Genomic DNA, 57671 nt, shown 5'->3' on the forward strand with positions numbered 1-57671 from the left:
CAGCCTGTGAGCGGTCCGATTTATCTTGCAAGAGTGAAAGGCGGGATTTTGGGCGACGGCGTTAATTCGTTACTTGCTGGCATGTTCAACACCTTTCCAAATACTACATTTGGCCAGAATAACGGGGTTATCCAATTAACCGGCATCGCCAGCCGTAAGGTCGGCTTTTTTGTTGCAGCGCTATTCGTTGTTATTGGGTTCTTCCCCATTGTAGGTGGTGTGCTGCAGGCTATTCCCAAGCCAGTTCTTGGCGGTGCTACTCTGGTTATGTTTGCCATGGTGGCCGTGGGTGGCTTAAAGCTATTAGCCAGCTACGCACTTGATAGGCGCAGTAGTTTGGTGACAGCGTGTGCGCTAGGTATGGCGATTGGTGTAATGATGGTACCAGAAGCCCTTTCTGAATTGCCTTCATGGCTTGAAAATATCTTACTTTCCCCAGTAACCTCGGCCGGCCTTACCGCCGTCATCCTTGATTTAACCTTACCTGGAAAAAAGCCCCTTGCTTCCCCACACGCTAGTGCACAAAAAATTGAAAGCAGCACTGGCGTTGCTCAGGACAACCCTGCTTACGAGCCTATTCACAACCCAAAGCCAGAAGGTAACCGTAGGGCGCCGAAAGCACTCAATGAAAAAGCCGTTGTAAACCATGAGGTTGTCAAGCACTCAGCTCACTCGACACACATTTTAAGTATAGACGGACAACCGGGCGTAACCTCTGCTCTTTTTAGTGCAAAAGCTCGCTAAAAATCACCTTATAAGTGCATGCATTTATGCGATTGAGTTTATTTACATAAAAATAACAATATAAGAACAACATTATATATTTTTATCCCTATAATTCAGCAACTTAAGAGAAGGTTAAAAGTTGACCAACTGGACAAGTAGTTGGCACTCATCCTGCTAACTCTCTTGCCAATAACAAAACGCATATAAAAATGCGTGAAAAGAACCCTAAAAAGGGGCAACTAAAAATAACGAGGAAACCATGAAAAACACTACATTCAATTTATCTCCTCTAGCAAAAGCTTTTGCAATGACTACCGCGGTCGCGCTATCGTCGCAAGCTTTTGCTCAAGAAGAGACAGAGGTTAAAGAAAAAGACGTTGAAAAAATTCAGGTAACAGGATCCCTTGGGAGCCTTCCTGGCCAAGACGTTGAGTCAGTTTTTGGCTTTGGCAAATCTATTCTCGAAACGCCTCGCTCAGCGTCCACGATTTCTCAAGAGCAAATGGAGCGCTTCAACGTTTCAGACATTGATGAACTCGTCGCGTTCGCACCAGGTACATTCACACAGTCGTTCTTCGGTGTTGCAGGCTCTCTGGATGTGCGGGGCACGCCCGGGGAAACTTACTTCCGCGGTGTTAAGCGCTTAGACAACCCAGGTAACTACCCTACGCCTATTGGCGCGTCCAGCCGAATCGACATCGTTCGTGGTCCGGCATCACCTATTTACGGCCCATCAAAAATTGGTGGTTATCTGAACTTTAATCCCAAGTCTGCCCGTGCGTCATCGGGGCAGTATTTAGATGCACCAACAGGCGCGTTGTCTTACACAACGGGGTCGTGGAACAAGAGCATTTTAACCGCAGAAGTTGGCGGACCGACTAGTGTTGCCGGTAAAGAAATGGGCTATTACATATACGGTGAGCTAGAAAACTCTGACAGTTACTACGACAATACCCAGACTGATCAAACCGTACTTCAAGCATCATTTAATATCGATATTACCGATAACCTTCGCTTTGAATTTGGTGGTATGTACCACGACTACGATGGTAACCAAGTGGCCGGCTGGAACCGATTAACTCAGGAGTTAATTGACGACGGAACCTATATTACAGGTACGGCTCAACCATTAGATACGGACGGCGACGGTCAAATCAGTCACGAAGAATATGCTGAAGTCGCCGACTTGATTTCACCGTTTATTTTCACGCCAGCTGTCCCATTAGATTCGGTTACAGGCGACTTTTTCGATCCTTTAATGGCATTACAAAACCCAGGTACCACGACCTTAAGTGGTAGCCAAACTTTGGTAGCACCTGATGACCAACTTGGTAACGAAGCCATAACGCTCTACTTCGACACCATTTACTACACGGATAATTGGGAAATTCGCAACCAGCTTTTCTATGATGCATACGACAACATAAACGAAAATGCTTATGGCTTCTCACAATTCCATGACAGCTGGGTTATAGAAGACAAACTAATTTTTGCGACAGAATATGAGAACGACGGACTATTAGCGCAATTTCAATTTTCTCCATCTGTACGCTATACCGACTTTGAGCACGGCGATGACTTTACTTACGAGTTCTTTAATCGTCGCGACCTAACCATGCCGTCTTCAGCGCTAGATCGCCGCCTTTTGTCTACCCGCTCGGGTAAAAACTACGACAACTATGACGTAGGTAATTACTTAGACTTAGGCATTGCTGCAATGACCGATTTAACTTGGGACTGGGGTTTAAACTTAGTACTAGGTTTACGATACGACACTATTGATATTGAAAGCACATCGCGCACGGATTTACTTCTGGGTGCTACTGGAGATGAAACACCAGTTTATGCTGAAGAAACCGTAGATGGATGGTCTTGGAACGCTAGTATTTCATATGAATTTGAATTTGGCCTTATTCCTTATATCACTGCAGCAGAGCAAGCTACCCTTGTTGCAGGCCAGGGCGCCGAGATTGGTGTTGGCCAACTCAATCAACCTGGTGGTGGCGGTGCATTCGACACCTCTGAGCTGATGGAATACGGTATTAAAGGTTCTCTCGTTGACGATACACTCTATTTTGCCCTTTCATTCTTTGAGCAAGAGCGTACCGACTTCAATACTCAGAATACGGTCACCAACAACACAACCAATAACGAAGGCACCGAATTTGAACTTCGTTGGGTAGTCAATGAGAACCTTGTTGTTTCTGCTGGCTATACAAATATAGAAGTTATCAACTTAACTGCACTTGCCAATGGAAACCAATTTGGGTTCTTAGGTGCTGACGATTTAGTTGCTCTTGATGATCCTTCGTTAATTTTTGGCGGGAACGTAGTAGGTCTTAACCTTGTTGGTGAAGGAGAAACAAACTCTGACGGACGAAAGGCCGGTATTCCTGAAAATATTTACACGCTGACAGCAACCTATGACTTCCAAAATGGTTATGCTGCCAACGTGAGTATTGTGGATGTGGATGAGGTCGCGTCTGGCTACTCAGCTGCAGTGACACTTCCAGCCTACACGTTAGTCAATGCTGGCTTGTCATATCAGGCGGAAGATTGGTCGTTAAACTTAACCGTTAAAAACTTAACTGACGAGCGTTATTTCCGCTCTAACTTCCCTGATCTATTTGGTAGTCAAATTGTACTACCTGAACTACCGCGTCACTGGAATGCTAAATTTACTTACTCATTCTAAGTTCGCATACTCTTTGAGCGTGGTCGTGCCTCATGTGTAGATTGAACGTTCGACACACGCTCTCAGGCCTGTAAGTTTTTTCGATAAGAAGCCCAGTTTGATAATGCTGGGCTCTTTTTTAGGAGTACTAGATGCATCTTTCTTTTTATCCACTGCTTAAACAAAAACGGTCTGCCTTTTTCAACGCTTTGCTTATATTGGCTATGTTTTTGGGTTTCTGTAGCAGTAGTTATTCTGCCAGTGTTAAAACCAATGACGCTAAGCCGCCAATGAAAGTGAAGGTTGTTGTGGTAAGTATGTTCGAAATTGGCAGCGACGAAGGCGACGCGCCTGGTGAATTTCAATTGTGGAAGGCTCGCCAGAAACTCACAACCCAATACCCTTTGCCTCATGGCTTTCACGATATTTACGCCAATCCTGATACAGGTGTAATCGGTATGGTTACGGGAATGGGAATGGGCATTGCGCGCGCTTCAGCAGCAATAATGGCACTAGGTCTTGATCCTCGCTTTGATTTATCCCAAGCCTATTGGTTGGTCGCAGGGATCGCGGGAGTCGACCCAGCGGATAACACCATTGGAAGTGCAATTTGGACCGATTACGTAGTCGATGGCGACCTAGCACATCAAATTGACGCTAGAGAAATTCCGTCTCAGTGGAGTACGGGTTATTTCCCCCTCTTCACTCATGCGCCCTTTGAAAACGCTGACGCTGTAGACGTAAACAACAGCCCAAATGGCGAGGTGTACGCGCTGAACTTACCTTTAGCAAAGTGGGCCTATTCGTTGACAAAAGACACCAAGCTTTTAAACAACGAAGCGATGGATGCACTGAGAGCCAAGTACACCAACTCAGCTAGTGCTAAAGCACTTCCAAATGTATCTATGGGTGCGCATTTATCTGCTTCTACCTTTTGGCATGGCGAAAAACTAAATACGTGGGCAAACGATTGGGTAGCATACTGGACACAGGGCAAAGGAAATTTTGTTACCTCGGGCATGGAAGACTCAGCAACACTTCAAAGCTTGAGCTACTTGGACAATGCAGGGTTAGTCAACAAAGACCGCTTACTTATTCTTAGAACGGCGAGCAATTTTACCATGCAGCCACCATCGTTGAGCGCAGCGGAGAACTTAAAGTTAGAGAGTTCTGGCGATGGATATGCAGCAATGGGAGCCGCTATAGAAGCCGCCTATAATGTCGGCTCGCAGGTTACAGACTATATTGTAACGCATTGGGAAACCGTAAAAGATACGCCCCCTTCAGCGGAATAAACGTACTTTAACCTCTACGCTGTCACTGATTTTGCATTTAGTGCATGGCGCACCTGAAGGGTAACGTCATTTTGTACCACGGGCTTGGCAAGAAAATCGGCCATGCCCGCTTTGCTACAATTAGTTTTATCTTCAGGTGTAGTATTTGCCGTTACAGCCACAATACGACCGTGTTTGGGCAATAAGTTTTCTTGGACAATAATCTTAGTCGCACTTACCCCATCGAGCACTGGCATAGCGCAATCCATAAAAATAATGTCGTATTTTTTAGCTCGGGCCATTTGAACGGCCACTTCGCCATTTTCGGCTTCATCTGGAAGGTAATTAAACTTCTCTAGCATGGATGCAAGCACGAAACGGTTTATATCGTTGTCATCAACAACCAAAACGTTAAGAGGAACGCTAAGCAGGTCTGAAGAGAGGACAACGTCACTCTGCTTTTCTTTATCTAAAACTGCCATTTCTACAGGTATAGCAATATCGAAACAGGAGCCTTTCCCTGCGCTTGAACGCACTTCAAGCTCGCCATCCATTTTGCCAACAAGTTGATTGACGATAGACAACCCTAAACCGTTTCCATTTAACTCTTCAGAGGCACTGGCGGTATCGTTTTGAAATGGTCTAAAAATACGTGACAATATTTCATCACTCATGCCCACACCAGTGTCTTCAATTGACGCAAGTAAGATAGGCACATCGCCTTGGTGCTTTAACGTAACTTGCACCGAAATATACCCTTTCGGCGTAAATTTAACCGCGTTCGATAGTAAATTTGTAATGACTTGACTGATTCGGGCGGCATCTCCGTGAACATAAGTGTTTTCGTCAAAAGACAGCACCGCGTAAAGCCTTACGCCTTTCTCTGCACATTTTGTTTTAAATACATCTAGGATATCTTCAATCAACGAACGCGCACAAAAGTCGCTATATTTTAGTGAGAATTCGCCGTTAATAATGGACGTGTAATCCAAAACATCGTTTATAAGAGACAATAAGCGGTCTGCGCTATGAAGCGCCACGTCCGCTTTGCGCATTCGCACATTTTCTTTATTTTCGAACTTGATCGCCTGCAGCATGCCGGTAATGCCATTAAGCGGCGTCTTTAATTCGTGGCTTATACGGGATAACAACATGCCACGTTCTTTAGACGCAGCTTCGGCTTCTCTTCTTCTCTCATCCAATTCGAGTCTAAGTTGCACCGACTTGTTTACGTTTTGGCAAGTCCCAAACAAACGAATACACTTTCCGTGCTTCATTTCAGCCATGCCGTGGGTTTCTATCCAAACTGAATTACCTTTGGCGGAGACAAGTTCAAGCGTTGCACTCCACGGTTCACCCGTAGCGACCGTGTGGGAGACAATGCGGTTTATCTCATCTCTATCAAACCCCTCTTTGTAGAAGTTGATAGCTGTTTCTAATGTGGGTACAAAGTCTTCTGAGACTTCGTGAATAAGCCGAGTTTGTGAAGACCAGCTAAGTGCATTAGTGGTCAAATCAACTTCCCATGTGCCTATGTTCGCTACACTTTGTAACTTTTCGTACAACGTGTTTTGATTGGTCTCTGCTTTTTCGAGATGAAACTTATCCAACATCACGCTCAGGCAATCGTCTAACAGCGACAGCTTGTCGAGGTTTACCGACTGTTCCGGGCACGCATTAATAAAGACTAAGCAGACTTGGCTTCCATCTAGGGTATGAACACGGCCTCGAATGTATTTTTCGGCATTAAAATAAGTAGAAAACCATTGTTTAAATGCAGTAGAACACTTTGCGCTGTTTACAGGGAAACAGTTGTCTACAGGCACACAGGTAGAGAAAGAAGGGACCGACTTAAAGTTGGGTGCATACGCCGACGAAGCTTTAACCAATATATTAACTGTCTCTTCGTCCAGCTGTAAAAGTAAACCTTGAAACACGCCAAACGAATCGCAGCCTCGCTGTACCAAATTGGTTAGCGATGCCTTCAACTGGTGTTCCAGTTTCACATTCAAACTCGATTGTTCGTCAAAATAAACCATGGTTCGCTACCCAAGCGTAAAGACCACAAGATTCTTGCCGCCTTGCTCGATTCGTGCAGAGCGGCCCCGCATTTATAATGATAGCTTGGGATTTGAATACGGGATATTAAACAATAGGCTAGAAATTCTATTTTTATGATGGGATATTGGGCGGTGGCCTCAGCCCTTGGCTTGGTTTCGCCCTAATTCTTTTGCTTCAAACAGTGAAATGTCAGCGTCTTCTATAAGCGCAGCCACATCGTCTTCAACCACATCCGTAGCTTTCCAAACTGCAAAGCCTGCACTTATTGATACTCGGTTTTCTATCCCTTTACCATGCGGAATTCTTGCATTGGCGACAGCCTCAACAAGCTGATGTGCCACTAGCTTTGTGCCCTGATGGTCGATATAGGGGAGGACGACTAAAAACTCTTCGCCGCCAAAGCGAATAACGGCATCTTTCGGCCGTTTAACCGTATCCGATACAATTTGCGCCACTTTTTGAAGACAAATATCGCCTTCGAGATGCCCGTACGTATCGTTGAAAAGCTTAAAATAATCGATGTCGATCATTATTGCTCCAACCGTACCTTTGTCTCTCGCAACTTGCTTAATGAGTAACGGAATTTCGTTGGTTAAGTACATACGATTGTACAAACCCGTAAGCTGATCGTGAAATGTCATCATTTCAAGGAATTCGGTGCGAAGCTTATTTTGCAGATGTGTTTTGATGCGATGCGTTAACGTAGAAGCGTTAACCGGTTTCATGACAAAGTCTGACGCCCCTACTTCCCAGCACGCATTTTCACTCTCAATATCCATTGTAGATGTAACGAAAATGACGGGGATATGATTCGTTTCAGGCGAGGCTTTTAGAGCGCTACAAACATCTAACCCACTAATGTCTGGCATGTTCATGTCAAGCAGGACTAGGTCAGGAAGGTTTGCCTCGCAGTAGGATATGGCTTCTTCTCCTGACTCGGCTGTAGCACAAGTAAACACCGACTCTAGGATGGATTCAAGCAGCATACGACTCATCGGCTCATCGTCCACAATAAGTACGTTACACTCTGCGTAGGGTTTTATTTCTTTTCGATTCATCGGGTACTTTTATTATTACTACATCAAGGTGACCATTCTCGCATGCGTTGTTATTACTTTTACAATATCAAAGTAATAACAACGTTTTACGCAAGTCTAACACCTTACATCCAAATTTGTATCGAAAAGTCAGCTAGTTTGCTTCCAAGTAGGTATGGTTTGAACGACAAGGTTATAAAGAAGAGACTATCGATTAGCACTCTACTCAGCGTCCAGTGAACTTTACGCTACTTGGCAATCATCGATGAACTTCGTGAAGAAATCCGCCATCGCCATAGGGCGACACATAAAATACCCCTGCCCTAAGTGACACCCAAGTGCTTTGAGCGCGGCAAAATGAGATTGGGTCTCTATCCCTTCGGCAACAATTGTTAACTCTAAGCTTAATGCTAAATGCACTATTGCCGTTACGATATCATGTGCCTGCTGTTCTTTATCCATATCAATAACGAAAGAGCGATCTATCTTAAGCACATTCAATGGGAACTGACGCAAATAAGAGAGACTTGAATAGCCCGTACCAAAATCATCCAACGCAATAGTAACGCCCAATGAAGCCAAGTCGTTCAGGATATCTCTGGTTTGTTCAAAGTCGTGCATTAGGGCTGATTCTGTTACCTCCAATTCTATAGACGACGCGGCGATACCCGCTTCGTTGATAATTTCAGCAACTTCTTTTGCGAAGCCTGGGTTTGAAAGCTGTTTAGCAGCTACGTTTACCGCCACTTTGAAGTCTTGCCCCAATTCGTTGCATTTAGCGACAAACTCACAGCTTTTTTGCAACACTTGCTTTCCTAGCTGATGTATTAGCCCAGTCTCTTCTGCCAGTGGGATAAACTCATCAGGTCCAATAACTTTACCATTTTCGTCGAACATTCTGACTAAGCTTTCCGCACTTAATACTGTGCTATCGTCAAAGTTATATTTTGGCTGTAGATAAATGGCTAGACTGTCGTTCTCGATAGCATTTCTAAGCTTTATCTCCATCTCCACACGATGATGCATGGCATGCTGCAGGTCTTTTGAAAAGAAACTGAAAGTGTCTTTGCCTTTTGATTTAGAGCGGTACATGGCTGAGTCTGCATGGCGCATCATCTCTTCCGCATTAACAGCATCTTGGGGATAAAGGCTAATTCCAATGCTTAAGCTAAGTTGATGGGCCTTACCGTCTATATCAATGGGCTCTCTGCCCGCCTGCAAACACGCCATAGCAATACTGTCTGCACTGTAGCCTGAACCAATTTCAGTAAGTAAGCAAGCAAACTCATCGCCACCCACGCGGGCCAGCGTAGCACTTTCTCCAACAACCTTAGCAAGGCGCTTTGCAATAGACGCAATAATATAATCACCGACTTGATGCCCAAGGCTGTCATTGAGGTACTTGAAATTGTCGATATCAATTAACAATAACGCTATGCTTTGCTTAGAGGTAAAACAACGAGTGATAGCCTGAACAATTCTATCGTGCAGCAGCACTCGGTTTGGCAAGCCCGTGAGCTGATCATGATTGGTTAAATGTGTCATCTTCACTGCCATTTCAATGGCTTCTGACACATCTTGGAAAACGATAACCGCGCCAGAAAGCTGGCCATCCTCATCAATGATGGGCGACGCTGTATCTTCTACCCTGAATACTTGATTGTGTCGGCTTACCAGCGTGGCGTTATAAGACATAGCTACCGGACGCATCATTTCTAGTGCGTAAAGAGCGGGGTTTAAAAGACGCTCATTTGTCGAGGCATCTCTTAAATTCATAACCTCATCGATAGGTTTGCCAAGGGCTTCCGTTTCACTATAACCGGTTAACCTTTGCGCTACCGGGTTAATAAACGTTACATCCCCTGCTGCGTTAATTGAAATAACGCCGTCAGCTATTGATTTGAGAGTAATAGCAAGCTGCTTTTTCTCTGCTTCTAATTCGTGATTAACACGAGCAAGCTTCGTTTTTTGGTCCTGAATAGTGAGATGATTTCTAACTCGCATCTGGCACAACCCAATATCAATGGGCTTGGATATAAAGTCTATGGCACCTAACGACAATGCCACATGTTCATTTTCCGGATCGCTATGGGAAGTGACAAAGATTACTGGAATAGCTGCCGTTTCTGGACACGCTTTTAACTGCTTGCAGACCTCAAAGCCAGATAGCTCAGGCATGCTTATATCTAGAACAACCAAATCAGGAAGTTGTGCTTTTATCACCGAAAACGCATTCGCGCTTTGCGAGACCGTAACAACCTTTGCTAGAGATTCTACTGCACTTTCTAATAACAAGAGTGTTGTTGGTTCATCGTCAATGATGACTACTTTCTGTGTCTCATTATCCATGAGAAATTCCACACCATGTAACAAATATCAGAATAAGTATCGCCCGAGATACGTAAAAAAAAATTAGTCTTTAGTCTAGGTTTTGCTGGTTTATAAACCGCAGTATGCTATGCCACTAAACTTGCTATTTCTTGATTAGAACATGTATTGTACACTGGCATAACGCTTCAATTACGGTGGCACATATGGACACATCTAACTCAAACGATACGCCCACTCGAGAACAATTATGGAACCGCGATGCTGCAATAAGCAGGTTGGGTGGAAATGAGGGGTTATTGAACCGTATTGTTGAAATGTTCCTCGCGCAAATAGAACAAAAACAACAAGCACTTCAAAGTGCTGCGACCGCATTAGATGTTGAAGCCGTTAGATTCAACAGTCATGCTATGAAAGGTGTGTCGGGCGATGTAGGTGCCGATGCCATTCGGGAAAAGGCATCGTCTATTGAAAACAAAGCCAAGCAAGACGATTTAAGCGAAATCGTTCAAGACATCACGGAATTAGACAGTTTGATTAAGCAAACTATTGCAGTCATGAAATCGTAAAATCACATTAGCTTCTCGCATTAATCGCCAGAAGCTAACGCGACTATCTTCCACTCCTCGCCTTGCTAGGGCCTGTTGACCTTTGTTGTACATTTTTACAGCGGTCTGTGTGCCATCTAGACAAGGCGAATGTTTGACGGTTTAGTGGTTCTAAATCGAGAACATTCAACGCAGTATAGATGGCACAAAGGCGCTGCCCGAAGGGGTCGTTATGGAAGCCTTTTACTCTTTGTCACAGTCCTTTAACTTAGCCCGCTAGGCTTGCAGGACTGTTTCGCGATTAAAAGGCTTCCATTTAGACCAAAATTCGTACACCAAAAGTCAACAGGTCCTAGGCTGAAAGAACCTTTTCAACAAGCTGGTTTTTCTGCTCCTGCGGCAAAAAACTTGCCTTAAAGCTATTTGCTACCAACGTACGAACTGTTTTTTCATCAATACCCAGCGACTGGTGCAACGCTTCAAAATTGTCATTTAAGAAGCCACCAAAATACGTAGGATCATCAGAGTTAACCGTGACTAGAAGCCCAGCATCAAGAAGCTGGACAATATTGTGGTCTTTCATGTCATCAATTACGCAAAGCTTGAGATTGCTCAACGGGCAAACAGTGAGTGGAATTTGTCTTTCTTTCAAGAGGTCCATAAGCGCTTCATCTTCTTGGCAGCGTACACCGTGGTCAATACGATCAACGTCCAATAGCTCGATGGCTTCCCAAATGTAAGATGCCGGTCCTTCTTCTCCAGCATGGGCGACAATTTTAAATCCCAGCGCTTTGGCTTTTTTGAATACGCGTTCGAATTTTGACGGCGGATGACCAAGTTCGGAGCTGTCTAACCCTACCGCTGTAATGTGCTCGTAGTAGGGCTCTGCTGCAGAAAGCGTATCGAAGGCAGCATCTTCTGGCAAATGGCGAAGGAAAGACATGATTAAATAGCTACTGATACCGTATTCATCTTTTGCTTTTTCCATCGCCTTCAAAAAGCCTGGCATGAAAATATCGAAACCTATGTCACGCTCTGTATGGGTTTGCGGATCAAACATAATTTCTGTGTGGACGATATTGTCCTCATAACACCGCGTTAAGTATTCCCACATTAAAGCAAAGAAATCATCCTCATCGCGAAGCACGCCCGCCCCTGCATAATATAAGTCAAGGAAGCTTTGTAGATCTTCAAAGTTATACGCCGCTTCTATCTCTTCCACGCTAGCATAAGGAAGTGATACACTGTGCTTTTCAGCTAGGCGCCACATAAGTTCAGGCGTTAAGCTACCTTCTATATGCAGATGCAGTTCGGCCTTTGGAATGTTTTTAATTATTGATGACAGCGACATGGCCCCTCACTTATTTGCACCACAACAATGCAATGGCATTTAATTGGTGCGTAATAGTTTATCTTTAATGCTATCTGTAAACGAGTTCTATTGCTCATTTAGGTTTTGTTTGCGGTTTTTTTGACTTCATCTATGTTGATTACTAACCGTTTGGCTGGCTTTGTGCTGCCTGGCTAGTGACTTTGAGTCACGCAATGATTATTAATTAATCATTGTACTGAAAAGTAAGTTAGCACAAAACACACCAACAAGTTGACTAATTGGTCAGTTTATTGCTTTCAACGCACAAAACACACAATGAAATACTAACAGAGAACTCTTGATGTCCAACAACGTAATCGAACGGCTATTTAAGCTGCAGGAACACGGAACAACAGTAAGAACAGAGATCATTGCAGGACTTACTACGTTCGCAGCCATGTCTTATATACTCGTGGTGAACCCAGGTATTCTTGGGTTAAGTGGCATGCCCGTAGAGGGCCTAATTACAGTGACAGCAATAGCGGCGTGTATTGGCACTTTAATGATGGCGCTAATGACTAACTACCCTATTGCGTTGGCACCAGGTATGGGCTTGAACGCCTTTTTCGCGTTTACCATTTGTCTTGGTCGTGAAATTCCATGGGAAGCAGCGCTTGGTATTGTTTTCTGGAACGGCATTCTCTTTTTACTCCTTTCTCTCACCGGAGTTCGAACCAAAATAGCCGAGTCTATACCTCCTTCTCTTAAAATCGGCGTGCAGTGTGGCATAGGTTTGTTCATTGCCTTTATCGGCCTTAAAAATGCGGGGCTGATTGTTGATAATCCTGCAACCTTCGTACAGCTTGGCGACCTTTCTGAGCCAGCAGTAATGTTAGCGCTCATCGGCATTATCTTTACTATCGTTCTTATGGTGAAACGCGTTACAGGCGCTATCTTAATCTCTATCGTAACACTCACCTTAATTGGTGCTTTTATCCCCACTGAAAACGGTACCTTAACTGCAACGCCTTCTGCTGTAGTTGGCATGCCAGAATCTATTTCAAACACCTTTATGGCAATGGACTTTTGGTACCCAATCGATCACCTTGCTGAAACGTGGGACCTCATTTTCGCACTTATGTTTGTGAACATGTTCGATACCATTGGCACCTTAATCGGCGTATCTCGAAAAGCCAATCTACTTACTCCCGAAGGCAAGCTACCGAAAATTGGCTCAGCAATGACAGCCGATGCATCAGCGAGTATTGCTGGCGCATTAGTGGGTACATCTCCAGTAACTAGCTATGTGGAGTCCGCTACGGGCGTATCGGCGGGCGGCAGAACCGGGCTTACCGCAGTAGTGGTTTCTGTCTGCTTCTTACTCTCGCTATTTTTAACACCGCTAATGAAAGTTATCCCGCTAATGGCCACTACGCCAGCGCTATTGATGGTAGGTATTTTAATGATGGAATCGATTCGACAGGTTGATTTCGACGACTTAGGTGCGTTAGCCACTGCTTCTGTTGCACTTATCGCCATGCCGCTCACATTCAGCATTAGCGAAGGCATTGCCCTTGGTTTTATTACTTATGTTGGCATTAAGGTAGGTACGGGAAAATTTAAAGAAGTAACACCGCTCACTTATGCACTGGCGATTGTTTTCTTATTACGATACTTATTGGATTTAAAATAATTCAACGGCGCTTATTGCGTGCCTGTAAGTTAACGCTTTAGATACAAAAAAGGTGGCTTTCAATGCCACCTTTCTTATTAAACTAAGCAAGTGAAAAAGATATACGTTTACTTCAATCCATCGTAAGTGAAGGTAACGGCTTTATCACCCATAAATACGATTTTAACGTGCTTACTGTCTTCATTGCCCCATGTACATGCCATGGTACCCATTGTTTTTCCGCAGTTGTCAGCTGACCCTAGAATTGCTTCAACTTCGTCCTGAGACATACCCATATTAGGGGCTGTTAACCTTTTCTGTGCATTTTTGCAGCGTCTGTATGTCATCTAGACAAGGAGGATGTTTGAAGGTCTAGTGGGCCTAAATCGAAAACATTCAACGCAGTATAGATGACATACAGGCGCTGCCCGGAGGGGTCGTCATGGAAGCCTTTTACTCTTTGTCACAGCCCTTTAACTTAGCCCACTAGGCCTGCAGGACTGTTTCGCGATTAAAAGGCTTCCATTTAGACCAAAACTGCACAGAAAAGGATAACAGCCCCTTAGTTATCGTAGTTTTCTTTAGTCAGCTTTGAGCATGCTGTCAGCACTAGCGCCCCAAGGGCAATAATGGCTAGTTTTGTTTTCATGGTTTTGTCCTTTATTAAGTGAAGGCGGTAGTGATCAATCTGTTTCACTCTCGTCTCTTCACTTTACTGTACTTCAAATATAGTAGGCGTACTGTAAACGCTACGTACGCGGCTTGTCACCACCATCTTTAGGATGAAGCTCCAACCAGTGACGGGCAATTTGCTCTCGTGTCGCTAGCCATACTTTATCATGAGACTTAACGTACTCGATAAAGCGCTTAAGTGCGGCGAGTCGAGCAGGCCTGCCTATAATACGATTGTGAAGGCCGATAGATAGCATCTTAGGCGCTTCTTCTCCTTCTTCATACAACACGTCAAACGCATCTTTTAAGTAGGTGAAAAACTGTTCCCCACTGTTGAAGCCCTGAGGCGTGGCAAAGCGCATATCATTGGTGTCTAATGTGTACGGCACCATCAATAACGGCTTGCTGTAATGGCAGTCGTAGTAAGGTAAGTCGTCAGCATATGAATCGGCGCAATATAAGATATCGTCGCGCTCTGCAATCAACTTCAGCGTATTCGGACTCGTTCTTCCTGTATACCAACCTACAGGTTTACTGCCCGTTAACTGCTCATGAAGAATAATCGCCTCATCAATTTGTTTACGCTCTTGCTCTTCGTCCATGTCTTGATAATGCACCCAGCGCATGGCGTGGCTGGCGATTTCCCAACCTGAATCCATCATGGCTTTTACGGCGTCAGGGTGTCGTTGCATAGCCATAGTGACGCCAAACACAGTAACGGGAATGTCGTATTTATTAAGCAAACGGTGTAAACGCCAAAACCCTGCACGACTGCCGTATTCGTAAATAGACTCCATGCTGAGGTGGCGATCTTTATACGCTTGTGCGCCGATAATTTCCGATAGGAATATTTCTGACGCCTCGTCACCATGAAGCACGCAATTTTCGCCACCTTCCTCGTAATTTAATACGAACTGAATCGCGATTTTTGCGTCGCCCGGCCACTTTGCGTGAGGTACATGTTGACCGTAACCAACCAGATCACGCGGGTAAACAGACTCTGTCATGCTACACCTCGAAGTTTTCTGGCACAGATAACCCACAGCCACCGAGCACGAGTTTTACCACTTGTTTTGTAGCGTCTTCAAAATCTGATTTTGTCATCTTTTTACCGCGTAGACGGGTTATTTGCGCAGAGAAGTCAGCATAGTGCTGGGTACTCGCCCAGATTGTGTAAAGCAAGTATTCACCTTCAACAGGTGGCAGTTTGCCGGCCTTTACCCATGCATCAATAACCGCAAGTCGCCCTTTCATCCAAAGCGCATGCTCTTCATCAAAGTAGCCACTTAAGTTTTGTGCACCATTGATAATTTCCATCGCAAAGATCTTAGAGGCCATTGGATGCGTTCGCGACACTTCCATTTTCTCGGCGATATAATTGGCGAGTACCTCGGCAGGATCATCTTCTACTGTGGCTTTATCAAAACGTGAGTTCCACAGCGAAAGGGTTTCTTCTAGTACCGCTACGTAGAGCTCTTGTTTTGTTTTGAAATAATACAAAACGTTGGTTTTAGGAAGTCCTGCTTCATCAGCAATTTTTTGTACTGCTGTACCTTTGAAGCCAAACTGTGCAAAACATTTTTCAGCGGCTTGGAGTATTTTTCTTCTGTTCATAGCGCCAACGCCAGCGTCAGCACTTTTTACCTTCATCATTATTATTAAAATTCCTTTGCAATCTACTTTGCAAGCGCACGGGCAGTATAAATGCTGCATGCCTTTTCGATAGGTTAGCATTTATTGCCGACGAGTTGCTATGCTCTTATAGATCATACATACCCTATGCAGGGAGTGTTAACCATACTAAAACACGAATTACGCGAATAGTTCAAAACCTTGCACGAATCTTGCCTTATTCTTTATTAACAAATCGACGTAGTGCTTAGCAAAAGAAAAATAGAAAGGTATCACTTCTTTTTTTCCAATCAAATTTGCGCAAAATCATGGCCTTTTAGAACTCGGCCTTTTTTTATAAGCAATAAATTGACCAAATGGTCTACTTTTATTGAAAAAATACAGCTATATTAATGAATACAAGAATGAATATAACAAGAAGGTGTGAGTATGATTCGCTTTCTAGTAAATAACGATGTCGTTGAATTAAATGAAGCGCGGGCCGACCTCACCCTTCTACAATTTATTCGCGAACATCGCAAAAAAACAGGCACAAAAGAAGGCTGTGCAGCAGGAGACTGCGGTGCATGTACCGTAGTACTTGTGGAACCAGCCTCTTCAAATAGCGCTGCAGAACTTAATTATCGAACAGTGAATAGCTGCATCACGCTAGTGAGTGCAGTTCATGGGAAGCAGCTTTTATTTGTTGAGCATTTAAACGATGGTAAACACTTACATCCTGTACAGCAGGCATTAGTTGATCACCATGGTTCTCAGTGTGGCTTTTGCACGCCTGGGTTTATTATGTCGATGTTTGCCCTATATCACAGCAATACAAAACCAAATCGCGACGATGTGCTGCACGCTTTGTCAGGCAACTTATGTCGCTGCACAGGCTACCGCCCTATTATCGATGCTACGATGGAGGTGTGCGAACAAACACCTGTTGATCAATTCACTGCACGCCAAGCTGCCACCCTTTCTACATTACTGTCATTATCTGGTGAGAAACCCACTGGTACGGGCAATATCCATACGCCAACGTCTCGCGAAGAACTGAAGACTCTGATTCAAGCGCATCCAGCTGCACAGCTAGTCGCTGGCAGCACGGATTTAAGCCTTCAGTTCACGCAACAGCTAAAAGATGTAGAAACGCTTATCAGTGTGACGCATATTGATGCACTAAAACAATGCACCAAAAGCGAGCATTCTCTTATTCTTGGTGCAGCTGTACCGCTAAATGATGCGGCACCTTTATTACTAAATGCATTTCCGCAAGTGGCTGAGCTTGTTACCCGATTTGCCTCGTTGCCTATCCGCAATCAGGCTACCATTGGCGGTAACGTGGCTAACGCTTCCCCTATTGGTGATATGCCACCGTTACTACTCGCGTTGAATGCCATACTGCATTTAGATAACGGCGAGAGCGTTCGTATGATCCCAATTAGCACATTCTTCACAGGCTATCGCGAGACCATGCTGGCGAAAGATGAATGGATAAGTGCAATAGAAATACCATTGAAACAGCCCAATCAAGCATTAGCTGCATATAAGATATCGAAACGATTTGAAGATGATATTTCTGCAGTATGCGCCGTATTTAATGTCACACTCAACAACGGCAAGGTAGAAGCCATTAGCAGTGGCTTTGGTGGTGTAGCAGCAGTTCCGTCAACCTGCAATGCGTTAGAAAACGTTTTGAAAGGTAAGCAGTTCGCTAGCAACGAATGTTTAACGTTGGGCAAACAAGTCTTATTCGATGCATTTTCACCTATCGATGATGTGCGCGCTACAGCCCAATACCGTAAAACTGTTTTAGCTAACCTGTGGCATCGCTTCTGGTTAGAGAACCAAACAGCAAACCAAATTGAAACACGGGTGGTGCAGCATGCGTAAGTTAATTGATGCCCCTAATCCACTGCAACAAAACGACAAGCAAAGTGTCGTTCATGTATCTAAAAAACACGAGAGCGCAACACGCCAAGTACAAGGCAGCGCAAACTATGTTGACGATGTTATTGAACCTCAAGGCACTCTTTATGCTGCAGTTGGTGTAAGCCAATGCGCAAAAGGTACGATTAACTCGATAAATCTTGACTCTGTTCGCCAAAGTGAAGGCGTTGTAGATGTGGTTACGATTGACGACGTGCCTGGCCATAAAGATATTGGACCTGTGTTCGAAGGCGATCCGTTACTTGCTAATGGCGAAATCAAATTCTTCGGTCAGCCTGTATTTGCAGTGCTTGCCACTTCGGTAAACCTTGCCCGACAAGCTGCGCTAAAAGGGAAAGTAGAGGTGAGTGAAGCCAAACCTATACTTAGTGCCGAAGCTGCCCACCAGCAGCAAACGTTTGTGCGTCCCCTACATCGGTTTGGCCAACATACTGACCGCGTTGAAAGTACATTTGAAAAAGCGATCCACCAAGCACATGGCACGCTCAGTATTGGTGGACAGGAACATATGTACTTAGAAGGACAAGTGAGCCTTGCGATCCCTGATGAAGAAGATCGCATGAAAATCTATACGTCTAGTCAACATCCCAGTGAGGTACAAAAACTCGTTGCCGAAGTGCTAGATGTAAAATTGCACCGTGTAATGGTAGACATGCGACGTATGGGCGGCGGCTTTGGCGGAAAAGAAACGCAAGCCGCGCAATGGGCCTGTATAGCGGCTTTACTGGCATCGCGCAATCAATGTGCGGTTAAGCTTCGCTTACCACGCTTCACCGATATGCATGTTACTGGCAAACGTCACCCGTTCGAAAACGAGTTCGACGTGGCCTTTGACGAGACAGGTAAAATTGAAGCCACCCGCATGACAATCAATGGTATTTGTGGGCACTCGCCTGATTTATCTGACGCCATTGTCGATAGAGCCATGTTCCATGCGGACAACGGTTATTTCTTAGGTGATAGCGACATTGTTGGCCACAGATTGCAAACCAATATGGTATCGCACACCGCTTATCGAGGTTTTGGCGGACCGCAAGGTATGATTATGGCTGAAGCCATGATTGATAAAATTGCCCGTGCTATTGGCAGCGACCCCCTATCGGTAAGAAAACGTAATTTATACGGCCCCACGACAGGTAGTTTTACCCCCTACGGAATGAAGGTAGAACATAACCTTCTGCCCGATATGATTGCCGAGCTAGAAGAAACCGCTCAGTATTGGCAGCGCCGTGAAGCTATTGCAGCGTTTAACCGCGAAAGCCCGGTGATTAAGAAAGGTTTAGCGCTAACGCCTGTTAAGTTTGGCATTTCATTTACCGCGAAGCATTTAAACCAAGCTGGCGCTTTAGTGCACATTTATACTGATGGTAGTATTCAGGTGAACCATGGTGGTACTGAAATGGGCCAAGGGCTTCACACCAAAATAGGCCAAATTGCAGCCAATGAATTTGGACTAGATTTGGATATGATTGAAGTCACTGCAACACGCACTGACAAAGTACCTAACACTTCGCCAACAGCAGCTTCAAGCGGCACTGACTTAAACGGAAAAGCCGTACAAAATGCATGTATTACGCTAAAAGCCCGTTTGGCCGAGTGCTTTGCCAAAAGCTTAGGTCTAGAGGACCGCGCTGGCGACGTGCTATTCATTAATGAGCACGTGGTATTGGATGAACACAAAATTACCTTTACCGAGCTTGTGCAGCAAGCGTATTTTGCTCGTGTATCTTTGTCTTCAAGCGGTTTCTACAAAACCCCAAAATTACAGTATAACCGCGACACCGGTGAAGGCCGTCCGTTTTTCTATTTTGCCTATGGCGTCTCAATGAGCGAAGTCTCTGTCGATACACTTACCGGTGAATATACGGTAGATAAAGTTAACGTACTCCACGATGTTGGCAACAGTCTTAACCCTGCCATTGATATTGGCCAAATAGAAGGCGCGTTTATTCAAGGTATGGGGTGGCTTACCACAGAAGACCTTAAATGGAATGAAGCGGGTAAGCTGATAAGTGAAAATATGGCGACCTATAAAATTCCAGCTATTGGCGATACGCCAAAAGAGTTTAATGTGAAGCTGTTTGGTAGAAAGAACGCTGAAGACAGCATTTACCACTCAAAAGCGGTTGGCGAGCCACCATTTATGCTGGCTATTTCAGTGTGGTGCGCCCTTAAAGACGCCATATCTAGCCTATCTGGCTACACAGTTGATCCGCAGCTAGATACACCAGCCACACCAGAACGGGTGTTAAATGCAGTAAGTGCTATGCAGCAGTCGTCCAGTCGAGGCGGTGTCTTATGACACTCACGGCAGCAAAGTCATCTCGCGCGCCCCAATCATTTCGTGCAACAAACTGGTATGAGGGAATAGCCGAATGCCAAGCGCGTAATGAAGGCTATGTGCTTGTGACTGTGGTTGGCACTGCAGGCTCTACGCCGCGTGAACCCGGTAGTAAAATGGTGGTTACCGCTTCACAAAGCATCGATACCATTGGCGGCGGGCACCTTGAGTTTGATGCCATTGCCCGCGCACGAGAGTACCTTGCAAAAGGCGAAGCATGCACTGAACTTCACAGCTACCCGCTAAGCAGTTCTTTAGGGCAGTGCTGTGGCGGAGCGGTAAAGGTACTGTTTGACGTGTGCAATGTTCACCAGCAGCACATTGCCATTTTTGGCGCTGGTCATGTTGCAAAAGCATTGGTGCCTATTTTGGCCCAATTGCCTGTGCGCATTTCGTGGATAGACAGTCGCGAGGATTTGTTTCCATCGACACTGCCTGCCAACGTGCAAAAAGTGGTGGAAGAGGCGCCAGAGAGCGAGGTTAGACACCTTGATGAGAACAGTTGGCTAATTATACTCACCCACGATCATCAACTGGACTATCGTATTACTGAGCAGGCGTTAAAGCTGCCTTCCCTGCCCTTTGTTGGGTTAATTGGTTCAGATACAAAGGCGAAGCGTTTTATTACGAAGCTGACTCAGCGCGGATTTAACGACAATGCGCTGGCTAGACTAGTTACCCCTATTGGCAATCGAGATATTCCAGGCAAGCAACCTATTGAAGTTGCCGTTTCTATATCTGCGCAAATTATCGAACGTCTTCATGAAAAAGAAGTAACGGCGGGCAACAGTAGCAAAGACAGTGAGAAACCCGCTACAGCGTTTCACAAAGAAAAGGACACCACCAGTGACACTTAAAGAATTAAATACGCTAAGCGCTGAAGAGGCGTCTTCTTGGTTTGAGCAATGCTGCGCGGCGAAAACCTGGGTTTATCAAATGGTAAAAGCGCGCCCCTACAGCGACAAGAATGCACTTGTTAATCAAGCGAAGAGCGCGTGGGCCAAGTGCAGTGATGACGACTACTTTGAAGCTTTTACGGCACACCCCATGATTGGTGACGTTGATTCGTTGCGCAAAAAGTTTGCAAATACTAAAGCCATTGCTGCGGGCGAGCAGTCGGGTACAGCCAGCGCGTCCGAGGCCGTTTTACACCAGTTAAAAGAAGCCAATCACGCCTATTTAGACAAGCATGGGTTTATCTTTATTATTTGTGCCACCGGTCTTTCTGCGCAGACTATGTTAGAAGCATTACAAGCTAGGCTACCCAATACCACACAGCAAGAGATTACCAATGCTGCTGCAGAGCAAATAAAGATAACCCTATTGCGTATTAACAAAGCGCTGGATTAACCCCCCGTATTTTTAAAAATATGGTCAATACGCATTGAATAGTTTTTAAGGAAAACAGTATGAATACGCTTTCTAGCCACGTACTCGACACTACATTAGGTAAGCCAGCACAAGGCATTGCCCTTACACTTACACTACCTGACGGTAGCACCCTTTCGGGTGAAACGGATAATGACGGGCGTTTTAACAACTGGGGCGTTGAAGACGGTTTTGCCGCAGGCGTTTATACCCTGCGCTTTCACTGCAAGCCTTACCTTGTAGAAACGCATGGCAAAAGTTTCTACCCACACATTGATATTACATTTGAACTTGATGAGAATGGCGGTCATTATCATGTGCCACTTCTAATCTCTCCATTCGGTTTCAGCAGCTACAGGGGCAGCTAACAAACATGCAGCTTTTTCGTGCAAGCATTGCGCACTTTCCTAACCAAACTACACAGTTCGATAATGACATCGCTATATTCAAAGACGGTGGTTTGTTAGTAGACAATAAAGAAATAAAAGACATTGGCACATTTGAAGAGATAGCAAAGCGCTACCCGGCTGCCACTGTGACAGATTTTTCAGGCAAGTGGATTTTGCCAGGTTTAATAGACAGCCACCTGCATTATCCGCAAACACAGAGCATAGCTCATTATGGCGAGCAGCTGTTGAGCTGGCTTGAAAACTATACGTTTCCCACAGAAATGCAGTTTGCTGACAGTGAACACGCTAAAACCATTGCTAATGTATTTTTACGCCAATTGCTAAAGAACGGTACTACCACAGGTTTTGTTTTTACTACGGTTCATAAAAGCAGTAGCCACGCATTATTTAGTGCAGCAAGCGAAATTGATATGGCAATTGTGGCCGGTAAAGTATGTATGGACAGGAATTGCCCTAGTGCGCTTAATGACTGCGCCGACACAGCACAAGCTGACAGTGCAGAATTAATCGAAGCTTGGCATAACAAGGGCCGCAACCGCTATGCGCTAACGCCCCGTTTTGCGCCAACCAGTACTGAAGCGCAGCTTGCTGCATTAGGGGAACTTGCCAAGCAGTATCCCGACGTTTTCATTCAAACACACTTGTCTGAGAACTTAGACGAGATTGCATGGGTGAAGAGCTTATTCCCTAAAGCGGACGGCTATTTAGATGTATATGACACCTACAGCCTTGTGCGTGAACGTGCGGTGTTTGGCCATGGCATTCACCTTACGCCTAACGAATGGGCACGCTTAGGCGAAAGCGGCGCTACGGTGGCCTTCTGTCCGACATCTAACCTGTTTTTAGGAAGTGGCCTTTTTGATATGACCGCAGCGCGTGCTAACAAGGTCCATGTGGCCATGGCCACCGATGTGGGTGCAGGCACTACGTTTAACATGTTTAAAACCTACGGCGATGCATACAAGGTTAGTCAATTGCGCAGCGAGCCCATCAGCCCGTTAGAAGGCTTCTATCTTATGACCCAAGGCGCGGCCGTAGCTCATGCGCTTGATCATGAAATAGGCAACTTAAACCCAGGCACCACCGCTGACTTTATCGTTGTTGAGCCTAGGTTTGACGAATTGACACAATTGAGAATAAAAGAAGACGCGGACTTTGACGATGTGTTTTTTGCCTTGAGTATTTTAGGTGATGACCGCGCTATCGACCAAACGTGGATAAGCGGCACCTGCCGCTATAAAAAAGAACATCATTAATAACAGGCTGCTGTAGGGCCTTTTGGCCCTAAATAAGGAGAACAATAATGCCGTGGCTAGATTGGATAAGTTTATTTGTACGTTGGTTCCACGTTGTAGCGGGTGTAGCGTGGATTGGCGCGTCGTTTTACTTCATTTGGTTGGATAACAATCTACGCACGCCACCTAAATGGAAACAGGACAAAGGTATCAAAGGCGACTTATGGGCTATTCACGGTGGCGGCTTTTATGAGGTCGCAAAATACGCCTATGGCCCAGAGAAAATGCCAGAAACACTGCACTGGTTTAAGTGGGAAGCCTATACCACGTGGTTATCGGGTTTCGCACTACTCATAATTGTTTATTACTTTGGTGCTAGCGCTTATCTTATCGACCCATCGGTAAACGCCATGTCACCGACCACGGCAATATCTTTAGGTTTAGGGTTAATCTTTGGCGGACTAGCCTTATACGAATTTGCGTGTCGCAGCCCATTGGCAAAATATCCACTTGCCTTCGGTATTGGATTAGTCGCGCTTGTTTGTATTGTCAGCTACCTGTCTACCCAGTGGTTTAGCGGTCGCGGTGCCTATATTCACGTTGGTGCGCTTATTGGCACTATCATGGCAGGGAATGTCTTTTTCAACATCATGCCGAACCAGCGCAAAATGGTAGCAGCTGTAGCCGATAAGAAAGATATTGATCCTACTTGGGGTGCGAGCGCTAAATTGCGTTCGGTACACAATAACTACTTTACGCTGCCTCTGCTGTTTATCATGATTTCAAATCATTACCCCATGACGTATCAACACCCGCAAAATTGGCTGGTACTCATTGCGATAATGGCCGCTGCCGCTTGGATACGTCATTTCTTTAACTTGCGTCATGTAGGCACTACTAAACCTGGTATTTTAGTGTCTGGCGCAGTCGCCATGCTAGCAATCGCCCTATGGGTGTCATGGCCACAGTCGCCATCACATACATCGAATGAAGGACATGAAGATGTGACCCTTATCGATGAAGTAGGTAAAAAAGTAACGGCTAACAATGCAGTCGCCCAAGCGAGTTCTGAAGTAAGCAATGAGCGAGTAGTAAGCTTAATTACAACCCATTGTGTGGGTTGCCACTCGCGCACGCCAACCGACGATATCTTTAAAGTCGCGCCTTTAGGCGTAGTATTAGATACATGGGAAGATATTGAAAGGTTTGCGCCACAAGTGGTTCGAAGAACCACTGTGACCAAAGACATGCCATTTTTAAACAAGACAAAAATGACAGACGAAGAGCGTCAGGAAATAGCGCGCTGGTTCGCTCAAAGACAAAAATAGAATGGCGAAAGCGATGTAGATATCGAGTCTCAGGAATAGCTGTCTACATCGCTTTATCAATCGCGGTTAAAACTTGCTGATAACGCTTTTTTCCGTACATTACCTCATCGGCCTTATCTAGCCACTCCTGCACGGTTTCAATCCCTTCGCTCCACTCAACCCAGCCAACACTGAAGCCAATTGGTACTACTTTATTGCCATCTACATTAACTTCAAAGTCGCTTTGGGCAACCCTATTGAAAAAAGCTTCCGTTTCCTTTTCACCCGTGCCATAGAGCAGGATCACAAATTCATCTCCGCCAATACGACCGAATCTATCACTATCACGCAGCAAACCACTCATTCTTTCAGAGAACTCAACAAGCGCCTTGTCTCCTACCTTGTGACCGTATTTATCGTTAATTTCTTTGAATTTGTTTAAGTCTATATAAACAAGCGTTGACGTTTGTTGGCCACGATCCATACGAGAAATTTCGTCACTTAACTGGCTAAATATCTCTCTCCTATTGGCAAGTCCAGTGAGCGAGTCGGTTTTCGACAGGTGCTCTAATTTAGTGACGGCGCTCATCAGAGCTTGTTGCTGCGTTTTCTCTCTTGTTATATCGTCGGCCGTACCTAAAATAAGCGACTGCATTTCACGGTCGTCAAATATCAAGCTTCCGCGATCGTGAAGGTACTTCACTTCGCCTTTCGAGTCGTATATACGATATTGAATATCCCAATTCTGCAAAGGGCGTTGACTGAACAGTTTTAACACCCGTGCTTTATCATCTTCATGTACATGATCAATAAAGCTCATAGGGTTACAGTAAAGTTCGTACTCGTTGCGACCGAATATGTTTGAATAGCCATCGTTAACGTATTGCAGTTTAGACAAGTCTGGCGTCGCCACCCATATAAACGTTCTATCAGAAAATGCGCTAACAATTTTGCTAAACAAGGCATCAACTTGAAAGAGCTCAGACTGGATGCGCTTTTTCTCGTCGATATCTTCCACAATAGAAATAAAATAGTCTGGGTTGCCGCGCTGATCTCTTACTAAAGACACTGTTAACTTCGCCCAAACTTGCTCGCCATCGCGCCTTACATATCGCTTTTCAATCGCATAGTCATCGATATCACCTGCCATCAGCCGCTCTAAGTAACTTAGATCTTCATCAAGATAATCTGGCGCAGTTAATTCTTGAAAGGTTAACGTCGTTAGTTCTTCATCAGAATATCCTAAAAAATCACACAGTCGCTTATTTACACGTATAAAGCTTCCATCCACGCTTACGTGAGCGAGCCCAACAGGACAAAAGTGAAAAGTTTTTTCAAACATAGGGCATCGCCCCGTTCGGTAATTGCATTCCGTCGCCTCAAGAGGTGGCACTCAAAGGATAATGAGCACCCTTTTATACTTTAGTATAAATCATTATAGATTAACTTTTTTCATTCGCTAAAAAATGCATCTAAGAAAAAGGCTTAGATAGCGTCTAACTGCGACATAGCGGTAAAAGGCATTTGATGGTGGAGATTGCTTTTCACCTGAAAAAAGTTGCTAGTCAGCTTTAAACGCTAACCATTACTCCGTTAGTTGCCTATGTTAGCGTTTTTTCTCAATAGGACAGTAAAATGATCGAGTTTTCAGTCGTAATCTATTCTCAACCAAACCAACAAGATGCACTTTTAGACGCATTGTTACCCTTGGTTAAATCAAGCCGAGAAGAAGTCGGCGCAGTGATGTATGACCTACATGCAAGTGAAGAGGGTGTGTTTGTTATTACGGAGAAATGGCAATCTCAGGATGCCCTTGATGCTCATGAAGCTACTGAACACTTTGTTGGTTTCCAAGAAAAAGCCGGAGAGCTTGTTGAAAAAGTACTTCGATTACCGCTAGTGTCGGTCTAGCTCTTTATAAAGCAAATGCGGTGAGATAAATGCTCACCGCTAGCGGTATTTAATCATTCGTGTGGTTTTCAGACCAGACTCTTAGCTGTTCAAGAATATCTAGCGCTGAGCGCCCAAACTCGGTGAGACTATAAGCAACCGCTATTGGACGAGAGTCGATAACGTTGCGGATCACCATACCGTTGTTTTCCAGCTCTTTAAGGCGCTGATCGACCATCTTCCGGCTGGCGCCGCCAAGCATTCTACACAGGTCGTTAAATCTAACAGGCTCATCTTTGAGATGATAAATAATAGAACCCGTCCACTTTCCACCAATTAGGCGCATTCCACGCTCTATAGCACAAGGCTCTGTACAAGTATTTAGAACGGTTTTTCTACCCTTAGCGTCTGTTTTTATTTCACTTTCCATCTATTTTCCTAAAAAAGCCACCTAGTTACTAAAAGTATACTAATTGTTTGTTTGAACAAGGTAACTAAAATAGACCACATAAGCAAGTTTGGCCTCTAGTATACCTTTAGTTAATTAGTCTAACTCCAATTCGAAAGGTTCATTCGGGCGTCTATGGAGTGAGCAGTTATTAAAGGGAGAGCCAACGCGGCCAGATTTTAATAATACCAATTAAAACAGGCAAAACAGACCGTTCAAACCAAGTACAGCGCCTTGGCGAGAGCATATTAAACATTAACTTCACGGTGACACAAACCATGATTGAATTTACGTTAAATGGAAAAAGAGTGCAGACAGATGCTGCATCAGATACGCCTCTCGTTTGGGTAATACGCGATGAATTTGGACTAAAAGGTACCAAGTTTGGGTGCGGTGTAGCGATGTGTGGCGCATGCACGGTACATATTGATGGTAACGCTATTCGCTCTTGCTCCTATCCCGTTTCGTTAGCTAAAGATAAGAACGTAAACACTATTGAAAGCTTCAACAACGCGCATCCGCTGCAATCTGCTTGGGTAGAAGAGCAGGTTCCTCAGTGTGGCTATTGCCAGTCTGGCCAAATCATGCAAGCAGCGACATTGCTAGATAGAAATCCAAACCCGAGCGACCAAGATATTGTTAATCACATGAGCACCAATTATTGCCGCTGTATGGCTTACGCGCGCATAAAGAAGGCGATTAAGCGCGCTGCAACGTCTTCTGTTCAATACTTTGATCCAACCGCTTCATCAGAAGGGGAAAACGCATGAGCATGAAAAATATCTCTCAAGAAAAGAAAGACATGATCAACTTATCTCGCCGGTCTTTTATGGTGGGATCAGTGAAAACGTCTTTATTCATGGCATTTGGTGCTGCCGCTATTCCATCCCTGCTGTCGGCGAAAGAAAGTATTGAAGCCAAACAGTTTTCTCCAAATATTTGGTTTGAAATGGATACAGATGGCAACGTTACCGTCAACATAGCCAAAGCGGAAATGGGTCAGCATATCGGCACGCCAATCGCTAGAATCTTGGCTGATGAGCTTGAGTGCGACTGGGAGAAAGTGTCTATAGTTCACGTTGATACAGACCCGAAATGGGGCTACATGGTAACAGGCGGCTCTTGGTCAATTTTCCATACTTACAAGCCAATGTCTCAGGCGGGCGCCGCTGGCCGCATGGTGTTAATTGATGCAGGTGCGAAGCTACTTGGCGTGCCTGCCGATAGTTGTAAGGCAGAAAAAGGCTTTGTTATCTCAGGTAACAAAAAAATTAGCTACGGCGATATCGTAGCGAATGGCAAAGTAGACAAAACATTCAGTGCAGATGAGCTTGCTGAATTGCCAATTAAACCGGGTAAAAAACGCCACCTTATCGGTGTTAACGCAGACTACAAAGCACTCGACATTCCGCCTAAAACTAACGGTACTGCGGTATACGGCATTGATGTGGAAGTGGAAAACATGCTTTACGCACGCCCCATTCTGCCTCCGACTCGTTATGGCAGTGCAGTAACGAATGTGGACGACAGTAAAGCTAAGAGCTTACCGGGATACAAAGGTTATAAAGTGCTTACCGATCCGAGCGGTACCATTGAAGGTTGGGTTACTGTATTGGCTACAGACTACCCCACAGCGATTAAAGCCGTTGATATGGTGAAAGTCAGCTATAACGCCGGTAAAACCGCTAATGTTTCTGAAGCTGATATACAAAAAGAAGGCGAAAGAATTGTACGTGATCGCAAGGAAGGCACCGTTTTTGTAGATGAAGGAAATATAGAGCTGGCGCAATCAAAAGCGGCACAAACTATTGAGGCTTTATACACCACCGCAACAGCCAATCATTTCCAGCTAGAACCACTTAACGCTATTGCTGAATTTAAAGGTGGTAAATGGCATATTCATACGGGTAACCAGTGGCAGAGCCTAACACTCCCTACTGTAGCTAAGGCCGCAGAAGTGCCAGAAAGTGATGTGATCCTTCACCAATATTATCTTGGCGGTGGTTTTGGTCGACGCCTTTATGGAGATTGGATTGTTCCAGCTTTGCTTACAGCTAAAGCTGCTGGCCAGCCAGTCAAATTGGTGTTCATGCGCCCGGATGATACATTATTTGATCAACCCCGCTCTGCATCTACCTCGCTGTTTAATGCGTCGTTTGATGAAAATAATCAGTTTTTAGGCATGGAGCATGCGCTTGCGGCAGGCTGGCCAACACTAAAAATGGCACCAGGATTTCTAGCACCAGGAGTAAGCGGCGAAGGAAAAGTCGATATGTTCTCGGCATCTGGCGCCGACCATTGGTACACCATGTCTCACCATCGCGCCCGTGCGGTTAACAATAAGGTAGCACAAGATACATTTACGCCAGGTTGGCTGCGTTCGGTAGGTCAAGGTTGGATTGTATGGGGCTTAGAATCATTTATTGACGAAGTGGCAATGAAAGCGAACAAAGACCCCGTCGACTTCAGACTTGCCATGTTAGACGGAAAAGGAAAACAAGGGGGCAAAGCGCCAGAAAGTGTCGGCGGTGCCACTCGACTTGCCAATACGCTTGAGATTCTTAAGAAAAAGACGGCGAATGTTAAACTTGGTGCTGATGAAGGCATTGGCTATAGCGTAAGTGCAGGTCAAGAACGTACTATGCCAGCTTGGCTCGCGACTGCAGCCCATGTTCACGTTAATAAGCGCACAGGAAAGATAACGGTTAAGAAGTTATGGGTTGTGTCTGATGCTGGTATTGTTATTCATCCAGATGGCGCGATGGCACAGCTTGAAGGTTCACTGCTGTGGGGATTGAGCTTGGCACTGTTTGAACATAACGAAGTGAAAAACGGTCAGGTTTCAAAAACAAACTTACATACCTACCTTCCTCTACGTATGAACGATGTCCCAGAGATGGATATTGAACTCGTTGAAAGTGAGGAATTTCCAGTAGGACTGGGTGAACCAGGCGTTATTGGTGTCGCGCCGGCTATCGGCAATGCCGTGTACCAAGCCATTGGTGTACGGCTACGTCATTTGCCCATGCTTGCTCAACACGTTACCGCAGCACTAAAAGTATGAGGGCAGTATGATGAAAATGATATCTGCTTTAGGAGTAAGCGCCCTATTCGCACTTATGCTCATCGGGTGTAGCTTACATGAAAATGACGATAGCAATCATGAAAGTTTAACTGCTAACGCTTCACAAGTGGCTAACTCAACACCTGCTTTTGAAGCTTATCAGCAAGATCCTAACCCAACGACTGCGTTCAACTACTTGTTCGATGTGGCAACACATCCACGGTGTGTGAATTGTCACGGTGTTATTGAGGACGGTGCTCACCGTCCAACGGTGGGCGACAACAAAACTCCTCATCCGATGAACATTACCTCTTTGAACAACTTAAAAATGGCTGTTCAAGACGGAAAGTTTGTTCAGGTTGGCGAGACGCACCCCGTAAACTGCCGTGGGTGTCACCAAGATGAAAATGCGCGTGAACCCGGCAGGCCGCCTGGCGCAGCAAACGACCTTATGCCAGGTTTCGTGTGGCACATGCCGCCTCCTACCATGATAATTGGCAGCGACATGACCCCCTCAAAATTATGCAACAATTGGTTAAACCCGCGTTTGAACTCTTTTCTTGCTCAACGTGGGGGTAGAGATGACATGAAAACGTTCAAAAAAGAATTTGAACACCATGTCAGTGATGATCCATTAGTGAGATGGGCATGGAACCCCGGCCCAGGCAGAACACCTGCTCCTGGGACACATGCACAGTTTGCTAAGGCAATGTCGGTTTGGATTAACGGCGGCGCACCTTGCCCGACAGAAAGTTAAGTTAAAAAAGTCTTTGCCAAAAATGAACAGCCCGCGTTTTAAGCGGGCTGTTTAACGAACGAACTAGGCACAACTTGTTTAGGCGAGATTAGAAATGGTAGTGAGCACTTAATACAAACGATTCTGAACCAGGGTTAGTGTCCCCTAGCCCGCCGTTAGAAATGTGGCCAATTTCAGCTTCTAGCGAAAATGATTCAGAAAAATTGTAGAGTCCGGAAAGTGATGAATAGAATTCAATGGTGTCGCCTAAATTTTCAGATTCATCAACAATGCCCGCGTGAAAGGCAACGCGTACTGAAAAGTCATTGTATTTGTAGACGTCTTTTGCCAAACCCGCTGCGAAGTAATGTTGGCCTTGGTCCGCATTAACCAGAAGTACGGTAGGTCGTAAACCGTAAAACGAGTCCAGCGGTTTATGGATGTAGGCGACGTGCAATGCGTAACGGTCTGCGTCATCAAACAAGTTCCATACCGCAGCCCCAGCTTTAAGCTCACTTCCTTGCGGCAGGGCTTGAGTAGAAAGAGAAACAAGGGGAGAAAGTAAAGATAATGCAAGTGCGAGTGTTTTTACTGGTGTTTTCATGTTTATACTGTTCTAAGCAAAAGTTAAAAATAGTGTTCCGTCGACGCTTCTATTCGAAGCTGTTTTTATACGTGAGTGCATAATGGTAATCAGGTTACTTTTTTCAACCTAATAAATATTAGTAACCTTATAACTTTGAGGAAAAACACATTCTTATTTGCTCTAAACGTACAGATTGAATTAATGAATAACCTAGGGTCTTTTGACCTTTGCCGTGTTTTGCACATCAACAATCAACGGCTCCTTATCGCTCAACGAGAGCTGGCTGTAGCACTGAGTAGAAATGTATGACTGACGAGAACATCATTGAAAGCAATGTAGAGAGCACTAAGAAAAGTAAGAAAGTACTGGTTCTCTTTGCCCATCCCGCGCAAACCCGTTCAGAAGTAAATGTGCCGCTTTTTCACGAAGCAAAAATGAATAAACACGTTACTGCTGTTGACTTGTATGCGGAATATCCAGATTTCAATATTGATATTGAGCGGGAACAGCAGCGTTTAGTTGACCACGATGTCATTATTTTTCTGTTTCCACTTTACTGGTATTCCACACCTTCAATCTTAAAAGAATGGCAAGATTTAGTGTTGGAATATGGTTTTGCCTATGGGCATGAAGGCACTGCACTTAAAGATAAATTATTTCTTTGCGCATTAAGTGCAGGCGGTAAGGAAGAAGCCTATCAAACTGATGGCTTTAATCATTACACCATCAGGCAACTGCTCCAGCCTTTAGAGCAAATGGCTCAGATCACGCACATGACCTACATTGCTCCTTTTGCGATCTTTGGCTCTCGTACTGCGCAAGAAGAGCATCGCGTTGCTGAACATAGAGGTAAGTGGACAACCTTGCTAAACAAATTGACCACTAACACCCTGAATTTAGAAAAAGCAAAGCACATCGAGAATCTCGCAGACCTTTGTACACCTCAAGGAGATTAATGTGACTGGCTATTTTCTATATGCATTTATCTATCTGGTCGCGGCCGTAATTGCAGTGCCCATTGCGAAGCGTCTTGGATTAGGGTCTGTACTAGGCTATTTAATAGCAGGGCTAGTGATTGGCCCCATATTTGGCCTTGTTGGTGACGAAACTGTCGCAATTCAGCATTTTGCTGAATTTGGTGTAGTCATGATGCTGTTTTTAGTTGGGCTAGAGCTAGAGCCTCGTTCGCTTTGGGCGATGAAGTCAAAACTAATGGGATTGGGCGGACTTCAGTTAGCGTTAACCACCGCCCTTATCACAGGCGTAGCCATATTGCTTGATCAGCCTTTTAGCATTGCCCTTACAATAGGCCTTATATTCGCCCTTTCTTCAACTGCCATTGTTTTACAAACGTTGCAGGAAAAAGGGCTGCAAAAAACGGAAGGAGGCAAAAGCGCTTTTTCTGTGTTGCTGTTTCAGGATATCGCGGTTATTCCCATGCTTGCGCTTATCCCTCTTCTTGCCATACCCGAACTGGTCGAAGCAGGAAATGCACATGGCGGCGATACAGGATCACACGATAGCTTTAATTTAGTTGAAGGGCTTGCCCCTTGGGCTTCAGGTCTCGTGATCATTAGCTCAATTGCCTTTTTAACCATCGGAGGACACTACTTAAGTCGCCCCTTATTTAAGTTTGTTGCTGCGTCGGGTTTACGGGAAATTTTTACCGCCACTGCGCTCATGCTCATTATAGGAATTGCAGCACTAATGGGACTTGTAGGTCTCTCTCCCGCCCTTGGTGCATTCTTGGCTGGTGTAGTTTTGGCAAACAGTGAATTCAGGCATGAACTTGAAGCTAATATCGAGCCGTTTAAAGGCTTATTGTTAGGCCTCTTTTTTATTACGGTAGGCGCTGGCATTAACTTCTCTGTACTTAGTGAGAGCCCAATGCTAATAGCAGGGCTAACCGTAGCAGTTATGCTTGTGAAAGCCATTGTGCTGTTTATCATCGCCTTAATTTTTAAAATAAAAGGCACTAACAAATGGCTGTTCACACTAAGCCTTGCTCAGGCGGGTGAATTTGGCTTTGTGCTATTAAGTTTTGCCTCGCAAAACTATGTGCTTCCTAGCGACATTATTTCTGTTCTCTCGCTTGTTGTTGCCATTTCAATGTTCCTAACGCCAGGACTTTTTATTCTTTTCGACAAGGCCATCATTCCTCGCTACAAAAATGCGAAATCACAGCGAGCTGAAGATGAAATTGACGAGAAAGGCACCGTCGTTATTGCTGGAATTGGGCGCTTTGGACAAATCATTAACCGTCTTTTAGTGGCCAACGATGTAAATACCGTTGTGCTTGATATTCGCTCTGAGCAAATAGACCTTATCAGACGGATTGGCACCAAAGCCTATTTTGGCGATGCATCCAAACCAGACATTTTGCATACTGCTGGCGCCCATGAAGCATCGTTACTAGTTATTGCTATAGATGATAAAGAAACCGCTGCCGAAATGGTGAAATACGCCAAGCACGCATTTCCTAACATTAAAGTGCTTGCGCGTGCCTTTGACCGCGGTCATGGGTATCGCTTGCGCCAGTTGGGCGCAGATTTTGTGGTATCAGAAACATACCACAGCGCTCTTGAAATGGGCGCAGAGGCACTTCGCTCACTCAATATTCACCCTTTCCAAGTTGAACGGCAAAAAATGGCGTATAAAAATATTGAGGCTCAGCAAAACGATGTGCTGTATCACGCGTGGGCGGATGAGGCCAGCGGAGAACGAGTAGACAATAATTATCTGAAACTCTTTATTGAACTTGAGTCGCTAATCGAAAATGCGCTAAAAGCAGATTTACACGACAAGCATTCGAAAATGCGTGGCTGGACGCCACCACCGAAAGGCTATGCTGAAAACCTCGCGCCCGATGAAAACCCTGATTAGGGTGAATTGTGAGCTAGCCGGCGGTATTTCGAGAGGGTAATTGTCTGATAGTGACCGGACACTTACGAATATTTATGGGCGGTAGCATACTATCGCCTTGTAAAAATAAACAAAAAGCTGATCGAAAAGGGAAAAAAGCGCTATAACCTGTATGTATATCAAACTTGTCGTATATTGGCTTTTTATCTTTCACGTTCAAAAGTTAACACGCGCCTTGTACAAGATAACCCATTGCCTTAGTGGGAATAAAAAGTGGTCTATTTAAATGGAGAGTTACCATGTTGTCTGAAAAAAGTCTCTTTCACAGCTTAGCCCTGCGCACTGTGATGGTATTTACTGCACTCGCTGGATTAAGTGCGTGTGAGGAAGCCCCCACGCCACCCAAGGCAGTCTCATCAACACCGGTAACGCTTTATAAAGTGCAGCACTCAGACGAAACCATCGCTAAATTCCCGGGGCAAGTGGAAGCGGCTGAGTATTCAAACCTTTCGTTTCGCATTGGCGGCAAACTCCAAGAACTCAAAGTAAAAGCGGGCGAGGAAGTTAAAGAGAACCAGCTTATCGCTAGACTTGATGATAGAGACGCGAAAGCACAGTTAGCCACTGCCCAGTCTCAGTTTGACGTGTCATCGGCTATGTTTGAACGCATGGAGGCTTCCGTTGAAAAAGGCGCGGTAAGCCGCTCTACTTTTGATGAAGCGAAAGCCAATTTCTTAGCCGCTAAAGCCAGTCTGACCAACGCACAGGACCAGCTAAGCTATACGGAGCTTCGCGCACCGTTTGCGGGGCTTATAGCGTCTGTTCCTGTTGAAAATTACCAAGTCATTGTACCGCAGCAAACCATTGCCGAGCTTCATATGCCGGGTGCAATCGACGTTACGTTTCAATTGCCAGAGCAAAAAATGCGTATGATTGATCGCTCACGAGCCCGTGAAAATCGTACATCTGAAATGGCATGGGTGAGCTTTTCAGGTATGCCAGACAAGCGTTACGCGGCCATGTATAAGGATCACGAAAGCACCACGCGACAAGGCGAGCTTAGCTATGAGGTAACAATTACTCTGCCAGAACCAGACGACATCAATGTTCTAGCGGGCATGAGCGCCACCGTATTACTTGATATGTCGAAACTCATTGAGTCTAACGCGAAGCTTTGGCTAGTGCCTTTTGGTGCGGTGGTTACCGACAATGCAGATCCAGACAAAGCGATTGTATGGCGTTTTAAACCCAGTGATAGCGACGCGACGAAGGGCACCGTAGAAGCAGTAGAAGTGATGATTACGCGCGGTATTTCCAACGGTCTGTTAGTTGAAGGCCCGCTAAACGACGATGATAAAATCGTTGCTGCTGGAGCTCATCTTGTAAAAGAAGGCCAAGCTGTTACGGAGTGGACGAAAGAAGGGGGCCTATAAGCCATGGTCGAGTATTTTTTTCGTCAAAAAGTAATTAGCTGGATGGTCGCCATCATCTTGGGTGTTGGCGGCATTGTGACTTTTCTTGGCTTAGGTCAGTTAGAGTTTCCCGAATTCACCATTAGAAATGCTCTGGTTATTACTCAATACCCAGGGGCAACGCCTGAGCAAGTTGAGGAAGAAGTTACGCTGCAGCTTGAAAAGGCGATTCAGCGTATACCCAACGTGAAACGAATCAGCTCAGTAAACATGGTTGGGCTATCGCAAATTACCGTTGAGCTTAAAAGTAGTGTTCAGGCCAAGGACCTAGAGCAATACTGGGACAACTTGCGCCGTAAAGTGGGCGATGCACAAGCATCACTGCCACCTGGCACCAGCACCTCGATTGTGAATGATGATTTTGGTGACGTTTTTGGCCTGCTGCTTACCCTTAAAAGCGAAGACTACTCCCTTAAGCAAATGGAAGACTTTGCAGATTTAATGCAGCGAGAGATTCAGCTTGTTGACGGTGTAAAAAAGGTGTCGATTGCCGGTACCGTTAATGAACAGATTATTGTGTCGTTAGATCACGATAAAATGAAAACCCTTAATGTTTCTGCAGAATCCATTGCTGGCCTTTTAACCGCGCAAAATGTAGTGGGCAACGCGGGTTCGATTAAGGTTCAGGGCAAGCGCCTGTCCATACAGCCCACTGGCGAATTTGATAACCTAGAAGCGTTAGGTCAGGTGGTGATTGGCTCACCGGCAAGCGGCCTTATTCGCTTAACAGATATTGCGACTATTGAGCGCAAGCTTAACGATACCCCTTCAATCCTTTATCACAGTTCTGGCACGCCGGCTCTGTCAATTGGTGTGTCGTTCGCGTCGGCGGTAAATGTAGTTGATGTAGGTAAACGGCTTGATAGCAAAATAGCCGAGCTAGAGCAGCGTATGCCCCTGGGTATGACGCTGGATACCGTTTACAACCAGCCTACAGTGGTCGACGATTCTGTAACTGGCTTTCTTATTAACCTTGTTGAAGCCGTGGCCATCGTTATTTTCGTGCTGCTACTTTTCATGGGCTGGCGCAGTGGCGTTCTGATGGGGCTCATTCTTGTGCTTACCATTCTCGGCACCTTTATATTGATGTCGGTAAAAGGCATTGAGTTGCAAAAAATCTCCTTGGGTGCGCTTATTATTGCTCTTGGCATGTTGGTCGACAACGCCATCGTGGTAACCGAAGGCATGTTGATTGGTGTGAGAAAAGGACAAACCAAGCTTCAGGCGGCAAAAGACGTGGTGTCGCAAAATGGGTTGCCGCTGCTTGGCGCGACTGTGATTGCCATTACCGCTTTTGCGCCAATTGGTCTATCGCCAGATGCCACAGGTGAATTCGTCGGCTCCCTCTTCTGGGTACTGTGCTTTTCGCTTTTCTTAAGTTGGATCACCGCACTTACCATTACCCCCTTCTTTTTCGACTTACTGTTTAAAACTGAAAAAGAGCGCGGTACTAATGACGAAGATGACGACCCATATAAGGGCATTATTTTTACGGTATACAAGCGTGTGCTTACTGCTGCTATCAATCATCGTTACGTGACAATTGTACTGGTACTTATTGCATTAGTAGGCAGCATGGCGTCAGGTAAATTCGTAAAAAATGCATTTTTCCCAGATTCATCCACACCGCTGTTTTTCGTCGATTTGTGGTTGCCTGAAGGTAGCGACATCTTAACCACCGAGCAGTCTATTCGTCGCTTAGAGGACAACGTGTTAGGCATGGAGAATATCGCCAACGTAACAAGCGTTATTGGCGGTGGAGCACAGCGCCTTACCCTCACCTATGCGCCAGAAGACAGATACGCCAGTTATGGTCAGCTTATCGTTGAAACTGATACGGTTGAGTCTCGTGATGCTCGTATGCGAGAAATTATCGAGCTGGTGCGAGAAGACTTCCCTAATGTGCAATACAAGGTAAAAGCACTTCAAGTAGGCCCTTCTGCAAAAGCGGCAATTGAAGCGAGAATCTACGGACCAGAGCCTGAAGTTTTGCGTGAGATAAGCAGCGACATTGAAGCGATATTTCAAGCAGAGAAAACCATGGACAGCGTTCGCTTGTCGTGGAGCAACAAAGTCCCATTTGTTGAACCTGTGTTTCTGGAAGAACAAGCCAGGCGTATCGGCGTAACGCGAGATGCCGTTCACACCGCATTTTTACTGAACAATGAAGGTGAAACTGTGGGCCTTTATCGTGAAGGTAGCGATTTAATACCTATTGTCATGCGCAACGATCCAAACCAGCGCTATGACATAGATAACCTCGCCTCACTTAACGTATGGAGCCAAGAACAAGGTAAATATATAAGTATGGCTGATGTTATCAGCAATGTGGATGTATCGCTTGATAACCCTATCATCAAACGCCGCAACCGGGTGCGGATGCTGGCGGTTTATGCAGAGCCCATGCCTTTATCCGGTGAGACGGCTGCGAGCGTGCAAGCTAAAGTTCGCCCTCTTGTAGAAGAGCTTAAACTGCCTGATGGCTACCACATTGAATGGGGCGGCGAATACGAGACATCAACAGACGCGCAAAGCGCCCTATTTGCAAGTATGCCTATTGGTATATTAGGTATGTTCATTATCACCGTTTTGCTGTTTGGCAAGCTTCGTCAGGCGTTAGCGATATGGGGCGTAATTCCACTCACCACTATCGGCATTATTGGCGGGTTGGTGCTAGTTGGTGCACCCTTTACGTTCATGGCGCTGCTCGGCAGCTTAAGCCTTATTGGTATGGTGCTTAAAAACGGGATCGTATTAATGGAAGAAATAAACGTACAGGCAAAGGGTAACAGTGGCGCATTCGATGCCGTAGTAGCCGCGTCAGTATCTCGTGTACGTCCCGTTTCAATGGCAGCCATCACCACCATACTGGGTATGATCCCGCTGTTTTCTGATGCGTTCTTCGCGTCAATGGCAGTTGTTATTGTATTTGGTCTGACCGTTGCCACCGTACTTACACTGCTTATATTGCCTGTGCTGCACTGTACGTTCCACGGTATAAAGTCTGAGTAAAAAGTCTACAACCCAATTGTACAGAAAAAGCTGGCTCTTTTTTAGCTTGCCAGCTTTTTTATGTATATGCTAACGCCCACTCAATGAACAAATCCTATTGTGGCTTATGTTTTGCTGAGAAATAACGTCGTTTGAATACGTGCTAGTATTGCTACTGGTTATTCACACCACAACACTTTTTGTTGATTATTAAGTGCTGACGCAGCTTCTTTAAATCTTGCTTCAATTTCAAAGCGCCTAATTTTCATCGTCGGCGTAAGCATATTATTTTCAATAGTCCATGGTTCACTTGCCACAAGAATATGGCTTAGCTTTTGATGGTTTTCCAAGCTTTCATTCGTATTTTGAAGAAACCGCTCAAGCTCTCGTCTAATAGCGTCTTTATCTAATAATGATGCAGTGTCGCTAAGCACAACTGCAGCGAAAGGTTGAGGCCTATTGCTTCCCATCACACACGCTAGCTCTATAATGTCGTGATTGCACATCACTGCCTCGATAGGAGAAGGAATGATGTACTTTCCCGTTGTCGTTTTGAATTCGTCCTTTAATCGCCCTACGATTTTAAGAGCGCCCTGCTCATCCCACTCACCTCTATCTTTGGTTTTAAACCAGCCGTCGTCGGTGAAACTTTCAGCGGTTACCTCTGGACTCAAATGGTAACGTTCAAATACATTGCGCCCCTTTACCTGAATCTCATTATCTTGTGAGAGACGAACCTGAGCATCAGTAAAGGGCTTGCCTATTGTACCTATCATCGACGATTTAAACGGATAGTTAATACACCCTGCCCCCGTTACCTCAGTCATGCCCCAGGCTTCAGAAATGTAGATATCAAGGGCTTCAAACTCCTCAATAATTTCTCTCGCGATTGGCGCGGCAGCCGATACCCAAACTCTTGTTTCTTCGAAACCTAAACTACATTTTATTTTTCGTTTAATACTTTGATTTACAGAAGGGTCATTCAACAGTGATGACAGTTTTTTCTTGGGGACAGTGTGATAAATTGAAGCAAGGAACTTGGCCCATAGGCGAGGAACTGAGAAAAAAACAGTTGGCTTTGCCGCCTTCAGGTCATCAATGAAGGTTTCAAGTGATTCGGAGAAATAAGTCACTGCACCTGGAGCATAAATCATCATACCTTCGGTAACAACACGCTCGGCAATATGAGCAAGAGGTAGGTAGGAAAAGAGCCTATCGCTTTGATTTACGTTAAGCCATCTTGCAGTATCACCACATGCTGATGCATATGCAGATTGGGTGAGTTCGACGCCTTTAGGTGTGCCAGTTGAGCCTGATGTGTACATGATACTAATAACACTATCAGCTGCCCCTTTAAAGAACTCACCAGTAAACGATTTTTGAGCCATCCAATCTTTCCATGCAATTGGGCCGTCAATGGAATCACAAGGAAGCGCTATCTGTGCAAGTGAAGAAGAAAATACCCGCTGACCTATTTGGTAATCGTCAACTTTTCCAATGAATACAGCCTTGCATTTTGTACGCTCAATAATAAAAGCCAGCGTTTCTTCATTTGCCGTTGGGTAAATGGGGATCGAAACCATACCAGCCAGCATTACCGCCCAGTCAGCAATTATCCATTCGGCGCTGTTTTTGCCATAAATTGCCACAGCATCGCCTTTACCCAGTCCTAAATCATGCAAACCACCTATTAACGATCGCACCGCTTTTTCTACCTCCTCCCAGGTCCATACGCGCTGCCTTGCACCATCAGGTTGGTAAAATGCCAGCTTCACAGCAAGATGTTTAAAGTTGTGTTTTAGCGCACTTAATGGGAGTACATCATTCATCATTTCGCATCCTTAGGCAGTTAGTTAGGCATGAGTGAGCCAAAAACCTACCACGCGGTAGGTAAAATAGAAATAACTTACCACGCGGTAGATTGTCAACAGTAATGAAATTATTTGTTAAAAAGTTTAATCAGTTAAAAGTGGTAAAATTTTTGGTAGGACTAGGAATTGAGGGTTGTGCAACAAACAAACCGTTAGCGGAAGAGAAAGCGTATTTTATTAGCTTTCATTTGTAGAAACAGGTTGAATATTGGCCCTATCAAGGGTCAATATTCACGTCGAGAAATTGAAGTACTTAACGAAATACCGTGCTAGGGGCGGTTATGCATCAAAAATAATACCCTTCAACATCTCCATGTGGTGCTGTTCATGTAGCTTTCGTTCTTCGCGCGTGTAAAGCTTGTCGAGCGTGGGACGGGAAACCACATAGTACTGCGTTGCGCCCAACAAGTGATATACGAAAGCAAGCGGTGACTGCCCTTTAAAATACCCGTGCTGCTGCCCGTTCGTTACAATAGCTACAACATCATCAAGAAACGGGCGTAAAAACCACTTTTGTGCTTGTTCAGCACGTTCGCGATTATCAAGTAACTCACGCATAAGCAATATAATTACTCTCAATCGTTCTTCATCAGCACATACCATTCTTTTAAATAGTGCGAAGAGCTGATTTTGCGCATTATCTGATTCAGTTCTTATTTCCTCTACCAAATCGACGAGATGATGCGCCGCCTGCGCTATTACGGCTGCATAAAGTTTTTCTTTTGATGGGAAATGGTGCAGCAGGCCTTGTTTGCTAACGCTAACCTCCGCGGCAACATCGTTAATACTTGTACCATAGAAACCATTTTTCGAAAAAAGAACTGTGGCAGTACTCAATAACTTATCTTTCGTTTTTAATTTCACTTCATCATTCCAAAGCAAAAAGTGTAGATAGCATATTGACAGCTTACCACCTGGTAGGTATTTTGTAAAAACCTACCAACCGGTAAGTAAATTAAAATGCGCATACCGCGTTTGATTTATCAAAACATACGCTTCCCGTTTAGGAGTGACATCATGAACACCGATATCGAAAAGTTGTTGATTAAAAATGCGAAACAAAACGTCGCTAACAAAACCACCTCACTGAGTGATATTGAGGTGCGTTCAGACACCAACAGATACACTAGCCAATCTCGATTTAACGATGAACTAAAAAAGGTGTTCAATTCTCTACCGACCATTGTGGCTCATGCCTCTGAAGTAGGTGAGCTCGACAGTTATAAGGAAGTTAAGACAACTATGGGCTCGTTGATTGTAAGCCGAGATTCGAACAACCTCGTGCGCGTATTTAGAAACGCATGTCGACATCGAGGTGCGAAATTAGTTGAAGGCTCTGGGTGCAGTAAGCTGTTTGTATGTCCTTACCACGCATGGTCGTATACCACTGATGGCGCACTTAACAACATTCCAGGTCACCAGCACTGCTTTCCAAATACCAATAAGTCAGACAATGGCTTAATTGCACTGCCAAGCATCGAAATGTATGGCTTTATATGGGTATGCCCAAGCGCTGCTGAAAATGAAGATATCAAAGCCCATTTAACGGGACACTTGGCAGGTATGAATGCGCACCTTGAGTGGCTTAAAGCAGATGAACTAACGCATTTCAAGCGCTTTACTAAGGTATGGAAGGGTAATTGGAAGCTCTTTTCTGAAGGTGGACTTGAGACTTATCACTTTGCATTTGCACATAAAGAGACCATTGCGCCGTTTTTTTACAACAATGTTGCGGTAATTGACAAGGTTGATATGCATTACCGGGTAGTTATGCCCACAAAGAACCTGTCGTCTGAGGAAGCACAGGCAACAGATGATTTATCGCTGCACGACTATAGCCACACGCTGTTCATGTTGCTGCCGAATTCGGCACTGCTTATACAAAAAGAACACGTGGAATTTATTAACTTTCGCCCACTGAGCGCGGGAGAAACCGAAATTACTATTACGACCTTAATCCCCAAGAATACCGATCTTAACGATATTAATCAGCTTCGTCATTGGCAGAAAAACCACGACATCACCAATACCACGCTCAACGAGGATTGGGCTTTGGGTGAGTCTATCCAATCGTCGTTAGAAAGCGGCGCCCTGCCCTACATTCAATACGGTAAGAATGAGTGGGCTTTACACGCCTTTAATGAAGAGCTTGATGCACTTCTTTCAGTGTAACGACTGTTTTGCATAAAAAATTGTCTTTAGTGGCTATAAAACAAAAGGCTCGGTGAGGTAGAAGCTATGTCGCAGTATAGAATATGGGAATGTCAGGCTTGTGGTTGGCTATATGATGAGGAACAAGGCTGCCCTGAAGAAGGCTTACGTCCAGGTACTAAATGGGAAGACATTCCCGACAATTGGCGTTGCCCTGAATGCGGCATTAGTAAGCCTGATTTTCAAATGAAACAAGTGGCTGAGGTGAGCGGTGTTGAGCATATAAACACTCAAAAGGCATCGCTTCACCCCTTCGACAGTGAAGGCCCTGCAAGCACAAAGCCGTTAGCCAGCCAAGGAACTCAGCACAACGACGCAAGCGATGCTCCTATTGTGGTTGTAGGTTCGGGCATGGCGGGCGTTAACTTTGTGAAATCGTACCGTCAACACGACAAACATACGCCCATTGTTGTTATCTGTGCAGATGATGGTACGGTTTACAGCAAGCCTCAGCTATCTAATGCTTATGCGCAACAAAAAAGTGTCGCTACGCTTACGCAAAGTGTGGCTTCGGATTTTTCACGCCAATATCGCGTTAGACTGTTTACTCATACGTTGGTAGAACATATCGACACGCACGCTAAATGCGTGTTACTTCAAGGTGGCGGAGAGCAACCTTATGACAAGTTAGTTCTAGCTACAGGTTCATCGGCAATGACGCCAGCTATTGAGGGTAATGCAAGTCACAAGATTCGCGTTGTGAATAACCTCACTGATTATGGACAGTTCATTACCGACGCCGCGCATGCTCGCCACATTACGATCATGGGGGCTGGCTTAATTGGCTGTGAATTTGCTGATAACCTGCTGCAGGCAGGTGTTCATGTGAGTATTGTCGACCCTCAACCCAGTGCGCTCTGTGCGCTGCTGCCCAACGAAGCTTCTACTTCACTCACTCATGCATTAGCAGAGGCAGGTGCAGCATTTCACTTTGGCACTACAGTATCGCGTGTTGAAAATGATGGGCAGGGCGTAGAAGTGTTGCTTGCTAACGGAGAGCGATTTAAAAGCGACCTTGTGCTGTCAGCAATTGGTGTAAAGCCCAATATTGAGTTGGCGTTACGCGCTGACATTTCGTGTCAGCGAGGCATTTTAACCAATAGTAACCTAGAAACATCGGCACCAGATGTATTTGCCGTGGGAGACTGTGCGCAAGTTTCAACACAGCATGACGATGCAAACGCTCATATAATTGCTGAAATTAAGCCCGAGCGGGTTGGCGTAGTACTGCCCTATGTCGCGCCATTACTGAATCAAGTTAAGTTACTGGCGTCAAACTTAGCCAACGAGAAAATGAACGGGAAGCAACCCGCGCATTTGTCCTACCCCATTATGCCCATTGTCGTAAAAACCAGCTGTCATCCTATAAACATGGTGCTACCCATTCATACTTCTGTTGGCCGCAGTCGTTGGATAATTGAAGAACAAAGTAATAATGGTGTTAGTGCAAGGCTGCTCGACAATAAGTTCAATACCATTGGCTATGTGTTAACAGGTTGCTTTAATTCACCTAGTTCTGCAAAAGCATTCGCTCAACTCATCCCAGATTAGCGTCCCGTATTACAAAGTAATTGTGCTTCATAGTTAAATCTGTCAGTACAACCCAAACTTCAGACAAAGCAACAAAAACTACACCCAACAGTTTACTTTTAATAAAATTAGTTTATTATGGGTAAACTACACTGTGCAGTATACTTTTTATTTAAGGTGAGAGCATGCCCGTTTTTAATCGCACACGCTTTCTTGTTGGAGTTTTATTTATGACATCTTTCTGTGGTTCTTCAAACACCCTTGCTGCAAGCGCGTCGCAACCTGAAAAATTCACTAATACTCATATTGAATATAAAACGACGTGGCGAGACATGTGGAAAGTCACCAAAGCGTATTTTCGTGACAATAGAGATGCTGCAACGCCAACGTTTGACATACCCGTGTCGGCACTTACACCACAAATGCTTGACGCAGTTGCAGAAGACAGCGTGATAAAGCTGGGCCACTCTACTACCCTATTGAAACTTGCCGAGCGTTATATATTGATCGACCCGGTCTTTAGTGAGCGTGCATCTCCCGTCCAATGGATGGGACCCAAGCGTTTCCACCAAGCGCCAATTTCACTGGAAGATTTGCCTAAATTAGATGCCGTTATCATAAGTCACGATCATTACGACCATTTAGATAAGGGCAGTATTGAAATACTAAAAAACAAAGTCGACGTGTTTATTACACCGCTAAAAGTAGGCAATCATTTACGTGACTGGGGTGTGGATGCAAATAAAGTTGTTGAGCTAAATTGGTGGCAAAGTACAAAAGTGAGCGACATTGAAATAGTGGCCACACCGTCTCAGCATTTCTCAGGACGAGGTTTATTTGATAGAGACGAAACTCTTTGGGCAAGTTGGGTTATCAAGTCTGCAAATACCAATATCTTTTACAGCGGTGACTCGGGCTATTTTGACGGATTTAAAGCCATTGGTGAAAAGTACGGTCCGTTTGATTTATCGATGATTGAAACCGGTGCGTACAACGAGCTATGGTCTGACATTCACATGCTGCCTGAAGAGAGCTTGCAAGCCCATATTGATATTCAAGCTAGTGTCATGATGCCCGTGCACAACAGTACCTTTGATTTAGCACTACATAATTGGAATGAGCCTTTAATAAAAATCACAGACCTTGCTGGTGCTAAGGGTGTTCCCACCAGTATTCCTATCTTTGGCGAAGTTGTTCCGGTTAAGGGTGCAGGCGAAGCTCCGAACAAAACCTGGTGGTTAGACGAAAGGTGAGTAGCTAATAAACAGCGCTTGCTTCATTATTCTGGGCTTTAATTGCTCGCTTAACTCTATGTTTTGCAGTACATTTATTATTCGCCGCTTAGGCACTATTGGCGGGTATAACAAAAGCCTCAATCAAAGTGATAGTACTCGATTTGGTTGAGGCGAATAATAAATTTCTCAGTTAAAGGAGCTAACTGCTAGCAATGAAGCTGTCTAGTCAAATTAATTTGGGCGTTTTTGCCCTTATGCTTTTAGCATTTACGGTGTTGTCGAGTATTGAGCTAAGCGAAATAAAATCTCGCACTTCAGTGTCAATCGAGCAAGAAGCTGAAGAAGCACGGCTGCGTTACGAAACAACCGTCTTACAAACCTCTGCCTTGTCGTCTCAGTCGAAGCAATCAGTGATTGATGCCATGCTTCGTCAAATGGTATTGCAGCCGTTTTTATCTGCAGCCAAAGTCATTGATGTCGAAGGAAATGTGTTTGCGAAGTACGAGCGCTCGCCTAACACTATTGTTCCTAATTGGTACTTACAGCTGGACTCCGCACCTGCCGTTAACAAGAAAATTCCTTTTTCGAACAATGATGGTTATTTGTTAGTTACGTCAGACACGTCTTATATTTACACTGAAATCACCGCTATTCTCATCAAAAATGCTGTTATCTTTTGTGGGCTATTTTTCGCCCTCGCGCTATATATCGTCACAGTAACCAAATTTGCTAGGCGCCCCATTGCCAACACCATTAAGAAGCTTAATGAGATAAATAGCCACGACTTCACCCCCTCGCAGGTAAATGCGTTTACAACAGATTACCGCCAACTTACCAGCACAGTGAACACCCTAACCACGTCGTTAGCATCAAAATTTAATGACATTGCTCAGCAATCTGAGCGATTCAAAACAGAAGCCAATAAAGATACATTGACGAAGTTGTCGAACCGCAGTGCATTCGAGCGACACACTCGCGCGCTGTTGTCTGACACGTCTAATTTCCAAGAAAAAGAGCTTATTCTCATCAGGCTCGCTCAACTTACCACTATAAATACTAAGTTGGGCATGTTAGCTGGTGACAATTATGTAAAATCTATCGCGGACTTTCTTGTGCATGAGGCGAAGCACAATTGCAAAAGTGGCTTTGTATTTCGGTTATCAGGCGGAGATTTCGCCTTGATAAGTGAAATTATGGGGCGGGACGAACGGGATTTGATGTTAGAAAATATGTCGAAGCAGTTCGCAAACGCCACGCCACTTCGAGATGGAAGCAAAGCAACGTGGATGGGCGTTACACGTTTTTCTAGCCAAATGTCGTTACAGCAGGTAATGGAAAGTGCTGATAGTGCGTTGATGGCGGCAATGAAAACGCAAAAAGGATGGCAGTTTTCTTCAGAAGTGTCTCAGGTTCATAGCAATACAAAATGGCGTGAGCGCCTCAATTACATCGTGTCGCAGCAATATGCCGATATTCTCATTCAACCCGTGATGAATGTAGAGCGAAACGCACCAGCATATTACGAAACGTTTGCTCGATTTAAAGACAAAGACACCAATGATGTTATACCCATGGCGCAACTTATCCCCGCATCAGAGCGATTGGACCTTATTCCTCAAGTCGATAAGTTGGTAGCAGGCATCGTGTTTAAAAAACTAACGGTAACGTCTCATCAGGTTGCTATAAATATTAGTAACGCCTCAATTGCCAACGGCGAGTTTAGAAAATGGTTAATTGAAGAGCTTCGAACCCGGGAAACGCTATGCCCAAGACTTATTTTTGAAGTCGAAGATGCAGCGCTTATTCACCATCGAGAAGTAGCCGAGAACTTTTGCCGTCAACTCATACAGCTGGGCTGTAGAATTACCATAGAACACTTTGGCGATAACTTTGCCTCGCTTGCGGGTTTAAGGGCAATTCAGCCTCAATTCGTTAAGCTTTCGGGACGGCTAACCCAGGGAATTCATACCAACAAAGATAATCAGTTATTTGTCTCTAGCCTTATCAATATTGCGAAAGGCCTTAATATCCATGTTATTGCGGAAATGGTAGAAAACGAGGCTGAGTCTGTTGCACTGAGCAAACTAGACGTTGAACACCAACAAGGCTATTACTTTTCTAAACCCTCACTTTGGACAATGTACTAAGTGTAAGCTCGCTGGTCTGAGGCATTGAACGTCTGAATAAGTATTGACGCTTTAAGTGAGACCTCGCGCTTTATACAAACTTATTGTGCGTCGATTCGATGAAACGTTTAAGGCGGTGTTGTGAGAATCTCTTTCATATACACCTCCTTTTAACCGCATTTACTGTTCGTTAAGCAGCTTTACAATGGCGTCAGAGCTAATGGGTTTTGAATACAGAAAGCCTTGCACATATTCAACGTTAAGAGACTTGCAGTAGTTCGATTGATTTTGAGTTTCCACGCCTTCAACAACAATATTTAAATCGAGTTTGTGACCAACATTCACGATAGCCTCCATTAACGCGCTATCGTAGGCATTTTCCGGTGCACCTCTTAAAAATGAACGATCTATTTTTAAGTGGCTAACGGGAAACTGTTTTAAATAACTAAGCGAAGAATAACCCGTACCAAAGTCATCAATCGATATTTCAACGCCCTGGTCGCGTTGCGCTCTCAAATTCTCTAAAATCGTATTGTCAGACTTAATAAGCACATTTTCGGTAAGCTCTAACCCAATATCTTTAGGCATTAAACCGTGCCGCTCTCGACACTCCCTTAGGCGTCCGAAATAAGCATTCTGCTCTAACTCTTTTCCTGAAACATTGATATCAACGCGAATATTAATGCCCTGCTCTTTCCATAACTGTGCCTGTTTGCACGCCTTTTCTAACACCCAATTTCCAATGTGAACAATTAACTCACTGCGCTCAGCGATGGGGATGAAGATATTGGGTGGAACAGCCCTATCCTCATCTTTAGGACGCCACCTTAACAGCGCTTCACACGATGCCACTTTTCCAGTGAGCAAATCGATTTGAGGTTGATACAAAAGTTCAAACTCATCGTTAACCAAAGACTCATGCAGATAGGCTGCGATACTTCGCTGTTGTCGAACTTTCTGACTTAAAGCGTGGGTGAAAAAATGAAAACGGTTTCGGCCTTCAGCTTTCGCCTGATACATTGCGACGTCTGCATTTTTCAGAAGATCATCAATCTCCCTTCCATCTTTAGGGTACATACTAATACCGATACTTGAAGTGATATGCACGTTTTCAGTGCTAAGTGCGAAGCTCTGCTTGAAACACTCAGTAAGTTTCTTAGCAATGTCAGCACTTTCATTTTCAGAAGTCACTTGTGTGGCGACAAAAACAAATTCGTCTCCACCAAACCGAGCCAGTAAGCCTTGTTCGCTTAGACAATCTGACAGCCGCTTAGAAACAGAGCGCAGTAATTCATCGCCCCAGGTATGCCCAAGCGTGTCATTAACTTCTTTAAACATATCTAAGTCAATGAAAAACAAAGCGAAGCCAGACTCATTGCGCGATGCATCCTCGATGGACGACATCAAAAACTGCTCTAACAAGCGTCGATTAGGCAACTCGGTTAACAAATCTGTGGATGCCATTCGCTCAAGTTCTTGCCGGATGTTGTGCTGCTCACTCAGGTCAATATCCACACAATACATTTCGGGTGAATCTGTGCCTTCTTTCAGCATGACGTGAGATGAGAAAACATGGATAGGCTCGCCACTTTTCTTCTCAAGCACGAGTTCGTCTGAAGGAATTGCCTCACCGTAATCTATCCATCGCTGATGTAGCTTTATCACTTCACTTTTCATGAACGAGGGAATGATGAGATCTTCAAGTTTTTGACCTAGTGCTTCGCACTCACGAAAGCCATACATGTCTTCACTTGATTTATTCCAGTAGATAACTTTTCGGTGCTTGTCATAACCTTGCACCGATACCTTTGGCAAGGCACTAATAAGCTGAAGGAACCGCCTTTCAGCCGAACCATGTTGTTCAAATAACGGGGGCTCTTGGTATTTCTGTAAGCTCATCGTACTCCCGCGAGTGCTAAATTGTTAGATAGCAAAGATATAAAAAACGGCCACCATTCTTTTAGTGTAGTCCAAATCACACAGACCACCCGACATTAAAAAGTTAAATTGCTCGAGAATATCGCTAAATAAAGAAAAGGGTACCAGTGCGTGTTGCGCAGAACTTGAGTAAATAAAAGATGAAATTAAATCGTAAGATGGTGCGTCTACCCTGATTCGAACAGGGGACCTCTACCATGTCAAGGTAGCGCTCTAACCAACTGAGCTATAGACGCATATAGAATTTTGTTGCACCTGATAGGTGGGCGAATGCCAAGCAACGGCGCGTATAATACTTAGCACGAGCGTTGCCTGCAAGGAAAACTTATCAAATGACGATTCAAGTGACTAATTTGACAGCAATTAGCCACTTTCTTCAACAATTGCGATTAACTTAAATCATTTTAAATGGAAGCGGCTTGATAGCGTCTACTAAAGATCCGTCGTTAACAGCACGCATAAAATATTCACCCAACCTGTCGGTTTCTTTCAATACTGTTTGCCAATACTGGATGCGCGTTTTTGCATCGAGTACTTCAAAATCTTTCCTATCGGGGATTTTGCTATAAGGCAAATTAGCAACAAACGATGCAGAAGGCACAAGCATTACAACGTTATCGTAGCTTGAACGATGAGGCACTCTGCCCTTCAAGCCCTTGTCGAACCAGCCTGGAATGGGCTTGTCATAAAAATGGGGGTATAACACTAAGCCATCATCTGGTCCGAAGGACAAATCGAAATGGTAGTCAATAATACCGCCATCTCTATACATTCCGGCTGGCGCCCCTTCAATTTGCTGTACGCCCTCAATAACCACAGGAATAGAACCCGATGCTAGCAGCGCGGTATGAATATTTCCGTGGGTTAACGTGTAGTACTGAGTAGGCAGTTGATACGGGTCTTTTATCGCAAATTCAGTATTCGGGGTAGAGAACACATAGCGTGTATATAAACGTGAAAGGTGTCGTCGGTTCACTGTATTGGCCGCTGCACTCATCGCCAAGCCCGAAAGTTGCCTAAACTTACTTTCAAAACGAGTAGCACCTAAACATTTAGCAACGATCAGGTGCGCTTTAAAGCGGGAGTTAGACAGCACTTCTTGCTTACCTGCTTCATCCACCATTTCTTTCAGCAGGTCTTCAGCTTTAGCCGTAATTTCTCTAGGCGTAGGCTTATCACTGCTATAGGTCGTTGTTGAATAAGAAGAGGCTAGACGATTTATGGCTGCTAGGGGATCATTTTGAACAGCGCAAATGGTACGAAACGCACCTGCTGAAGAGCCAATCACATGAATTTGATGCTTAACGTTGGCAAACCACTCAGGGAACAGTACGCGGTCTAAACCAGCCAGAGAAAACCATTTCGGGCCGCCAGATGCCCCCAGAAAATAGCTAAATAACTCAGGCGTAAACCCGTTTTTCATTATGGATTCACGTGCTTTTTTACCTGCGTATATTTCTAAGGGTGCCACTCAATGTCCTCACTGTGCGCCAAATAGAAGCGCTGTATAAAGCGCTTGATAAATATTTAAGGGGAAGCAACATGACTAATGAATCCAATAACTTCCCCATTTGATTAGTTCGGGGGAATTTAACAGTTAAAGGCGCGAAAGTAACCTTTATAGCAATGCCCTCACATCTGCTCAGACCAGACTTTTCAACGACTTCACCCGAATCTTAAGGCGTTAGTGCATCTATCACTTTTACAAATATTCGATACTCATCTTCAGTGATATTTTCCAAACGCTTATTTTGCCAAGCCACAATTTTAGGCAACAGCGCCCGATAGATTCGTTCTCCTTCCACTGACAATGAAATTAATGTGGCCCGTTTATCTCGCTTGCTCACACGCTTAACGATAGCATCTCGCTTAACCAATCGCTCCAGCGCTCGCGAAACCTGCACTTTATCTAGTCGTGTTGCAATAGCGATTTCTTTTGCCGTTAGCAGTGAATTTGGCGAGCTTTCATTTCGGCCGCCTAATGTGGCTAAGATTCGCCACTCTGGTTTAGTAAGTTTATATTCTGCATATTCTTTTGAGAGCGATTCACTTAAATCGCTCGCAAGCATGGCTACCTTGTAGGCAAGCATATCTTCTAGCTGCATGTTTTAAGCCCTTTTCACTGTATTACTCTTGCTATTTTTACTTCTGCGACCGCCCTAAAAGCCATGGTTGTTTTTCATTTACCTTAGGCGTTACTTATACCCAAAGTGTCGCTACCATCTGTCGAGCGTTCAGGCGCGTTCAACATTAACCCAGGTAACTTTCACAGCTAACATCGTGCATTAAAAACACGCAATACGTGTAACCTTGTAATGGCCCTCACATAAAAGGTGTAAAGCTAGCGTACCAAATGACGTTGGCTCCATTCCCTCTACTCGCCCACGGCCATTGATTTACATTTCATTTACCTCTAGCCTAAACCACATAGTTTCATTTGTAACTACTTTATTTAGCATTCATCAGTACAGCCACATCGATGGCCGCCTGTGGGAGGGTTTATGGATACTTTGTCGTATTTAACGGGTTTTAATAACGAGCACGAGACAGAGGCGCTGCCGGGTGCCCTTCCTAAAGGCCAGTTCAGCCCACAAAAAGTGAATTATAAGCTTTACGCTGAACAGTTTAGCAGTACAGCATTTACTGCCCCACGAGCAGAAAACCGCCGCAGCTGGACATATCGTTTACGCCCCTCTATTACTATGGGCGACTTTGAAAAAATTGATAACGGCCTGTTAAGAACAGCACCTGAGTCTGATGTCCATTGCCCTCCGAATGTACTTAGGTGGGACCCTGTACCCTTACCAGAAAAAGACGTTGATTTTGTAGACTCGCTTGTAACCATCGCCACTAACGGTGACGCTAAAGCCCAAGTAGGTATGGGCATTCACTGCTACAGTGCCAGTGCTAATATGCAAAATCGTGTTTTCTACTCATCAGACGGAGAAATGCTTATTGTCCCCCAGCTAGGCGACATGCTGATCACCACCGAGTTTGGTAGGCTCAACTTGTCTGTAGGTGAAATAGCCGTTATTCCTCGTGGCGTTCGTTTTTCGGTTAACCCTATTAATGGGCCAATTCGCGGATATATATGCGAAAACTACGGTCATCCTTTTGTGCTGCCAGAGCGCGGCCCGGTAGGCGCGAATGGCTATGCGAACCAGCGTGATTTTTGCTATCCCACGGCGTGGTTTGAAGATAATGAGACGCCTCACACTTTGGTAAACAAGTTCTGTGGAAATTTGTTCGAAGCAAAACTCGATCACTCTCCCTTTGATGTGGTGGCTTGGGTAGGTAACTCTGCCCCTTATAAATATGATTTGTCCCGTTTCAACGTTATGAACACCGTAAGTTTTGACCACCCCGATCCGTCTATATTTACCGTGCTTACCTCACCATCTGAGCTGGAAGGTACGGCGAACGTTGACTTCGTTATTTTCCCTCCAAGGTGGATGGTTGCTGAAAATACTTTTCGCCCACCGTATTACCACAGAAATATTATGAGCGAGTTTATGGGGCTAATTGAGGGGATGTACGACGCCAAAGAACACGGTTTTGTGCCCGGCGGCATGAGCCTTCACAACTGTATGACTCCCCATGGCCCAGAAGCTGAAGTATTTGAAAAAGCCTCGAACGCCGAGCTTTCACCGCAGCGTTATGAAAACACGCTGGCGTTTATGTTTGAATCTCGCTATGCCATTGCGCCAACGGAGTTCGCTTTAAACAGTGATATTCGTCAACGAGACTATTTGGCGTGCTGGAAAGGCCTTAAAAAGTACTACGATGGTGAAAAATAAGCGCCCTGGGGTTTGTAACGTTACACGTACCGATACCTAAACAAGCAATTGTACTGATTTTTGAACACTACCGACAAGCATCAACTTTGCTTAATAGCATTTATTTTCAAACAGTTAGGGAAAGTTAGCTTTCCCTAACTCAGCATCTCATTCACGGGTGAAAACAAAACGTTACAGCTTTGCTTTCCATGCCCAAAACCCTTGAACTCGACACCTATTGCTTGCTTTTTCACTGCGCCCTTACAATCAGGTAACAATTATAAAATGTGATTTACGTTGAGGATGTATCGCTATGGCTGATTTGTTTGAAAACCCTATTGGTTTAGACGGGTTTGAATTTTTAGAGTTCACTGCGCCTAAAAAGGGCATGTTGGAGCCCATTTTTGAAGCTATGGGCTTTACCCTTGTTGCTCGCCACAAATCAAAAGACGTGGAATTATGGCGTCAAGGCGACATCAATTTATTAAGTAACTACGAAAAGAAATGTCATGCAGCCTATTATGCCGAAGAACACGGTCCATCAGCGTGTGGTATGGCATTCCGCGTTAAAGATTCACAGCACGCATATAAAGAAGTGCTTGCCCGCGGTGCTCAGCCTATGGATACCCATACCGGTCCAATGGAACTGAAACTTCCTGCTATTAAAGGTATTGGCGGTGCGATGCTTTACCTTATAGACCGTTATGAAGGCGAAAATACCATTTACGACATCGACTTCAATTGGATTGAAGGCGTTGATCGCCATCCTGAAGGATGTGGCTTCCATACGCTCGATCACCTCACCCATAATGTGTACCGCGGCCGTATGAATTTCTGGGCAGGGTTCTACGAAAAGCTATTCAACTTTAAAGAAATTCGCTATTTCGATATTAAAGGTGAATACACGGGTCTATTATCGAAAGCAATGACGGCGCCAGACGGTAAAATTCGCATACCGCTAAATGAAGAGGCGGTTGGCGGTGGTGGCCAAATTGAAGAGTTCTTAATGAAGTACAATGGTGAAGGTATTCAGCATATCGCTTTCGCTTGTGACGACCTAGTGGCGTGTTTAGATAAGCTTAAAGCGAAAGGTATGAAGTTTATGACGCCTCCACCAAATACCTACTACGATATGCTTGAAGAGCGTCTTCCTGGGCACGGCGAAAACGTAGATGAGCTACAAAAGCGCGGTATTCTATTAGACGGCACAACGGAAAATGGTGAGCCTCGCCTACTGCTTCAGATATTTTCTGAAACCGTTTTCGGCCCAGTATTCTTTGAATTTATCCAACGCAAACAAGATGAAGGTTTCGGCGAGGGTAACTTCAAGGCACTATTTGAGTCGATTGAACGCGATCAGGTAAATCGCGGCGTGCTAAACAAGTAAGTAGATAGCTAACACAATACTAGGGCAGCAAGTTTCGTCACTTGCTGCCTTTTTCATAAAGCGCGCACGCAGCGCCGCTTGGGTCAATAATGACACAAAAGCTGTCTTTGCCATGATGACGTATATCACCCGCCTGTTTTCCACCTTTGGAAGTAACTTCTTTCAACGCGGCATCTAGATTTTCTACGGTAAAGTAATTAATCCATCCGCTTGGGTACTGCGCGTTTACACCCTGCTTATGACAAATGCCGCCCACAGGTGTGCCGTCGGCCTTCATCATGACATAATCATTGTAGCCACCCATATCTATGGGCTCCTTCTTCCATCCCATCACCGCTTCATAAAAGCTGACAAGTTCGTCTGCGTTTTCTACCGTAATATCGCACCATGAAGAATCTGACATTGTCTCTCCCTCTGTTTTTTGTTTAGGGCTGTTGTTTTGTTAGGGCTCTATTTATGGTTGAGGCATTTTTCTAGTCAGCGCTCTTGTTCTGGTTAGAGATCAAATACCCAGTAAGCTACATAACTGATAAGCGCAATGCCCCATTGCTTCAATAAGCAAAACCCAAGACTAAATTAACTACTAACAGTAGTACCTTACTGAATATTTGTTAACTAATAGATCATTTTAATGTACCGATGTTTTAAAGGTAAAAAGGCTAGAGTCTATTGACCTTTGCTGTACATCAAAGATCAACATGGCAAAAAGAGTTCGATCATTTGAATCTCGCGTTTTAGTAATACGCAAATTTCTGAAAAAAGCCATGGTTGTCAAGCTAAGAAATTGCAAAATTACAAAACATTTTTTATTTTAGTTGTAGACATGGCCTGTGGAAAATGCTTGTGAAATTGAGAATGTTATCCACTGAACATTGTTTGTACAGTTTATTTATCCCTTTAAATACATATAGTTACAACAAAGCCCCAAACTACTCAACAAACTTATCCACAGATTAAGTGGATAACACGTAGCACTTAATCACAGTTAGTGGTTTAATGTGAATATCTTCGAAGTTATCTTTTTTTCGGTTTCTCATGCCCAAACAAACACTTTTAGTCAGAGAATCTTTGTTTACCATTCACAGCTTGGATCCTGAAACTAATATCCCCGCATCTGTACTTAATAGCCCTCTTTTTTTCTTAGGTAAAACAGAAGATGAACTATCTATTGTTGTGCCTGACTCGGTAGACGTACCGTCACTAGATAGTGATGAAGGTTGGCGTGCACTTGAACTGTTAGGGCCTTTGCACTTGTCTATGGTAGGGATCATGGCCCAAATCGGCCAAGTGTTAGCATCAGCAAAAGTGGCTATATTTGTGGTATCAACCTTCGACACTGACTTCTTTTTAGTAAAAGACAATAAACTAAAAGATGCCATTAGTGCGCTTAAGAAAGCTGGCTATTCGGTAAGTGAGGACGTTTAATACTGTGAATGCTAAGCAACTACAATACGCACCAGACAGTTTTACCAAGCAGCTTGTAACTTTAAGCCCATTTTCAGGGCAAGTGGTTTCACTCTCACACATTGACGATCCCTATTATAAAAGTGGCCTTATGGGGCCTGGTGCAGCAATAAGCTCAACATCAAATACTGTCTTATCGCCTTTCGCTGGTAAAGTATTGAGCGTTTCCCCGCTAGATTACGCTATCGACATACAGTCTAGCGCGGGCCTTAAATGCAAGATTAAATATGGTGGCGATACTAGTCATTTGCATGGCGCACAATTCGCCTGTTCTTTGAAGCGGGGCGATGAAATAAGACTTAAACAAGTACTTTTTACCGTGAATGCTGCATGGCTAAAGCAGCGCGGTGTTAGCAATACCTGTTCAATGACGTTGCTTAATGCAAATGCGCTTATCGGCGTGGTGCCTACGCATCAAAAGTTTGTCGAAGCAGGCGAAGATACGTTGTTGACACTTTACCTCTAGGGCCTGTTGACCTAATTGTAAAACAGGCTTTCAGCCCTGAATGATTTACTATTAAAAATCATCGCAAGTGAGTTTATCAACGTATCAACAGCTTGTATGATGGAGCACATTGAAAAACAAAAATGTACAGGCGCACTGTTTTCGGGCTATTGCGGTTTTCTATTTTCTCTAGCTCTTCGAAACAGCGCCACATAATGGCACTGTTCTAACCAGCGTCTTTCATTTACAAACAACAAAGTAGTACGGAATAAATCACCATGAGCACAATCCTTTATGGGATCCCAAACTGTGACACCATTAAAAAAGCAAAAAAATGGTTAGCAGACAACGATATCGCTTTCACATTTCACGATTACCGCAAGGACGGGATAGATAACGACTTTCTTGTACGCGCCGAGTCTGAGCTTGGCTGGGAAGCAATGCTCAACAAACGCGGCACGACTTTTCGCCAGCTAGAAGAGCAAGAGAAAGCGAATCTAGATAAAGATAAAGCACTGGCCCTGCTAGAGCTTCATCCTGCCATGGTTAAACGCCCTATCCTTGTTCATGACAACGCGTTTTATATTGGCTTCAAACCCGCGCAGTATGAGGAAATATTTTGTTAAACGACTCTGTTATTGAAATTGCTAAACAATTAATAAACCGCCGTTCTGTAACGCCAGAAGACGCAGGTTGCCAAGAAGCCATGGGCGAGTTTTTAGGTGCTTTAGGGTTTAATAATGAAACCATGGTATTTGAAGACACGACGAACCTTTGGTCTCGCAGAGGTAAAGAAGGCCCGGTATTTTGTTTCGCAGGCCACACTGATGTAGTGCCTAGTGGCCCTGAGTCAGCATGGAAAACACCGCCATTTACCGCGACAGAAGTTGACGGCTATCTGCATGGGCGCGGCGCAGCTGACATGAAAGGCAGTCTTGCCGCTATGCTAGTAGCCACCCGCGAGTTTGTGAACAAATACCCTGATCACAAGGGAAGTATTGCGTACCTTATTACTAGCGACGAAGAAGGCCCTTTTATAAACGGTACCACTCGCGTTATTGATACCCTTGAAGCCCGCAACGAAAAAATTGATTGGTGTATTGTTGGCGA

General features: G+C 44.7%; 47 protein-coding genes and 1 tRNA gene (1 of these 48 running past the window's edge). 30 read left to right on the forward strand and 18 right to left on the reverse strand.

Annotated elements, in window-relative coordinates:
- The 3 genes from ACFI6J_RS09605 to ACFI6J_RS09615 form a co-directional block, all read left to right on the forward strand.
- Window positions 1-744, forward strand: a 744-nt coding sequence (locus ACFI6J_RS09605) for a uracil-xanthine permease family protein (RefSeq protein ID WP_462586068.1), incomplete at its 5' end; no start/stop codon positions are given.
- Window positions 745-985: 241 nt separating this feature from the next.
- Window positions 986-3421 carry a TonB-dependent receptor gene (locus ACFI6J_RS09610; protein ID WP_348670662.1) on the forward strand — a complete coding sequence of 812 codons (2436 nt, stop codon included), beginning with the start codon at window positions 986-988 and terminating at the stop codon, window positions 3419-3421.
- Window positions 3422-3552: 131 nt separating this feature from the next.
- Entirely contained in the window at window positions 3553-4695 is a 1143-nt protein-coding gene (locus tag ACFI6J_RS09615; RefSeq protein ID WP_462555422.1) for a purine nucleoside permease, read from the forward strand.
- 14 nt (window positions 4696-4709) lie between these two features.
- Here ACFI6J_RS09615 and ACFI6J_RS09620 read toward each other — a convergent pair whose 3' ends face one another.
- From ACFI6J_RS09620 to ACFI6J_RS09630, 3 genes are all read right to left on the reverse strand, one after another.
- A complete protein-coding gene (locus ACFI6J_RS09620; protein ID WP_348670664.1) occupies window positions 4710-6713 on the reverse strand; it encodes an ATP-binding protein in 2004 nt (667 codons plus the stop codon).
- Between the two features lie 159 nt (window positions 6714-6872).
- Complete coding sequence (locus ACFI6J_RS09625) at window positions 6873-7793, reverse strand: diguanylate cyclase (RefSeq protein ID WP_039227189.1); 921 nt, start codon at window positions 7791-7793, stop codon at window positions 6873-6875.
- A gap of 222 nt (window positions 7794-8015) precedes the next feature.
- The gene (locus tag ACFI6J_RS09630) at window positions 8016-10121 is read right to left on the reverse strand and encodes an EAL domain-containing protein (RefSeq protein ID WP_348670665.1); all 2106 of its coding nucleotides are present in this window, start codon (window positions 10119-10121) and stop codon (window positions 8016-8018) included.
- Window positions 10122-10306: 185 nt separating this feature from the next.
- Between ACFI6J_RS09630 and ACFI6J_RS09635 the strand changes: the two genes are divergently transcribed.
- Complete coding sequence (locus ACFI6J_RS09635; protein ID WP_239246132.1) at window positions 10307-10669, forward strand: Hpt domain-containing protein; 363 nt, start codon at window positions 10307-10309, stop codon at window positions 10667-10669.
- A 331-nt stretch (window positions 10670-11000) separates the two neighbouring features.
- On the opposite strand, the gene ACFI6J_RS09640 is transcribed toward ACFI6J_RS09635, so the two are convergent.
- Entirely contained in the window at window positions 11001-11999 is a 999-nt protein-coding gene (locus ACFI6J_RS09640; RefSeq protein ID WP_462555418.1) for an adenosine deaminase, read from the reverse strand.
- Window positions 12000-12321: 322 nt separating this feature from the next.
- Between ACFI6J_RS09640 and ACFI6J_RS09645 the strand changes: the two genes are divergently transcribed.
- On the forward strand, window positions 12322-13653 hold the full coding sequence (locus ACFI6J_RS09645) for an NCS2 family permease (protein WP_014949076.1): 1332 nt from the start codon (window positions 12322-12324) through the stop codon (window positions 13651-13653).
- A gap of 107 nt (window positions 13654-13760) precedes the next feature.
- On the opposite strand, the gene ACFI6J_RS09650 is transcribed toward ACFI6J_RS09645, so the two are convergent.
- From ACFI6J_RS09650 to ACFI6J_RS09665, 4 genes are all read right to left on the reverse strand, one after another.
- Window positions 13761-13979: a hypothetical protein gene (locus ACFI6J_RS09650; RefSeq protein WP_049588807.1), complete on the reverse strand. Its 219-nt coding sequence runs from the start codon at window positions 13977-13979 to the stop codon at window positions 13761-13763.
- Window positions 13980-14194: 215 nt separating this feature from the next.
- Window positions 14195-14329: a hypothetical protein gene (locus ACFI6J_RS09655; RefSeq protein WP_348671073.1), complete on the reverse strand. Its 135-nt coding sequence runs from the start codon at window positions 14327-14329 to the stop codon at window positions 14195-14197.
- Between the two features lie 52 nt (window positions 14330-14381).
- On the reverse strand, window positions 14382-15311 hold the full coding sequence (gene puuE, locus ACFI6J_RS09660; RefSeq protein ID WP_075176335.1) for an allantoinase PuuE: 930 nt from the start codon (window positions 15309-15311) through the stop codon (window positions 14382-14384).
- Between the two features lies 1 nt (window position 15312).
- Window positions 15313-15957 (reverse strand): TetR/AcrR family transcriptional regulator, encoded by a 645-nt coding sequence (locus ACFI6J_RS09665; RefSeq protein WP_014949073.1) that lies wholly within the window; start codon window positions 15955-15957, stop codon window positions 15313-15315.
- A gap of 408 nt (window positions 15958-16365) precedes the next feature.
- Between ACFI6J_RS09665 and xdhA the strand changes: the two genes are divergently transcribed.
- Genes xdhA through ACFI6J_RS09700 form a run of 7 tightly spaced genes read left to right on the forward strand, consistent with a single transcriptional unit; the run spans window position 16366 to window position 24550 of the window.
- A complete protein-coding gene (xdhA, locus tag ACFI6J_RS09670; protein WP_348671074.1) occupies window positions 16366-17811 on the forward strand; it encodes a xanthine dehydrogenase small subunit in 1446 nt (481 codons plus the stop codon).
- The gene (gene xdhB, locus ACFI6J_RS09675; protein ID WP_348671075.1) at window positions 17804-20170 is read left to right on the forward strand and encodes a xanthine dehydrogenase molybdopterin binding subunit; all 2367 of its coding nucleotides are present in this window, start codon (window positions 17804-17806) and stop codon (window positions 20168-20170) included. The genes xdhA and xdhB overlap by 8 nt, the downstream gene beginning before the upstream one ends.
- On the forward strand, window positions 20167-21066 hold the full coding sequence (gene xdhC, locus ACFI6J_RS09680) for a xanthine dehydrogenase accessory protein XdhC (protein ID WP_348671076.1): 900 nt from the start codon (window positions 20167-20169) through the stop codon (window positions 21064-21066). Before xdhB ends, xdhC begins: the two co-directional genes overlap by 4 nt.
- Complete coding sequence (gene uraD, locus ACFI6J_RS09685) at window positions 21056-21559, forward strand: 2-oxo-4-hydroxy-4-carboxy-5-ureidoimidazoline decarboxylase (RefSeq protein WP_462555413.1); 504 nt, start codon at window positions 21056-21058, stop codon at window positions 21557-21559. Before xdhC ends, uraD begins: the two co-directional genes overlap by 11 nt.
- Before the next feature lie 59 nt (window positions 21560-21618).
- A complete protein-coding gene (gene uraH, locus ACFI6J_RS09690) occupies window positions 21619-21945 on the forward strand; it encodes a hydroxyisourate hydrolase (RefSeq protein WP_014976192.1) in 327 nt (108 codons plus the stop codon).
- Window positions 21946-21950: 5 nt separating this feature from the next.
- Window positions 21951-23243: a guanine deaminase gene (guaD, locus tag ACFI6J_RS09695; RefSeq protein ID WP_049588801.1), complete on the forward strand. Its 1293-nt coding sequence runs from the start codon at window positions 21951-21953 to the stop codon at window positions 23241-23243.
- 47 nt (window positions 23244-23290) lie between these two features.
- Entirely contained in the window at window positions 23291-24550 is a 1260-nt protein-coding gene (locus ACFI6J_RS09700; RefSeq protein ID WP_348671129.1) for a urate hydroxylase PuuD, read from the forward strand.
- Window positions 24551-24593: 43 nt separating this feature from the next.
- Here the strand turns inward: ACFI6J_RS09700 and ACFI6J_RS09705 are convergent, their stop codons facing one another.
- On the reverse strand, window positions 24594-25871 hold the full coding sequence (locus ACFI6J_RS09705; protein WP_039225683.1) for a diguanylate cyclase: 1278 nt from the start codon (window positions 25869-25871) through the stop codon (window positions 24594-24596).
- 293 nt (window positions 25872-26164) lie between these two features.
- Between ACFI6J_RS09705 and ACFI6J_RS09710 the strand changes: the two genes are divergently transcribed.
- Window positions 26165-26440 carry a putative quinol monooxygenase gene (locus ACFI6J_RS09710; protein WP_014949064.1) on the forward strand — a complete coding sequence of 92 codons (276 nt, stop codon included), beginning with the start codon at window positions 26165-26167 and terminating at the stop codon, window positions 26438-26440.
- A gap of 49 nt (window positions 26441-26489) precedes the next feature.
- Here ACFI6J_RS09710 and ACFI6J_RS09715 read toward each other — a convergent pair whose 3' ends face one another.
- Entirely contained in the window at window positions 26490-26849 is a 360-nt protein-coding gene (locus tag ACFI6J_RS09715; protein WP_014949063.1) for a winged helix-turn-helix transcriptional regulator, read from the reverse strand.
- A 296-nt stretch (window positions 26850-27145) separates the two neighbouring features.
- On the opposite strand from ACFI6J_RS09715, the gene ACFI6J_RS09720 reads away from it, so the two are divergent.
- The 3 genes from ACFI6J_RS09720 to ACFI6J_RS09730 are packed head-to-tail and all read left to right on the forward strand — an operon-like array spanning window position 27146 to window position 30688.
- Complete coding sequence (locus tag ACFI6J_RS09720) at window positions 27146-27637, forward strand: (2Fe-2S)-binding protein (protein WP_014976187.1); 492 nt, start codon at window positions 27146-27148, stop codon at window positions 27635-27637.
- Complete coding sequence (locus tag ACFI6J_RS09725; protein ID WP_348670778.1) at window positions 27634-29931, forward strand: molybdopterin cofactor-binding domain-containing protein; 2298 nt, start codon at window positions 27634-27636, stop codon at window positions 29929-29931. Before ACFI6J_RS09720 ends, ACFI6J_RS09725 begins: the two co-directional genes overlap by 4 nt.
- A gap of 7 nt (window positions 29932-29938) precedes the next feature.
- Complete coding sequence (locus ACFI6J_RS09730; RefSeq protein WP_348670777.1) at window positions 29939-30688, forward strand: hypothetical protein; 750 nt, start codon at window positions 29939-29941, stop codon at window positions 30686-30688.
- An 88-nt stretch (window positions 30689-30776) separates the two neighbouring features.
- On the opposite strand, the gene ACFI6J_RS09735 is transcribed toward ACFI6J_RS09730, so the two are convergent.
- Window positions 30777-31271, reverse strand: a complete 495-nt coding sequence (locus ACFI6J_RS09735) for an acyloxyacyl hydrolase (protein WP_101564083.1) — start codon at window positions 31269-31271, stop codon at window positions 30777-30779.
- A 287-nt stretch (window positions 31272-31558) separates the two neighbouring features.
- Here ACFI6J_RS09735 and ACFI6J_RS09740 point away from each other — a divergent pair, with 287 nt between their 5' ends.
- The 4 genes from ACFI6J_RS09740 (at window position 31559) to ACFI6J_RS09755 (ending at window position 38599) form a co-directional block, all read left to right on the forward strand.
- Window positions 31559-32209, forward strand: a complete 651-nt coding sequence (locus ACFI6J_RS09740; RefSeq protein ID WP_283626440.1) for an NAD(P)H-dependent oxidoreductase — start codon at window positions 31559-31561, stop codon at window positions 32207-32209.
- Between the two features lies 1 nt (window position 32210).
- Entirely contained in the window at window positions 32211-34136 is a 1926-nt protein-coding gene (locus ACFI6J_RS09745; RefSeq protein WP_101564079.1) for a monovalent cation:proton antiporter-2 (CPA2) family protein, read from the forward strand.
- A gap of 278 nt (window positions 34137-34414) precedes the next feature.
- The gene (locus tag ACFI6J_RS09750) at window positions 34415-35548 is read left to right on the forward strand and encodes an efflux RND transporter periplasmic adaptor subunit (RefSeq protein ID WP_039225671.1); all 1134 of its coding nucleotides are present in this window, start codon (window positions 34415-34417) and stop codon (window positions 35546-35548) included.
- A 3-nt stretch (window positions 35549-35551) separates the two neighbouring features.
- Window positions 35552-38599, forward strand: a complete 3048-nt coding sequence (locus ACFI6J_RS09755; protein ID WP_061485508.1) for an efflux RND transporter permease subunit — start codon at window positions 35552-35554, stop codon at window positions 38597-38599.
- 158 nt (window positions 38600-38757) lie between these two features.
- Here ACFI6J_RS09755 and ACFI6J_RS09760 read toward each other — a convergent pair whose 3' ends face one another.
- Together ACFI6J_RS09760 and ACFI6J_RS09765 are read right to left on the reverse strand one after the other, a co-directional pair.
- Window positions 38758-40410, reverse strand: a complete 1653-nt coding sequence (locus tag ACFI6J_RS09760; protein ID WP_462555405.1) for an AMP-binding protein — start codon at window positions 40408-40410, stop codon at window positions 38758-38760.
- Between the two features lie 318 nt (window positions 40411-40728).
- Window positions 40729-41313 carry a TetR/AcrR family transcriptional regulator gene (locus ACFI6J_RS09765; protein ID WP_179983009.1) on the reverse strand — a complete coding sequence of 195 codons (585 nt, stop codon included), beginning with the start codon at window positions 41311-41313 and terminating at the stop codon, window positions 40729-40731.
- Window positions 41314-41466: 153 nt separating this feature from the next.
- Here ACFI6J_RS09765 and ACFI6J_RS09770 point away from each other — a divergent pair, with 153 nt between their 5' ends.
- The 4 genes from ACFI6J_RS09770 to ACFI6J_RS09785 all read left to right on the forward strand — a co-directional run bounded on the left by ACFI6J_RS09770 (window position 41467) and on the right by ACFI6J_RS09785 (window position 47572).
- Window positions 41467-42621: an aromatic ring-hydroxylating oxygenase subunit alpha gene (locus ACFI6J_RS09770; RefSeq protein ID WP_462555402.1), complete on the forward strand. Its 1155-nt coding sequence runs from the start codon at window positions 41467-41469 to the stop codon at window positions 42619-42621.
- Between the two features lie 66 nt (window positions 42622-42687).
- Window positions 42688-44211 (forward strand): FAD-dependent oxidoreductase, encoded by a 1524-nt coding sequence (locus tag ACFI6J_RS09775; RefSeq protein WP_462555400.1) that lies wholly within the window; start codon window positions 42688-42690, stop codon window positions 44209-44211.
- 164 nt (window positions 44212-44375) lie between these two features.
- Window positions 44376-45443, forward strand: a complete 1068-nt coding sequence (locus ACFI6J_RS09780) for an MBL fold metallo-hydrolase (RefSeq protein WP_435786796.1) — start codon at window positions 44376-44378, stop codon at window positions 45441-45443.
- A 194-nt stretch (window positions 45444-45637) separates the two neighbouring features.
- Window positions 45638-47572, forward strand: a complete 1935-nt coding sequence (locus ACFI6J_RS09785; protein ID WP_239259677.1) for an EAL domain-containing protein — start codon at window positions 45638-45640, stop codon at window positions 47570-47572.
- 159 nt (window positions 47573-47731) lie between these two features.
- Here the strand turns inward: ACFI6J_RS09785 and ACFI6J_RS09790 are convergent, their stop codons facing one another.
- From ACFI6J_RS09790 to ACFI6J_RS09805, 4 genes are all read right to left on the reverse strand, one after another.
- Entirely contained in the window at window positions 47732-49450 is a 1719-nt protein-coding gene (locus ACFI6J_RS09790) for a sensor domain-containing protein (RefSeq protein WP_423083882.1), read from the reverse strand.
- Between the two features lie 198 nt (window positions 49451-49648).
- Window positions 49649-49725: transfer RNA gene (locus ACFI6J_RS09795), tRNA-Val, on the reverse strand.
- Between the two features lie 158 nt (window positions 49726-49883).
- Complete coding sequence (locus ACFI6J_RS09800; protein WP_156086208.1) at window positions 49884-50960, reverse strand: patatin-like phospholipase family protein; 1077 nt, start codon at window positions 50958-50960, stop codon at window positions 49884-49886.
- A 205-nt stretch (window positions 50961-51165) separates the two neighbouring features.
- Entirely contained in the window at window positions 51166-51594 is a 429-nt protein-coding gene (locus ACFI6J_RS09805) for a MarR family winged helix-turn-helix transcriptional regulator (protein WP_462555396.1), read from the reverse strand.
- A gap of 396 nt (window positions 51595-51990) precedes the next feature.
- Here ACFI6J_RS09805 and hmgA point away from each other — a divergent pair, with 396 nt between their 5' ends.
- The gene (gene hmgA / locus ACFI6J_RS09810) at window positions 51991-53286 is read left to right on the forward strand and encodes a homogentisate 1,2-dioxygenase (RefSeq protein ID WP_278343464.1); all 1296 of its coding nucleotides are present in this window, start codon (window positions 51991-51993) and stop codon (window positions 53284-53286) included.
- Between the two features lie 292 nt (window positions 53287-53578).
- Window positions 53579-54652, forward strand: coding sequence for a 4-hydroxyphenylpyruvate dioxygenase (gene hppD / locus ACFI6J_RS09815; RefSeq protein WP_014949049.1), 1074 nt, complete (start codon window positions 53579-53581; stop codon window positions 54650-54652).
- A 37-nt stretch (window positions 54653-54689) separates the two neighbouring features.
- Here the strand turns inward: hppD and ACFI6J_RS09820 are convergent, their stop codons facing one another.
- Window positions 54690-55055, reverse strand: a complete 366-nt coding sequence (locus ACFI6J_RS09820; protein WP_014976174.1) for a VOC family protein — start codon at window positions 55053-55055, stop codon at window positions 54690-54692.
- Window positions 55056-55687: 632 nt separating this feature from the next.
- Between ACFI6J_RS09820 and ACFI6J_RS09825 the strand changes: the two genes are divergently transcribed.
- From ACFI6J_RS09825 to dapE, 4 genes are all read left to right on the forward strand, one after another.
- On the forward strand, window positions 55688-56077 hold the full coding sequence (locus tag ACFI6J_RS09825; RefSeq protein WP_014949047.1) for an ACT domain-containing protein: 390 nt from the start codon (window positions 55688-55690) through the stop codon (window positions 56075-56077).
- 4 nt (window positions 56078-56081) lie between these two features.
- A complete protein-coding gene (locus ACFI6J_RS09830; protein WP_283626436.1) occupies window positions 56082-56582 on the forward strand; it encodes a PTS sugar transporter subunit IIA in 501 nt (166 codons plus the stop codon).
- Between the two features lie 257 nt (window positions 56583-56839).
- Entirely contained in the window at window positions 56840-57187 is a 348-nt protein-coding gene (locus ACFI6J_RS09835; RefSeq protein WP_014949045.1) for an ArsC family reductase, read from the forward strand.
- Window positions 57181-57671: the start of a succinyl-diaminopimelate desuccinylase gene (gene dapE, locus ACFI6J_RS09840; protein ID WP_462586069.1), read on the forward strand. The gene runs 646 nt beyond the window's last position; the window shows 491 of its 1137 coding nt (coding positions 1-491); the start codon lies at window positions 57181-57183; its stop codon lies beyond the right edge, outside the window. Before ACFI6J_RS09835 ends, dapE begins: the two co-directional genes overlap by 7 nt.

The sequence above is a fragment of the Alteromonas sp. G4i13 genome (assembly GCF_054960505.1).

What these genes read in the sequence shown, in the direction of transcription:
- xdhC (WP_348671076.1), top strand. Translation starts at nt 20,167, where the DNA reads ATGACACTCACGGCAGCAAAGTCATCTCGCGCGCCCCAATCATTTCGT.
- hppD (WP_014949049.1), top strand. Translation starts at nt 53,579, where the DNA reads ATGGCTGATTTGTTTGAAAACCCTATTGGTTTAGACGGGTTTGAATTT.
- ACFI6J_RS09750 (WP_039225671.1), top strand. Translation starts at nt 34,415, where the DNA reads ATGTTGTCTGAAAAAAGTCTCTTTCACAGCTTAGCCCTGCGCACTGTG.
- xdhB (WP_348671075.1), top strand. Translation starts at nt 17,804, where the DNA reads ATGCGTAAGTTAATTGATGCCCCTAATCCACTGCAACAAAACGACAAG.
- ACFI6J_RS09760 (WP_462555405.1), bottom strand. Translation starts at nt 40,410, where the DNA reads ATGATGAATGATGTACTCCCATTAAGTGCGCTAAAACACAACTTTAAA.
- ACFI6J_RS09785 (WP_239259677.1), top strand. Translation starts at nt 45,638, where the DNA reads ATGAAGCTGTCTAGTCAAATTAATTTGGGCGTTTTTGCCCTTATGCTT.
- ACFI6J_RS09705 (WP_039225683.1), bottom strand. Translation starts at nt 25,871, where the DNA reads ATGTTTGAAAAAACTTTTCACTTTTGTCCTGTTGGGCTCGCTCACGTA.
- ACFI6J_RS09710 (WP_014949064.1), top strand. Translation starts at nt 26,165, where the DNA reads ATGATCGAGTTTTCAGTCGTAATCTATTCTCAACCAAACCAACAAGAT.
- ACFI6J_RS09725 (WP_348670778.1), top strand. Translation starts at nt 27,634, where the DNA reads ATGAGCATGAAAAATATCTCTCAAGAAAAGAAAGACATGATCAACTTA.
- ACFI6J_RS09635 (WP_239246132.1), top strand. Translation starts at nt 10,307, where the DNA reads ATGGACACATCTAACTCAAACGATACGCCCACTCGAGAACAATTATGG.
- ACFI6J_RS09770 (WP_462555402.1), top strand. Translation starts at nt 41,467, where the DNA reads ATGAACACCGATATCGAAAAGTTGTTGATTAAAAATGCGAAACAAAAC.
- ACFI6J_RS09665 (WP_014949073.1), bottom strand. Translation starts at nt 15,957, where the DNA reads ATGATGAAGGTAAAAAGTGCTGACGCTGGCGTTGGCGCTATGAACAGA.
- ACFI6J_RS09825 (WP_014949047.1), top strand. Translation starts at nt 55,688, where the DNA reads ATGCCCAAACAAACACTTTTAGTCAGAGAATCTTTGTTTACCATTCAC.
- ACFI6J_RS09805 (WP_462555396.1), bottom strand. Translation starts at nt 51,594, where the DNA reads ATGCAGCTAGAAGATATGCTTGCCTACAAGGTAGCCATGCTTGCGAGC.
- ACFI6J_RS09615 (WP_462555422.1), top strand. Translation starts at nt 3,553, where the DNA reads ATGCATCTTTCTTTTTATCCACTGCTTAAACAAAAACGGTCTGCCTTT.
- ACFI6J_RS09790 (WP_423083882.1), bottom strand. Translation starts at nt 49,450, where the DNA reads ATGAGCTTACAGAAATACCAAGAGCCCCCGTTATTTGAACAACATGGT.
- uraH (WP_014976192.1), top strand. Translation starts at nt 21,619, where the DNA reads ATGAATACGCTTTCTAGCCACGTACTCGACACTACATTAGGTAAGCCA.
- hmgA (WP_278343464.1), top strand. Translation starts at nt 51,991, where the DNA reads ATGGATACTTTGTCGTATTTAACGGGTTTTAATAACGAGCACGAGACA.
- ACFI6J_RS09735 (WP_101564083.1), bottom strand. Translation starts at nt 31,271, where the DNA reads ATGAAAACACCAGTAAAAACACTCGCACTTGCATTATCTTTACTTTCT.
- ACFI6J_RS09630 (WP_348670665.1), bottom strand. Translation starts at nt 10,121, where the DNA reads ATGGATAATGAGACACAGAAAGTAGTCATCATTGACGATGAACCAACA.
- ACFI6J_RS09720 (WP_014976187.1), top strand. Translation starts at nt 27,146, where the DNA reads ATGATTGAATTTACGTTAAATGGAAAAAGAGTGCAGACAGATGCTGCA.
- ACFI6J_RS09645 (WP_014949076.1), top strand. Translation starts at nt 12,322, where the DNA reads ATGTCCAACAACGTAATCGAACGGCTATTTAAGCTGCAGGAACACGGA.
- ACFI6J_RS09820 (WP_014976174.1), bottom strand. Translation starts at nt 55,055, where the DNA reads ATGTCAGATTCTTCATGGTGCGATATTACGGTAGAAAACGCAGACGAA.
- ACFI6J_RS09740 (WP_283626440.1), top strand. Translation starts at nt 31,559, where the DNA reads ATGACTGACGAGAACATCATTGAAAGCAATGTAGAGAGCACTAAGAAA.
- guaD (WP_049588801.1), top strand. Translation starts at nt 21,951, where the DNA reads ATGCAGCTTTTTCGTGCAAGCATTGCGCACTTTCCTAACCAAACTACA.
- ACFI6J_RS09610 (WP_348670662.1), top strand. Translation starts at nt 986, where the DNA reads ATGAAAAACACTACATTCAATTTATCTCCTCTAGCAAAAGCTTTTGCA.
- puuE (WP_075176335.1), bottom strand. Translation starts at nt 15,311, where the DNA reads ATGACAGAGTCTGTTTACCCGCGTGATCTGGTTGGTTACGGTCAACAT.
- ACFI6J_RS09650 (WP_049588807.1), bottom strand. Translation starts at nt 13,979, where the DNA reads ATGACATACAGACGCTGCAAAAATGCACAGAAAAGGTTAACAGCCCCT.
- ACFI6J_RS09780 (WP_435786796.1), top strand. Translation starts at nt 44,376, where the DNA reads ATGCCCGTTTTTAATCGCACACGCTTTCTTGTTGGAGTTTTATTTATG.
- ACFI6J_RS09620 (WP_348670664.1), bottom strand. Translation starts at nt 6,713, where the DNA reads ATGGTTTATTTTGACGAACAATCGAGTTTGAATGTGAAACTGGAACAC.
- ACFI6J_RS09835 (WP_014949045.1), top strand. Translation starts at nt 56,840, where the DNA reads ATGAGCACAATCCTTTATGGGATCCCAAACTGTGACACCATTAAAAAA.
- ACFI6J_RS09775 (WP_462555400.1), top strand. Translation starts at nt 42,688, where the DNA reads ATGTCGCAGTATAGAATATGGGAATGTCAGGCTTGTGGTTGGCTATAT.
- ACFI6J_RS09755 (WP_061485508.1), top strand. Translation starts at nt 35,552, where the DNA reads ATGGTCGAGTATTTTTTTCGTCAAAAAGTAATTAGCTGGATGGTCGCC.
- ACFI6J_RS09625 (WP_039227189.1), bottom strand. Translation starts at nt 7,793, where the DNA reads ATGAATCGAAAAGAAATAAAACCCTACGCAGAGTGTAACGTACTTATT.
- ACFI6J_RS09640 (WP_462555418.1), bottom strand. Translation starts at nt 11,999, where the DNA reads ATGTCGCTGTCATCAATAATTAAAAACATTCCAAAGGCCGAACTGCAT.
- ACFI6J_RS09715 (WP_014949063.1), bottom strand. Translation starts at nt 26,849, where the DNA reads ATGGAAAGTGAAATAAAAACAGACGCTAAGGGTAGAAAAACCGTTCTA.
- ACFI6J_RS09730 (WP_348670777.1), top strand. Translation starts at nt 29,939, where the DNA reads ATGATGAAAATGATATCTGCTTTAGGAGTAAGCGCCCTATTCGCACTT.
- xdhA (WP_348671074.1), top strand. Translation starts at nt 16,366, where the DNA reads ATGATTCGCTTTCTAGTAAATAACGATGTCGTTGAATTAAATGAAGCG.
- ACFI6J_RS09700 (WP_348671129.1), top strand. Translation starts at nt 23,291, where the DNA reads ATGCCGTGGCTAGATTGGATAAGTTTATTTGTACGTTGGTTCCACGTT.